Below are 57,671 nucleotides of genomic sequence, written 5' to 3'. Positions count from 1 at the left end.
CTCAGCGCATCATGCGTTTCTTAACGTTCGGCCTATGATCCATATCCACCAGCCAGAGCCAAGGTGCTGCGGGTTTTGAATGTGGGATATGCTACTTTTTGATTGCTTGATAACGTGAATTCGATCTGGCGGCACTTTACCGGACTGATTTGGCTGGCGGTCATCGTGGCGGGTGTCTGGCTTGCATTGGATGCCATCACCGCATTGAGCCTGTTCAGTCTCGTATCACTATGGCTGGTTGTCTATCATACCTGTAAGCTTTATGCGCTGGATCAATGGTTGCGTAATGGCTATCCTTCTCCTGCGGCAGTGCCGGATGGCGCTGGGGTGTGGGGAGAAGTTTTTATCCGTCTGGCGCGATTTGTCAGGCGCTATGACAAAGAATGCCTGCATCTCAATATATCCCTGGATCGATTGCAACGCGCGACTTCCGCAATGCCGGAAGGCATCGTTATCCTTGGTGAGGCCGGCCAGATCGAATGGTGCAATCTGGCTGCAGAACAACATTTGGGATTGAATCTCAAAATGGATGCTGGACAGCATATCACCCGGATGGTCCGCCAAGCGCAGTTTGTTGCTTATTTGAACTCGGGTGATTTTAATAAGCCGTTGATAATAAAACAGCTGCGTTCTCAGGATATTTTGCTTTCACTGCAATTGGTGCCATACGGTGACAGAGAGAAACTGTTGATCAGCCGTGATATCACCCGGTTTGAAAAGATCGAAATTATGCGGCGCGATTTTATCGCAAATGTTTCACATGAATTGCGCACGCCACTGACAGTCATCGGGGGATTTCTGGAAACCCTGTTGGACGAGAACAGAATATCCGGGAAAATGGAGAAAAATGCGCTGGAACTGATGGCGCATCAAGCGACGCGCATGCAGCGGCTGGTTGAAGACTTATTGACTCTGTCACGCCTGGAAAATACCCAGAATACCCTGTGTGAAGAAAGCGTGGATGTCGTGAAATTGTTGCGTGGGCTTCATCAGGAAGCGCGCTCGTTAAGCGCCGGACGTCATGTGATCACTTTGAATATTCTCAGTGACGCAATGGTTCTGGGGAGTGAAGATGAATTACGCAGCGCGTTTGGCAATCTGGTCAGCAATGCCGTGCGTTATACGCCCGAAGGTGGAAAAATATCCTTGAATTGGACGCTGGAAAAAGGCAAGGGTTTGTTTTATGTGCAGGATACCGGTATTGGGATTGAATCGGAGTATATCCCACGTCTGACAGAGCGCTTTTACCGGGTCGACCGTAGTCGCTCCCGCGAAACGGGCGGAACTGGACTTGGACTGGCAATAGTCAAGCATGTGTTGAACCGCCATCAAGCAAGCTTGGAGATTGCCAGCGAGCTGGGAGTGGGCAGCACTTTCAGGATCAAATTTCCTGCTTCGAGAGTATTGCCCGTCGCGCCGGGTGCAGCGGTACTGTCAACAGCAGCGAGTGAAGAAGCATCGTGATGCATCATGACGGCAGGTCATTAAAACCATGTTGTTAGTGTGTCTTTGATATTTTTTGCGTCAGTCACCAAGCCGAAAATCCCGGCATTCCCTTGAGGGATGCAGAACTGCACGGCTGCAAGCCAAGGGTCAAGTGCGGTTTTGCACATCGTACCGCAACTCGAAAATAAGCGTAAACACGTACATTAATGGCATTATTTCCCGTGTTAGACTTATGGTCTTTCGCATCATATACTTTGGTACGGGATTTTGTACGATGAAGGCAAGCGTTATTTTGCTTCTTTTCATTAACTTCATGTTACAAAGTGACTCGTAATGCAAAAGGGTGAGTTTTGTCGGATGAGATGTATTGATCTGCAAATCATACCCGTAGGTTTTGACTTCAAACAACTATAAATTTAATCAGGGGGGTTGACATGAGTGTTAAAGGACAGTTGCTTCAGGATCCATTTCTAAATGTCCTGCGAAAGGAGCGTGTGCCGGTTTCCATCTATCTGGTCAATGGCATTAAGCTGCAGGGGCATATCGATTCGTTCGACCAGTATGTTGTGCTGCTGCGGAACTCGGTCACACAGATGGTTTACAAGCACGCGATTTCCACCGTAGTCCCAGCCAAGGCCGTTACAATGCCAATTCCGGTTGAGACGCCAACTGACCAAAATGACTCATGATTCCGGCGCGGAAGCAAAGCTGAACGATTCGGCGAATACTGCCATTTTGGTCAATGTCGATTTTGGCAAGCGGGATCAGGCAAGTCTGGATGAGCTCTGCCAATTGGCCGCCAGCGATCAACTGTCGGTGGTGGCGATTGTCGAAGGCAAACGAAAAACGCCCGATCCTGCTACTTTTGTCGGTAAGGGTAAACTGGAAGAAATTCGCCAGGTGCTGGCACAGACACACGCGGAGATGGTGATTTTCAACCATGAACTTTCTCCCATTCAGCAAAGAAATTTAGCCACATGGCTGGCTTGCCGGGTAATAGACCGAACCAGCCTGATCCTGGATATTTTTGCCCAACGCGCTCGAAGTCATGAAGGGAAGCTGCAGGTTGAGCTGGCGCAACTGGAATATCTTTCCACTCGACTGGTGAGGGGGTGGACCCATTTGGAACGTCAGAAAGGCGGGATCGGTTTGCGTGGGCCAGGTGAAACCCAATTAGAGACGGACCGGCGGTTGCTCGCTAAACGGGTGAAACTGCTCAAGGAGAAACTGGTTGCTGTTAAACGGCAACGAGAAGTGCAACGTCGCTCAAGAAAACGGTCTGAAGTTATGACTGTTTCCATTGTGGGTTATACTAATGCGGGCAAGTCGACCTTATTCAATCGGCTGGTTAGGGCCGACGCCTATGCTGCCGATCAGCTGTTCGCCACCCTGGATACGACCACTCGCAAGCTGTTCATCCCCGGCCACGGCTCTATCGTGATTTCCGATACCGTCGGCTTTATACACGCGCTGCCTCATACCTTGGTGGCTGCGTTCCGTGCGACACTTGAGGAAACCAGGCAGGCCGATTTGCTTCTGCATGTAGTCGATGCATCGAGCTCTGATCGGGACCAACATATTGATGAGGTTAACAAATTGTTGCGGGAAATTGGTGCGGGGATGATCCCGCAGATTTTAATTTTGAACAAAATTGACCGGATCGAATCGAAATCTACAGCGAATTACATGCGTGATGAGTATGGTAGAATCAAAACCATTCGTCTGAGCGCGAAAACGGGAGAGGGTTTGGATTATCTGTATACCGCGCTGGCAGAAGCATTCAAACAGAATCAAACCGGGCCGCAGGCGCATCTCGCATCGCCTATACAGGCAGATGATGATGCCCGTACTACTTTTTTCAATAAAAGAAAGGATTAAATCATTATGGGTTTAAATGATCCACAGTGGGGGAAAAGGAGGGGTAATGCCGGCCCTCCTGATCTTGAAGAGATTATGCGCACCTTCAACCAAAAGATTAACGAAATTTTCGGCCGCAAGGGCGGAGACGGTGGCGATGAGGGCGGAGCTGGTGGTGGTCACGACAAGCATGGCAGTGGCGGCATCATTATCATCCTCGTTTTGTTGCTGGCCGCCTGGGTAGGCAGTGGGTTCTACATAGTCGATGAAGGTCAGCGAGGCGTCGTGCTGCGTTTTGGTAAGCACGTGGACACGACTTTGCCTGGTTTGCGTTGGCACATGCCGTATCCAGTAGAGAAGGTCGAGACGGTCAATATCAGTCGCGTGCGCACGGTTGAAATAGGCTACCGCACTAATGTGCGCAACAAGGTTTTGAAAGAATCGTTGATGTTGACCGATGATGAAAATATCGTCGATATCCAATTCGCCGCGCAATACATCCTGCGTAACCCCGAAGATTTTCTGTTTACCAATCGTGATCCCGAGGCTGCAGTTTTGCAAGTGGCAGAAACTGCAATTCGCCAGGTCATCGGTAAAAGTAAAATGGACTTTGTGCTGTATGAGGGGCGTGAGCAAGTTGCGGCCAGAACGACTGAGTTGATGCAGGAAATACTGGATCGTTATCAGATTGGCATCCTGATTAACCGGGTGACCATGCAGAATGCGCAGCCGCCTGAGCAGGTGCAAGCTGCTTTTGACGATGCGGTTAAAGCTGGACAGGACAGGGAGCGGCAAAGAAACGAAGGCCAGGCCTACGCAAACGATGTCATTCCGCGTGCCAGAGGTAGTGCTTCGCGCCTGTTGGAAGAGTCCCAAGGTTACAAGCAGCGTGTGATTGCGAGTGCGGAAGGTGATGCGAGCAGATTTGATCAGGTGCTGGTCGAATATGCCAAAGCGCCTGGCGTAACCCGGGATCGTATGTATATCGATACCGTGCAGCAAGTCCTATCCAATACCAGCAAGATCCTGATCGATCAGGAAGGCGGAAACAATCTGCTCTATCTGCCGCTGGACAAACTGATTCAAGCAGAGCCGGGCAAGTCCAAACCGACTACCAATATGAAGCCGCTGCCACAGGTTCAGGATTATTCAACAGATGCGAGCTTACGTTCGCGTGAATCGTTTCGTAGCCGTGAGCGGGAGATAAGATAATATGAAAGCTATTTCTTCGATATTTACTGGTATTCTGTTAGTGTTGCTGGTGGTTGGCAGTGCGGCTATATACATCGTTGATGAACGTGAACAGGCCGTGGTGTTCCAACTGGGGGAAGTCATCGATGTCAAGACAGAACCCGGACTGTATTTCAAAATACCGGTTGCACAAAATGTACGCTTCTTTGATTCACGTATCCTGACGCTGGATGCGGATGAACCGCAGCGTTTCATTACTTCCGAGAAAAAGAACGTTATCGTCGATTTGTTTGTCAAGTGGCGTATTGTCGATGTGAAGCAATACTATGTTGCGGTGAATGGAGACGAAGCCCTGGCACAAACGCGTCTTTCACAAACGATCAACTCGAGCATGCGGGATGAGTTCGGTAACCGGACCGTGCATGAAGTGGTATCCGGTGAGCGCGACCTGATCATGGAAATCATGCGCCAAAAAGCGAATGCGGATGCTCGTAAAATTGGCGTCGAAGTGGTTGACGTGCGGCTGAAACGGGTTGATCTGCCCCAGGAAGTGAGTGAATCTGTCTATCGCAGAATGGAGGCCGAACGTAAACGGGTCGCCAATGAATTGCGTTCGACCGGTGCTGCCGAGGCTGAAAAGATTCGTGCTGATGCCGATCGCCAGCGTGAAGTCATATTGGCTGAAGCTTACCGCGAAGCCCAGAAAATCATGGGTGAGGGGGATGGCCAGGCAACCGCAATCTACGCCGAGGCTTTCCAGAAAGATGCAAAATTCTACGAGTTCTACAGAAGCCTGGAAGCATACAAGCAGTCGTTCAGTGAAAAAGGCGATATGCTGGTGCTGGAGCCTAAATCGGATTTCTTCAAATATCTGAAGGGTCCGGGAGAGTATAAAAAGTAGGCTTTTGAATTTTCAAGTAAAAAATAGCTCGATTGGAAATTGGCCGCTAGATTCTAAACATGGCGGTCAATTTCGGACGCTTGCAAATATAAATTCCTGGATGGCCTCAGCGGTACGATAACAAGCGTTTGCGGGTTTCCTAGGAGGCTGTCCGAGAATAGCGATCGTAGCGAGGGCGAAGCTGGCTGAGCGGGATTTTTCGATCATTTGAGGCGAATAGTGGTTCTATTCAACGAAAAGGATCGAAAAATCCAGCCTGGCAGGTTCGTCCGCAGTAGATCAGCTATTCTCGGACAGCCTCCTAGATGATTTCTGCATTATTTCCGTATTGCAATTCCAGAAAATGGCGGTTGTACCAGGTTCGCTCAACCCGAAACAAAAGACAACAGGAAATTCTATCAGATTGTGATAACCGAGCTGGCTGGATGCGGTATCCATAAGGCCATACATGCGCCTGGTGATAAGCCATAAGCCAAGGCGCTTCCAAGACCTATGTGTTCAAAACAACTGAATACAGGTGCGAATGAATGGCAGGCTGGTTTTCTCTATCAATGAATGGATTTTCTAATTTTAGGATGTACTGATATGTGGGATACTTTTTTGATGGCCATTGCATTGATGCTCGTGCTGGAGGGTATTCTACCGTTCATATCGCCTAAAGCCTGGCGCGAGACCTTTCAAAAACTTTTGCAGCTGGAAGATAGCCAGATACGCTTTATAGGCCTCAGTGCCATGCTAGTCGGTTTGATTATTCTCTATCTGGTCAATTAATCGGCACTTCTCAAGTGGTTTTACCTTTATCACTCCTACAATCGGACCGGGCACAATCGTCCCGATTCGACATCAAAAATGCGCAATTGGTTACTCCCTGAATATATTGAAGATGTTTTGCCGCATGATGCTTATCGCATAGAGAAGATCCGTCGCAGTATAATGGATTTGCTGCATGTCCATGGGTATCAATTTGTCATGCCGCCCTTGCTGGAGTATGTGGAGTCGCTATTGTCCGGGAGTGGCGCCGATATGAACTTGCGTATGTTCAAGGTAGTTGACCAGCTGAGCGGCAGAATGATGGGCCTGCGCGCGGACATGACCCCTCAAGCCGCGCGAATCGATGCGCATTTGTTGAATACCGGCGGGATCACGCGTTTATGTTATGCGAGCAGTGTCGTGCATACCGTGCCCTTCGAAATCACGCGCACCCGGGAGCCTTTCCAAGTAGGGGCGGAATTATACGGCCATGCCGGCATAGCAAGTGATTTGGAAATTCAGCGCCTGGTACTGGCGTGTTTGTCTATCTCCGGTATTCAGTCCATTCATCTTGATCTTGGGCATGTACAGGTATTTCGCAACCTAATACGGGATGCGAAAATTCTGCCGGAATTTGAAATGGAGTTGTATAGTGCACTCCAGGCAAAGGATATCGGTTCCTTGCAGGAGCTCGTGCGCACTGGACTGGACAAGCGTTTGAGTCCTGAAATCCGAGCTGCATTGATGCTGCTGCCCGAATTGTATGGCGATCGCACTGTGCTCGCACGCGCGCACAAATATTTGCCCGCTTTCCCGCAAATTAAGGAAGCATTGAACCAGCTTGAACATGTGGCGGATGCGCTCCAGCCGCATGTCAGTAAAATCACCTTTGATTTGTCCGATTTGCGCGGTTATCACTATCACACGGGCATGGTGTTTGCTGTCTATACAGCGGGATGTCCTGCCGCCATCGCACTTGGGGGACGTTATGATGAAATCGGCAAGTTATTTGGCAGAGCCCGACCTGCTACCGGCTTCAGTCTGGATTTAAAGGAGTTGTCGAGACTGATTGAGGTGAACGACTATCCCAAGGGCATTCTTGCACCATGGCGGGCCCACGACGATCGGTTGGCCGCAGTCGTCAAACAGTTGCGCGCCGAGGGCCACATCGTCATAGTAGAACTGCCGGGAGAAGATAGAACGAACAATACTTGCTGTGACAGAAAGCTCGTCCTCCAGCATGACCAGTGGAAAGTTGTGCCGATTCAGAATAATCAATAATCAGAAGAGATCATAATTGTATGGCCAAGAATGTCGTTGTCATTGGAACGCAATGGGGGGATGAGGGTAAAGGCAAGATTGTTGATTGGTTGACAGATCGAGCTAGAGGCGTCGTACGTTTTCAAGGTGGCCATAATGCTGGACACACGCTGGTGGTCAGCGGCAAAAAAACCGTGCTGCATCTGGTTCCATCCGGTATCTTGCGTCCACACGTTATTTGTTATATAGGCAATGGCGTAGTGCTGTCACCACATGCTCTGTTGGAAGAAGTCGATATGCTGGAGCAGGCTGGGGTGGATGTAGCCGGCAGACTGCGAATCAGTGAAACCTGTCCTCTGATTCTTGCACACCATATCGCGCTGGACAGTGCGCGCGAGTCCGCCAAGGGGCTGGACAAGATCGGCACAACCGGCAGAGGCATCGGTCCGGCCTATGAAGACAAAGTGGCCAGGCGGGCAATTCGCCTGCAGGATTTGTTTCACCCCGGGCGGCTTTCCTGCAAGCTGGAAGAAGTGCTCGACTACCATAATTTTGTGCTGGAAAATTATTACCATGCGACCACCATCGATTTCAACCAAGTGTTAGATGCGTGCCTGCAGAATGCCGAGCGCATTCGTCCCATGGTTGCGGATATCCCCAGGTTGCTATTCGAAGCCAGTGCGGCCGGTGACAGTCTTTTGTTTGAGGGTGCGCAGGGTGCGTTGCTGGATATCGATCATGGCACTTATCCATTTGTGACTTCTAGTAACTGTATAGCCGGTGCTGCCTCGTCAGGCAGTGGCGTCGGGCCGCAGATGCTCAATTTCGTGCTGGGTATTACCAAAGCGTATACGACGCGCGTCGGTGCAGGGCCTTTCCCGACCGAACTTTCCGATTCAGTGGGCGATCACTTGGCGCAGCGGGGTAACGAATTTGGTTCCACTACCGGCCGTCCTCGCCGTTGCGGATGGTTTGATTCAGCAGCCGTCAAGCGTTCGATACAGATCAATGGTGTTTCAGGGCTATGTATGACCAAACTGGATGTGCTCGATGGTCTCGAGACTCTAAAAATCTGTGTGGGTTATAAATCAAAAGAGACAGATCATTACTACGATATTTTGCCATTTGGAGCGGACGATCTGGCGGATTCCGAACCCGTTTACGAGGAATTGCCCGGCTGGCAGGACCGTACTGCAGGGATCAAGGATCTTGATCGGTTACCTTCTGCAGCACGGAACTATCTGAAGCGTATCGAAGAAGTGTGCGGGGTGCCAATAGCCATGATTTCCACCGGTCCCGACCGCGCCGAAACAATTGTATTCCGCCATCCTTTTGAATGATGATAGACAGCGCGGATTGCGGATAATTGAATTTCACCCTAATGGGTGTGAATACTGGATGCAGAATCGATTATAATTTTTGTTGCTATAGCTATTTAGAGCTTACTCAGAAAGTATAAATGGTTGTTTTTGAATTGAAATATTGTATAAATCAATATTTAAGTGCAAGGTTTTTGAACAAACTATGCGAAAACCCTTGCACTTGATTTGAACGCAAGCTCACCCATGCTCAATTAATCATATTAAACCGCGGATTGTTAGAAAAATATTCTTTATAAAACAATTAGTTGTTAATTTTAAATTTCAAATGATCATAAGAAATACTTTTTGAGTAAGCTCTATTTATTGTAGGGTACGCTTGCGCACCATCCGGCCGAAGCTAAATTACGGTTACCAGAAAGGCCCAGCTTCGCGATTTTCAGCTTCGTGGACGATGCACATGCACCTATTCGTTGGGTGCTGTGGCTGTTCAGCTCTCGGTTATCTGCAGCAATTATGGGCGGCTTTCCTGGGGACTGCTTCCTTGCCGGTGCCACTCTTGGTAAAGCGTTTCAGAATATTGGTCCCATTTCTTTTTGGCCGCCAGCATGTTTTCATCAGCTTCCAGAGCGGCCTTTTGGGCAGTCTGCAGTGCTTGCTCGGCTTCAGCCAGCTTGCGCTTAAAGTAGCGCCAGCGTTCCTCTTTTGCCGCAACTTCCTTTCTGGCCTTGCTCGCTTCCAGTTCGGTTTGCCTCATCTGTTCATAGGCATAGCTGGTCTGCTGCTGCAATCCAGACAAGGATTCTGCCAAACCATGAGAAGAGGTTATCCAATACAGCAAGATCAACACAAGGTATCTCATTTTCATCCTCTCCTTTCCTGGAACCGTTGACAGTTATGAGTATATACCCGTGGCTAACGTATAAGCGTGAGCCAGATCGGAAATTCAGTATAAATTACGGTACAGAAAAATCAGCCAGCGTGTATCGGTGAGTTGCTGGCAAACGTGCCTGAATCTGGCGGAGAAGGCGGGATTCGAACCCGCGGTACGGTATTACCGTACACACGCTTTCCAGGCGTGCACCTTCAACCACTCGGTCACTTCTCCGTTTGGAATGCCTTTAGGGCAATATGGCCGCACAGCATAAACCAGATTGCGGGACAGGGCAACCTCTATCTGTGAATTTGCTGACAAGTGCCAATTCTATGGCAGCAAATCACAATTGTACGGGTTTCTTGGAGAGTTTTCGTTGCAAAGTCCGGCGGTGCATATTCAGCAGCCTGGCAGTGACTGAAATATTGTTGTCGTTTTCTGCGAGTATGCGGTGAATATATTCCCATTCAAGGCGTTCGACTGATAGCGGATGGGCATTGATGGGGGTGTCGGAGTCGCCGTTGGTTCGTTCGAAAGCGGCCATAATCTCGTCTGCGTCCACGGGCTTGGCTAGGTAATGCGTCGCACCCAGCTTGATGGCTTCAACAGCCGTAGCGATACTGGCATAACCCGTCAGTACCACGATGCGAGTGCCTGGATCCAACGCCTTGATTTTCTCAACCAGCGATAAGCCGGATTCATCGGCGAGCTTGAGGTCGATAATGGCATATTCGGGTGCCAGCAATTCTGCCTGTTGCAGGGCGGTCTGGATGGTATGGGCACAGACCACTTCAAATCCTCGTCTGCCCATGGCTTTGGCAAGCACGTCACAAAACACTGTATCATCATCTACAATCATTAAGTTTGGGCGATCCATGGCATCATTCATGGTTGACACTCCTTTTTAGCTACAATGATTTCAGTTTTTCAAGACAAGACCGGCAGGGTAACATGGGTGCAGGCGCCCCCTTCTGGACGATTGAATAAGCGCACATTTCCGCCGAAGCGTTCAATGTTGGTATTGGCGAGAAACAAGCCAATGCCAAAACCCTGGCCAGGCCCCTTGCTGGTGAAAAATGCCTCCCCCGCCCGTTGAATCGCTTCGGCGTTCAAGCCTTCTCCATCATCGAGTATTTCCAGGTGCAGCAGATGCTGGTCCCAGTAGCTGGTGATATCGACCTGTTTGGTCGAGGCATCGGCAGCATTATTGAGTAAATTTAGAATCGATTGGCTCAACAGTTTCGTATTCATGATGGCGGGGGCTGGCTGCATGCCCTTGCATTGATAGGTGAATTTCACCGAAGGACGAATCAACTTCCATTTGCCGATAATGTGACTCAAAAAGGCATCCACTGGCTGGCCATCGCCTTCTTCGGCACGTGCCTGGCCGGTATTTGCCAGCAGTTGTGTCAGGGTCTGCTTGCAATGCGCAATCTGATCGCGCAGGATCCGGACATTGTTTTGAAAATCAGTATCCTGAGGGTATTCCTGCTCGAGTTCCTTGGTGATGACGGCCATGGTCGATAATGGCGTACCCAGTTCATGGGCTGCGCCAGCGGCAAGTGTGCCCAGCGCAAGGATTTGTTCGTTTTGTAGCGCCTGCTCACGTGACCTTGCCAACTCCTTGTCCCGGTCGCGAATCGATGCACTCATTTTGACCACAAACCACGCGATCAGCAGTGTACTGAGTACAAAAGTCAGCCACATGCCGGAGACATGCAGATTGAATTCAAACATATGCCGGCTGTGATCATCGGAATGATTGTGCGGGAGCGGGATATATGCATAGAGCAGAAAGGTGTAGCAGGAAATGGTGATGGCCGCCATGCTCCAGGTGTAGTGCCAGGGCAGCACTGTCGCAGCGATGGTGAGTGGAATCAGATAAAGTGAGATAAATGGATTGGTTGAACCACCACTGAGATAGAGCAGCACAGTCAATGCGGCCACATCGATTAACAATTGTACAAAAAGCTCCAGGTTCGTGACCGGCCAGTGGTAGCGCAGACGGATCCATGTCAGCAGGTTGAGCAGGGCCAGCGCAACGATCGTCAGAATGATTTCCGGCCAGGGCAAATCGAATTCGATAATGCTGTAGACCGAGCCAAAAATGATGGTCTGGGCAACGACGGCAATGATCCTGAGCAGAAACAGGCGTTGCAGGTTCTTGCTGAGCGGAGAGTGGTGCAGGATGCTGAATATGGCCATGGTTCGTGTTCTGTAGTTCTGATTATCCTGGATTTCTTGGCTGGATGGTGTGTCGTGTGTATGGAGCAGCACAAATTGCATGCTTAGGGCTCGTTAATGAATAACTTGAGCATACGCTGGGGTCGCTTTTGGCGCAGACCAAAGCGCAAGACACGCCGCCGTGTCATTCACAACAAGTGGCCTGCAACGCCGGTATGCGCCAAAAGCGACCCCAGCCCGAAGGGTTGTTGCGTATTCGGGCATCTGCTGCGTTGCGAGGCTTGCGAATGGAATGATCATTCGCAAGCCTCGCGCCTTACATCTTTCCCGAATACGTCACAACGTATGTCCAAGTTATTATTCATTATCGAGCCCTTAGGGCAACAATAACGTAAAATGGTTGCCGGGACCATGTGACAAATTGTCGCACCTGCTGGTATGACAATGCGAGATAACGGCGCCAGGCAAGCGTGGTGAATACAGCTGCGGCGGCGGTTTATCCGCCTGCCCGAAACGCCGGATACAAAGTCATGCCGCCGTCTACGTAGAGCGTTGTGCCGATGACATAATCGGAGGCGTCGGAAGCCAGCCAGACTGCGGCCCGCGCGATATCCAGCGTCTCTCCGATGCGCTCATAGGGTATCAGCTTGAGTAGCGCCGCTTCCGCATCGGGTGTCTCCCAGGCAGCACGGTTGATCGCCGTGCGGATCGCGCCGGGTGAAATAGCATTGACTCTGATTTTTTGGTGGGCGACTTCCTGAGCCAGGCTTTTCATGAACATGAGCAGCCCGCCCTTGGAGGCTGCGTAATTGACGCGTTCGGACCAGGGAATAATGTCATGAACGGAAGAAATGCAAATGATTTTGCCGGCGGCGCTGGACAGTTCTGGCACAATCCCACGATGCAGAAACGACTTGACCGCTTCCTGCGCACATAGGAACTGTCCGGTCAGATTGACCGCCAGCACTTTCTCCCATTGCGATAAAGTCATTTCAGTGAAGGGTGCATCATCCTGAATGCCGGCGTTGGTCACGAGAATATCAAGACTGCCCCAGGTTTGAATCACTTTCTGGAACATAGCCTTGACTTGTGCCGCCTGACTGACATCCGCCTGAATCGCCAGTGCCTTGCCACCATTTGCCAAGATGGCATCAACCACACTGTGCGCGGCTTCGGGGGCGGACAGATGGTTGACCGCTACCCGGGCGCCAGCCTCGGCCATGGCGCGCGCAATTGCCGCGCCGATACCAGAACTGCCGCCAGTGATCAGCGCACGCTGTCCGGCCAGTGGTTTATCATTTTTCTTGGACATGATTCCTCCATTATATTGCTGAGAAAACTACGGCAGCCCGGTGCCGGGCACATTCACTGTCGCGATTTCTATGCGGCCTGAACGTAGCGTATTGGCTTGTCCAGGATCGTCTGTTTCAGCGGTCAGTATGAACAATGTCTGGCGGTCATGGCCGCCGAGCATGCAGGCATACGGTGTTCCAAGGGGACGAATGCTTGTGGTAATTACGCCTCCCTGCCTGACTCGAATCACTTCCCGGGTGCCAGGGCTCGCCACCCATAACGCCCCTTCGGCATCTAAACAGATGCCATCTGGTGTGGCCTGATCAAGATCAGCCCAGAGTCTGGGGGCGTGAAGTGAGCCAGTGTCATCGATGGTAAACGCTGTCAGGCGATGGGCAAAGGTTTCTGCAACGATGAATGTCATGCCATCCGGAGTGATGCTGCTGCCATTGGGGAAAATCAGGTCGGAGGCAGTCAGCCGGCAAGAGCCATCCGGTTCGACCAGGACAAGACGAGTGCTGGCAATCGTCGCGCCCGCATGCAGATCAAAGCCAAAGTTGCCGACATAGGCCCGACCGTTACTGGTGACCACCATGTCATTGCAGTGAAAGGGCGCCAAAGTGGAAAGGTCGGCATATCTTTCCAGACCTGATCCGGTCAGGCGGTAAAGCGCGCGCTCGGTCATGGCGACAACCAGTAAGGTCGCATCCGGCAGCCAGCCCAGCCCACCTGGCAGATCTTGGGTCTGCAGGACGCATTCCGCTTCGCCATCCGCGGTTACGGTCATGATTTTTCGGGCATGCTGATCGGTGAACCACAAGCGATCCTCCCGCCAGCGTGGTGATTCCGGAAAAGCGAGACCAGTCAGAAGAATATCTGTTTCCAAATGCATAAATGCTGCCTCCTATTAGGGCTCGTTAATGAATAACTTGGGCATACGTTGTTACGTATTCGGGAAAGATGCAAGGCGAGAGGCGCAGCCGAATGGTCGTTCCATTCGCAAGCCTCGCAACGCCGCAGATGCCCGAATACGCAACAACCCCAGCGTATGCTCAAGTATTCATTAACGAGCCCTTAGACGTGGTGCGTGATCCTGACAAGCCCGGTTGATTGCTATTTATATTGCGCCTGTGAATAATTCTCAGCCAGGCCGCTGACAGCCATTTTTCTTCGAGGCAAGCCAGCTCACAATCAATTCAACGATGACTGGAACCGGCTGATTGATATCGACGATCAGGCCATGCTGCGGTAATTCCAGTGTATCCAGTTGGCTGTTTAACAAATCAGGGCCCATAAAATGCTGAGCGCGCTGAGTCAGGCGCTGCCGCAATAGATCATGTTTGCCGATGAGAAACACGAAATTCACCCGGCAGTCCAGGCACAAAATTGCGCGATAGCGGGCTTTGAGCGCCGAGCAAGCGAGGACGGTCTGATTTTCCTGGGCCAGGCAATTCTTGATTTCGTCCCGTAGGCGGTACAGCCAGGGTTCCCGGTCGCTATCATTCAGCGGCTCGTTGCGCTGCATTTTGGCGATGTTCGTGTGCGGGTGAAAACTGTCTCCTTCGATGAAGTGCCAGCCCAGGCGTTTGGCCAAGGCCTGTCCCACAGTGGACTTGCCAGAACCTGAAACGCCGCAGAGTATGATGACGCGGCCGCGATTGATGGGCTGACGAGAGCATGCTTCGGTTGTCATGATTGCATTATCGGCTAGAGGATTTCATATCTTCGGATCATGTGCATGGATCGGCCCATCCCGGGACTGAACCGTGAGCAGGTATGAGGAGTAACCTGGTCATGAGGTACTTGTCGATGCCAGGCTGGCTGTGACCCGCTGCATGCCGGCGGCTGACAAATCTGCCGGCGCCAGTGAGCCGAAGATTGTGAGCAAGGTGGCCAGCGCGCCAGTCCAGCCGGTTTGATGGCTGGCGCCCAATCCGGACCCATCCTCGCCATGAAAATACTCATAAAACAACAGGTGATCATGCCAATGCGGATCTGTTTGAAATTTCTCGCTCCCCCCAAAAACCGCCCGCCTTCCCTGTGCATCCGGCAAAAAGATGCGAAACAACCGTTCGGCAATCATTTCGGCGATTTGGAATAGATTGCATGGGGTGCCCGTTGTGGTCGGACATTCGATCTGAAAATCATCCCCATAATAAGTGTACAGGGATAAGAGCGCGCGTATGATCAGGATATTGGCCGGTATCCACACCGGCCCTCGCCAATTGGAGTTGCCGCCGAACATATAAGAGTCCGATTCGCCTGGCTGGTAGCTTACCGTGAACGTTTGATCCTGCCAGTGAAAGTGGTAGGGATGCGCCTGATGATATTTGGAAAGTGATCGTATGCCATAAGGACTCAGGAACTCTTGTTCGTCCAGCAATCTCGCCAGGACCCTGCGTAATTTTTCCTCATCCAGGACTGCCAGCAAACGACGGCCCGCCATGCCGGGTTTAATCGGACAGAAAATGTCAGCCGTCAAATGATTCTTATGCCTGACCAACGCCTCGAAGCGTGCCGCGACCTGAGGAAGTTTTTGCAAGGTGCTCTGTTCGATCACGGTCACGGCACATAAAGGCAATAACCCAACCAGCGAGCGTATTCTCAGGCGGGTCGAGTGGCCATCCGGAAAGCGCAGGACATCATAAAAAAAGCCATCCTCCTCGTCCCACATATCCCGGTGCTCGCTGCCGATGTCATGCATGGCCGCGGCAACTGCCAGAAAATGATCCAGGTAAGCGGTTACCTTTGGTTCGTAGTTTAAGTCATGCAGGCTCAATTCCAGCGCGATTTGCAGCATGTTCTGCGCATACAGGGTCATCCAGGCAGTGCCGTCGGATTGTTCCAGGTGGCCACCGGTAGGCAGCGCATGGCTGCGGTCAAATACACCGATATTGTCCAGGCCGAGAAATCCTCCCTGATAAACATTCCCATCTGGTCCCTTGCGTGTTTCCCACCAGTGAAAGTTGCGTTCCAGGCCGGCAAAAGCGCTTTGCAGGAAGGCGAGATCGCCCTGGCCACGGGACTCACGGTCGATTTGATATACAGCATATGTTGCCCAGGCATGGACGGGTGGATTGACATCACTAAAATTCCACTCGTAAGCTGGCATTTGTCCACTTGGGTGTAAGTAGCGCGCCTCCAGAAACAAACTCAGCTGGTGCTTGGCAAAAACCGGATCCACCATGGCCAGCGGCAGCGTATGGAAGGCCGTGTCCCAGACTGCGTACCAGGGGTATTCCCATTTGTCGGGCATGGAAAGGATATCCCGGTTTTTCATATGTCCCCAGTCAGCATTGCGGGTGGCCTGGCCGTGATGCTCATCCAGCCAGCGTCCGACATCGAATTCATAGTATTGCTTGGTCCAGAGCATACCTGCCAGCATTTGTCGCAGCAGGCGCTGTCTTTCGGTGTCCAGTTTGTCGCCAGACAGCTGTTCATAAAAATGATCGGCCTGCCGTCGCCGTAAATCGAAAACCGTTTCAAAATCAGTAAAGGCGGCGCCTGTTGCAATGCTTCCTGCCCGGGCCAGCCGCAACCTGATGATCTGCGTTTCCCCGGCTGCAATGAGCAGGGCATAATCAGCCGCCATCTTGGTGCCGCAACCGTCGGCATTCACCGCAGCCTTATTGCCATGCAGGACAAACTGATTGATCCCGTCTTTCACATAGGGATTCTCATTGGTGCCATTAAACAGGTGCTGGGCATTGGTTTCATTGTCAGTGAACAGCAGATCGGGATTATCCGCGCAGAACAACTGGTAATCACCCAACTGGTGATGGCTGGCCAGTGCGGCTGGGTTCCCGCCTTCTCTCTGGCATTGCTTGAGTAACGGTTTGGCTGCATCGGGTTCCCATGACCAGGTATTGCGAAACCACAGTGTCGGTAATACGCGCAGCTGTGCTGCTTCGGGGCCACGATTGACCACGCTGATTTGAATCAGAATATTTTCAGGATCCGCTTTGGCGTATTCCACAAAAATATCGAAGTAACGATTCTCTGCAAAAATACCGGTATCCAATAATTCATATTCTGGCTGGTGTTTGGAGCGCTGGCTGTTGGTGGTGACCAGATCTTCGTAGGGAAAGGGCGCTTGCGGATACTTGTAGAGGTATTTGAGATAGCTGTGGGTAGGGGTTGCATCCAGGTAGAAGTAGTATTCCTTGACATCCTCACCATGGTTGCCTTGTGTGCCGGTCAAACCAAACAGTCGTTCTTTCAATACCGGGTCTCGTCCATTCCACAGGGCGAGTGCGAAGCAGAGCCGCTGCCGATCATCGCTGATCCCGGCCAATCCATCCTCGCCCCAGCGGTAAGCGCGGGCCGTGGACTGGAGATGCGGAAAATACTGCCAGGCTTCTCCATCTGGGCTATAGTCCTCACGGACGGTACCCCATTGCCGTTCGCTCAGATAAGGCCCCCATTTTTTCCAGGGTATATTATCTTGATCGCATTGCCTGAGACGCTGAAATTCATTCGTCATGTCACGGTTCCTCAAATGCAGGCATGGCCAGTCTTGCGGTTTGGTCTGCAAGGCAGGCTGGCGGCGTATCGTTGTTAACGATTCTGGCTTGAGCGTATCAAAATTTTACTGCGAACGCAAAAAGGTAAAGTTGTGTCAATATTTTTTCTCAATCCAAACCGGGTTGGCGCAAGGCGTCAGCAGGTGATCGAATCATGCTTTGAAGGAGATTTGTTTATGTGCCGATATCTGCATATCGTGTTTATCCTGTTGCTGAGTGGCTGTCTGGGTTACCCCGAAGGGGTGCGCCCGGTGGATGAGTTTGAATTGGACCGATATCTGGGCAAATGGTACGAAATCGCTCGTCTTGATCATTCTTTTGAGCGCGGACTCGATAACGTGACGGCGGAATATTCCCTGCATCAGGATGGCGGCGTCCGGGTGATCAATCGCGGCTATTCAGCCAGCGAAAATAGATGGAAGGAAGCCGAGGGCAGAGCTTATTTTGTCAGAAATCCGGAACAGGGTTATTTGAAAGTATCTTTCTGGGGACCATTTTATGGATCCTACGTGGTGTTCGCACTGGATAAGCAGAATTATCAATACGCTTTTGTCACAGGGCCGGACACTTCTTATCTATGGCTGCTGGCAAGATCGCCACAGATTGACAGGGCAATCATCGAGGAATTTATCACGCAGGCGAATGCGCTGGGTTTCGACACCACCGGTTTGATTTTTGTGGACCATGCCGACGAGCCCATTGGGATGTGAAGTGCACGCACTTTCAGCTGGTGCTGTTTCGTGGCTTGTATTGCAGGGAAATGGTCTGCCGTTGAATGGATGCCGGCCAGCTGAGCGTCAATTTGACTGCCTGCATGATTTTTTCGAATCCTCCCTCCGATTGGGAAACGGTGAAATGCGGGCGTGCCAGAAGCCGTACCGCTTGCGATGTGGTCAGCGTCAGATCGCCTTGCAGGGTGTCGTCCTCAAGGGTGATGACGGTCAGCGCGGCCAGTTCGAGTGGCTGGCCGAAGCCAGAAAGTATGGTTTCATGCTGACGATAGCGCCCGGCTGGGCCGTCGCAGCTGGGCATGGCCAGATTGATTTCGGTATGCATCAGCGCTCCGGCCGTGTCGCCAGCCAGGTCGTACAGCACGATCAGCTGGTGGTCAGCGATCTGGATCTGTTTTTTGACTGAAATTTGACCGGATGCAGTCTGAAAAATGACTTCACCGCTGTCAGAGGGCTGGTGCAGATAACGCGTCAACAGGCTGTCATTCAGCCGGTCGATAAACAAAAATTGTGCGTGGGGGTCCGGCTCCAGGTCGATGGGGTGAATTTCATGTTTGAAACTGATGCGGTCATGCGCCGAAGCAATACCGGTATCGTGATGGGTCGAGTTTTGTTGGGCGTTCAGCTGAATCTTGCGATGGTAATGCTCCGGCTGGCAAGCCAGGGTATCGGCGAAGTTATGCTTGAGCGGATAGGCGTCGAGTTCACATATGCTGGCGCTGCCGTCAAGTTTCAATACGGCTTGCAGGGTGGTGTTGTGCAGATAAATTTCTTCTACGCCATCCAGATCGGTATCCTCGATAAATAGAGATGAGCGTGGTGAGCTTGCATCCAGCAAGGCTTCCAGTTCAATTAGATTGTTATAGATTGCGCGCCGCAGATGAGGCAGATAGAGGCCACCAAACAGGCCATGCCAGTAGGCGTCATTGGCCTGGGCGGCATATAGGCATTGCTGCATGCTTTCCGTTCGCTGTGTTGCCGGCAATTTGGCAAAACGGGCGGAAAGCCCCAGCATGCGCTTATGCATCCAGTTGGATTCCGGATAGCGCGAAAAAAAATTCTTCCAGATGCCGCCGCGTATAAAGGGTTTGTTTTGCTCGTACCATCCTTCCGCTTTGGCCTGCTGCACGAGGTCGGCATAGATATGGGCCGGCGCGGCGGGCAGCGTCCATTCACTCATTTCGATATAGGAAGCGGTGGGGAGGTAGATGATCCCGCAGGTCTGCTCGCTGGCATGGTAATCCCGGTAGTGCCGGGGGGTAATATGGGGGGAAGCGAGCACGCCCTGAATGAATTGTTCCAGCCAGCCCTGTTCGTAGACCCATTTATGGGTTTCCGGCCAGATGCCGAATTTCTCGATATCGTCGAAATAAATGGCTGCGGGTTGCCGTCCACCTGGCAGCTGATCTGCCAGGGATTCGATATAGCTGACCGCATCCGGCGCCGGAGAAAACGGCAGTTTGTAGCGCAATGCCTCGGAAATGGGGAAGAGGTCGAGTTTGCGGCGATCTTCCTCGGTGGTGAAATAGCCGGAGAGTTCGGTTTTGTCCTTGCCAGCGCAGATGAAGTGATAGTCATCGACGATTACATAGCGGATGCCGCAATCGGCCAGCGCAGGAATAACGGTGGATTCCCAAACCCGCTCGGTCAACCAGGCGCCCTGTGGCCGTTGCCCCAGTTTTTTCTTGAGCTTGGCAGAGAAAGTTCTGATTTGGCCGATTCGATCCCGCTCGGGAATCACAGCAAGTACCGGTTCGGTTTCGCCCGCACCGAAGAGTTCGATTTGTCCGCGTGCAACCATGTCCTGTAGCAAGGCCATATCTTGCGGGAAGTGCTCGAATAGAAAATCGAGCAACCAGCCCGAAAAGTGGACCGCAAAACGGAATTCCGGGTAGCGGTACAAGGTTTGCAAGAAAGGTTTGTAGCAGCGTTCATGCGCGTCCATGATGACTTCGGGGAAATTGCCGATCGGCTGGTGTGCGTGGACGCCAAAAAGCAACGAGACGGATGGGGGCATGGAAGAATTTCCTGTGGCTAAGTTATTGGTCCAATCGTTTCTGCTGCTTGGCTGGATCTTGACCGGCCATCGTTATGATCCCATTCAGGAGGCGCGCCGCATAGCACCGCTGTCGCTGTCCGAAAGGCCGCCATGGCTGATCGGTTCCAGCACGGTAACCGGTGCCGGAATTTTCAACAAGCGATAAAGATTGGTGAGATTTCCGCGGAACAGCCGATCAAAGCTTTCGACAGCATGGGGGGAATTGTAGTCACCAAACCACCAGAACCAGTCGGAACTCTCGCAGGAAGCGAGCTGCCGTTCGGCGGCTGCCTTTTCTGTTTTGGTCAAACGCGGACTCTGCAGGACGAGATCATAGCTTTGCTTGGCTGCGCAGAGTAATTCCCAGGCGAGGTTTTTGTCATGGTCACCGATCCAGGTCGAGAAGCTGCCGTATACCCAGCTGCCCGCAGCCAGCGCAGGTAACGGTTTGATGGCAGTCCGTGACCGCGAGAGCTTTGCGATATAGTCCTGAAAGGTTGTGGTCTGGATATGCGGGTGCTTCTCAAGCAGTTCGTAAAGATCATTCAGGAAGTAGTATCCGTTATAGGGATAGGACTCCCAGGCATTTTCACCGTCAAGAATGACGCTCGCAACCGGGTTGGTGTTGCCGGAGCGGTGACTGTGGACTTCATGCCGGATCTGTTCAAGCCGCTGAACAAAATTCTCGGCGGCATCCCGACCGAACCATTTTGAATATTCGAATCCGATCATATCGGATAATTGATCGTCCCGGAAAAAGCACAGAGTGCTGCCATGCTCGGCTTTGAAGCTGTAAGGACGGTACAGATAATCGCTGCGAGCCGGCAATGGCTGGTCCGGAAAGGATTTGCGCAGGCTGTTGGCCAGTACCCCTTCGCCGCTGGCGCACCATTGACAATCATTTTCGATCAGGATGTTCAGGAACGGTTCGGAGATCGCGCCCTCTGCCGGCCATATGCCGGCTGGTTGGACGCCAAAGCGCTGGGTATGGCTGTCCTTGGCCGATTTCAAATGAAAAGATACGCGTTCCCGGCCACCGGGATAGCTGGCATGAGGCGGGAGGACGGCTTCTGGCAGACTGTCGCGCGCAGATGTGAAATCAATCAGCAGCGGGGCTAGCGGATGATAATGCGGTGTGGTGGAAAGTTCTATTTGCCCGGACTGTGCCAGCTTGCGATAGCGGGGAATGAGCGCCTGGATCAATTCGCCAATCAGGTTGAACAAGCGCAACCGGTCGCCATAGCTGAACAATTTACCCTGCGACATCAGCTGCACGATACTGGCATTTTCCCGGCGCACACTTTCCCCTGTCCACGCCAAGTGGTACCACACCAGCAGGTCGGCCAGGTATTGTCCCGAAGCATAGCGCAGCGTCTTGTCGCCAAGTTGTTGCAGATTGTCGTACAGGTTGCGCAGGTACTGGTATGCCGGGTATGGCTTGAGCATGGTCTCATGATTGCTGAGGAAACAACTTTCCAGAATCAAGGTGCGCTCGGACAACGAAATCCGGTCGAGATCGGGCGCAGCAAGCAGACGCAGCAGCGGGTCGCGGATTTCGCCATGGGCGAATTGATCGGCATAATCTTCCAGCTGGTCCAGCAGGATGGGCACAAAATTGATGGCCAGCTTGATGTCCGGGTGCATTTCCAGATGGTAGGCCATGTCGGTGTAATCCTTGATCGCGTGCAGGTAAACCCAGGGCAGTACGAATTCGCCGGTTTCACTGTCACGGTAATCGGGTTGATGCATATGCCACAGCAGGACAAGATCGAGTTTAGGGATATGAGGTATCATGGTCTATCAACCTAAGTCTGTAAAAGTTTGTTGCGAGCAGCATAGAAAAATACAACTCATGCAAGCAAACTAAAATTGAATCAAATAAATTAAAGCTTAAGGCAGCTCTCAATTCCGGTCTTATTTCGGGTGGCTGGCCGCGAACGACCTGCCAGACCATCAGCCTCAGCGAATCTGATGAATGCGCTGCCCCAACATTTCTGGCGTGATCAGTGTGACGCCATTCTCGGTGACATAAAATCGTTTTTGATCTTCTTCGCGATCGAATCCGACTCTCAACCCCTCAGGGATAACACAGCTTTTCTCGATGATCACCCGCTTGAGATAGGCATGCCGGCCTATGTCAACATTGGGCAGGATGACTGAATCCTCGATGGTGCCAAAACTGCGGACCTGGACATTGGAAAACAGCAGGGAGCGGCGCACGGTTGCGCCGCTGATGATACATCCGCCCGATACCATCGAATCCAGTGCTTGACCACGCCGGTTGTCGTCGTCGAATACAGACTTGGCAGGGGGCAGTTGTTCCTGATGTGTCCAGATCGGCCAGTCTTCATCGTACAAGTTCAGATCCGGCGTGATGGTGGTGAGGTCGATATTGGCTTCCCAGTAGGCATCGACCGTGCCGACATCCCGCCAGTAGGGCGTGCCCGATGCCATATTGACGCAACTGTTCTGAAAGCGATGGGCATAAACATTGGCATTTTTTATCAGGCTGGGAATCAGGTCCTTGCCGAAATCATGCGACGAATGTTCGAGATCATGGTCGAGTATCAGTTGCTCATATAAAAATTTTGCATTGAAGACATAAATGCCCATGCTGACCAGAGCCAGGTCGGGTTGTCCGGGGATCGAGGGGGGGTGCTCTGGTTTTTCGGTGAAGGCGGTGATGCGCCAATTGTCATCGACATCCATGACCCCGAAGGCGCTCGCTTCGCTGACGGGAATTTCCACGCAGGCGACAGTCAAATCCGCTCGCTTCTCGACATGCTCGGCCAGCAGCCGGCCATAATCCATCTTGTAAATATGGTCGCCACCCAGAATCAGCACATAGTCGGAATTGTGGCTGCGCAGAATGTCAAGATTCTGGAAAACCGCATCCGCGGTGCCCTGATACCAGGTTTCTTCGGTGCGCTGCTGGGCAGGCAGCAGTTCGACAAATTCCTTGAACCGGCCGTCCAGAAAACTCCAGCCTCGTTGTATATGGCGGATCAGGCTTTGTGCCTTGTACTGGGTGACGACGCCGATACGGCGCACACCTGAATTGACGCAGTTGGACAGGGCAAAGTCTATGATACGAAACTTCCCACCAAACGGTACTGCCGGCTTGGCGCGCCAGTCGGTGAGATGTTTGAGACGTGTTCCCCGTCCACCTGCCAGAATCAACGCAAGAGTATTGCGGGTAATGGCGCTGACGAAACGTGGGTAATAATTGGGTTGGGGGCTTTGCTGGGTGTCCATGGTCTCCTCGCTGGATTGCGATCACGCACAGCGTGATACCGTACATTCGAATCACTGCGCTTCATCTTACTTGATCTCAATAATCATTGCCAGCCGTTCGCGCGCGTTATAAAGTAGGGTATGCAAACAGAATCCATATTACCGATGCAATCAGCCGAAACGGGTGACTCCTTGCAAACATTGTTGCTGGCCGCGCGCCTGCATAACCCCTGTGCCTATCTGGGCATGCACCACAGTCCGCGTGGCAAGCTGGTCAGGGTGTTTCAGCCCCACAAGTCGCGGGTCTGGGTTCAAACTTCCTTTGGCTTTGAGCCGATGCGGTGTGTGCACCCGGCAGGGATCTTTGAATGGGAAGGTGAGCATCTGGCGCGTCCCTACTTGCTGCGCCTGGAGGATGCGGCAACCCGGACGATCGATGAGTGCCACGATCCCTATGCCTTCCCCATGCAGATTTCCAGCCATGACTTGTATTTGTTCAATGAGGGGCGTCTGTACCAGGCTTATCGCATGCTGGGTGCGCACCGGGTAAAAAATCATGGTGTGACCGGTATCCGTTTTGCGGTCTGGGCACCCAATGCCGAGCGGGTAAGTGTCGTCGGGGACTTTTGTCGCTGGGATGGGCGTGCCTATCCAATGTCGATCCATCCGGACAGCGGGGTATGGGAGTTGTTCATTCCGGATTTGCCCGCAGACATGTTGTACAAATATGAGATCCGCAACCGGGCAACCGGCGCGATCATGCTCAAAACCGATCCGTACGCGAGCCGACATGAGCTGCGCCCCAGCAATGCAGCGTATACACCGAATCAAGGCCGTTTTGACTGGCAGGATGATGACTGGATGACGCGGCGCAGGGAGGCATGGGACTGGCTGCATGCCCCGATGAATATTTATGAAATGCATGCGGGTTCGTGGCAACGGCATCCCGATGGCAGTTTCCTGTCCTACCGTGAACTGGCCGATCAATTAGTTCCCTATTTATCGGACATGGGTTATTCGCATGTCGAGTTGCTGCCGATATCGGAACATCCGCTGGATGAATCCTGGGGATACCAGACAACCGGCTACTTTGCCGTAACGAGCCGCTTTGGCCGGCCCGAGGACTTCATGTATTTTGTGGATACCTGTCATCGGGCAGGCATCGGTGTGATTCTCGATTGGGTGCCCGCACATTTTCCCTGTGACAGTTTCTCGCTGGCACGTTTTGATGGCACCGCCTTGTACGAGCATGAAGATCCGCGCCTGGGCTATCATCATGATTGGGGGACATATATCTTCAATTACGGGCGCAACGAGGTCAAATCGTTTTTGCTGTCGAGTGCGCATTACTGGCTGACGAGGTTCCATCTTGACGGTTTGCGCGTCGATGCGGTCGCTTCGATGCTTTATCTGGATTATTCGCGCCAGGAGGGGGAATGGCTGCCCAACCGCTTCGGGGGGCGGGAGAATCTCGAGGCAATCGAATTCTTGCGAGAATTGAACACCATGGTGCACGGGGAATTCCCGGGCGCGTTGACGCTTGCCGAAGAGTCCACGTCCTGGCCGGCGGTCTCGCGTCCTGCCTATCTGGGAGGATTGGGCTTTTCCATGAAGTGGAACATGGGCTGGATGAACGATACATTAGGCTATATGCAACATGATCCCGTGCACCGGCGCTATCATCACAACGAGCTGACTTTTAACCAGCTCTATGCCTATACCGAAAACTTTGTTCTGCCGCTTTCGCATGATGAAGTCGTGCATGGCAAAAGATCGCTCCTGGACAAAATGCCTGGCGATGCCTGGCAGAAGTTCGCCAATCTGCGTCTGTTGTTTGCTTATCAGATGACCTGTCCGGGCAAGAAAATCAATTTCATGGGCAATGAATTCGCACAGGGCAGGGAATGGGGCGTTGGTCAGCCGCTTGACTGGTATTTGCTGGAACGTGTGCAACACCGTGGCATGCAGACGTTGTCGCGCGATCTGAATCATCTATATCTGACCATGCCGGCGCTGCATGAACTGGATTTTTTCCCGGAAGGCTTTAGCTGGATCGATTGTCATGACGCCGAGCAATCGGTCATCAGCTATCTGCGCCGGGCGCGAGATGGGTCATTTGTGCTGATTGTCCTGAATTTCACACCATTGCCTCGTATGGATTACCGCGTGGGTGTGCCGGAAGCAGGTCGGTATCGCGAGCTATTCAACAGTGATTCCACTTATTATGGTGGCAGTGATGTCGGTAACGGCGGCAGCCTCGAGACCACTGGCGAACCCTGGTCGGGGCAGAATGATTCAATCGCCGTAACCCTGCCGCCATTGGCGGGCATTATTCTGTCACGCTCAAATTGAGCGCAACAGAGCGCTGCATCAATTGAGCTTGTGGCCCCACAGCATGGCCAGGAATTGCTCACGCACTGCCTTGGGGATATCACGAAATACCTGAAAGCGGGCATGTTGCTGTGGCAGTGCGGGATCCATTGCTATTGCCCAGAGTGGTGCCGTGCTGGTTGGCAGACTGGAATAACGGATATCTACCAGCAAATCATGGTTTTCCTGCTGCAGCGCGACAAATCCATCGGAAAACGTGGTGAAGCGGGCAATATCGTCGGCCAGCACAGATGTTTCGGGCAATTGGCGTGAATATTGTGCCAGGTTGAATTTCTCGATGGATTCCCCGGGATAAATTTTGGGTTCGGATAGCAATCCAACGCGAATTGCATCCACGTAAAACCGATCATTACTTTCGTAGACCGAGCGCCACAGCAGTAAATTCGCGAGCGTGGGCTTGACCAGCAGGCGCTCGACATCATGTCCGCGTGCCTGCGCCAGGGCCAGTGCCTCAGTCTCTGCTCGTTGCAGCTGTGTCCAGCCAAGCAGCAAATAAAGCGAAGCAATGGCCAGTCCAAAGCCGGCAAACCGGGCGGCACGATGCTTGAATGCATAGGCTGTCGCGATCAGCAAGACCAGCGTGAAGACCGGGTCGATCACCGATATGATGTTGAATGCCAGCCGTGTCTCACTCAGGGGCCATAACAAATGGGTGCCGTAACTGGTCAGTGCATCGAGCACACCGCTCAGGCTGTAGCCCAGAAGGGCGAATAGATATAGCCGGGAAAAGGCCATGTGCTTGCGCACGAATGGCCACAGCAGGATGGCCGCTATGCATGCCCCAAGCGGAACAAAAAATAGGGAATGCGTGAAGTGGCGATGAAACTCGATATTCAGAAGAGGATCATTGGTTGATTGAATCAGAATATCCGCATCCGCAATCAATCCTGCGAGAAAACCCACGCCGGTCGCCAGGCGTGCTTCATGCGCATGCGCGCGCGTCTGTGCCAGACTGGCCCCCAGTAGTCCTTGAGTGAGTAAATCCATGTCCTTGAAATCAGTTAGCCCGGAAGTTCTTGAACTGCCAGGGGTCGGTTAGGTCAACATCCTCCTGAAACAATGCCTGTCTGTCCTGGAGGGGTGTCCAGTCGCTGTATTGTCCAACCATCTCGCCCAGATAAGGGTTCGCGATTTCCAATACGCGTTCGAAAGACATTTCATCCGGTTCGACGATACCGGCATCCGGATTTTCAAGCGCCCAAACCAGCCCACCCAGAACTCCCGCGGCAACTTGCAGGCTGGTGGCATTGTTGTAGGGTGCGAGTTGGCGAGCTTCCTCGATCGATAGCATCGAACCATACCAGTAGACCCCCTTGGCATGTCCCATCAGCGCCATACCCAGCGCATCCGTTCCGGACGCAATGTCATCCATCAGCAGACGTGTTTGCGACTGTAATGTCAGATTTCTACCGCTGAGCTCATGGATCGATAGTACGGTCGCATCCGTCGGATGGTAAGCATAATAGACCGTCGGACGGTAGCGAAGTTCGCCATCCTGTTTGAGCGTGAAATAATCGGCTATCGATATTGATTCGGAGTGAGTGATCAGAAAACCCTGATAGGCGCCGGTCAGGGGCGTCCAGCCCCGTACCTGGGTGCGCATGCCAGGGCGTTGCAGATAAATGGCGGCATTACAGCCAAAGTCATGGTGCCTGGCGTCTGCCGGTAGGTATTTTTCGTGGCTTCCCCAGCCCAGTTCCGCTGGTTGGAGTCCCTCTCCCACAAAGCCGTCAATTGACCAAGTATTGACGAATTCATCAATGCGCTTGAATGGCTTGGCGGTTTGTGTATCGCGTTCTGCACATTGGATCACTTTGATATCCAGACTGCAAGCGAGCGCCATCCACTCATTCCGGGTTTGCGGCGTGGCAATGTCGCGACCCGTGTCGCGCGCGATATTCAGTAGCGCTTGCTTCACCCAGTGAGAGACCAGACCGGGATTGGCGCCATGGGAGAGCACTGCGGTTGGGCCATTGCCGAGTCGTTGGCGAAGTGCCAAAGCCTGCTCGCGCAAGCCATAGTTAGAGCGCTCCGATGGCGATAGACGGGTGTCCGTATATCCCCCTTCCCAGGGTTCAGTGCAGGCATCCAGGTAGAGCGCTCCACGCGCATGGCAGAATTCGACCAGCGCGAGACTGGAGACATTGACAGAAAGATTGAGGAGAAAATCACCGGCGTCCAGGATCGGATCCAGTGCCTTCCGGTAATTTGCCGGTGTGAGCGGGCAAACCTTGAACGCAACCTGTGCCTGGTCCGCCTGCGCCCGCCCACAATCATCTCCGCTGATGATTAAAACCTGACTGGGAGAGATATCTAAATGCCTGAGTAGCAACGGCAGGGAACCTTGTCCCACGCTGCCAAAACCAACCAATACAAGCTTTCCTTTAAAACCGGCGAATTTTTCATATCTAATCATTTATATAATATCTTTTATAATAATCTTGTTCTTAATCTATAATGCGGCGTAATGATGCTGCCGAAGCGAGATTGCAAAGCGCAAATACAAACATCGCACGGTGGCGCTTGATCAAAATAGGTATGGATTTTATAGACTAATAATTTAACGGGCAAACCAACATGGAATTTTACGAATCCGAGCACACCAAATTTATGCGTGAACTGTTCGCTAAAAGACCTGAACTGATCGAAAAACAGAAAGAAGCGCGTGCGATCTGGTGGGACAAGCAGGTCGACAGAGAAGCCTTGAAACGTTTCAAGGAAAACAAGGTGCCACAGAATGGTTATGTTTATTTTTCATGGCCTGGCAAAGAGGGTGAGCAATAGTCTTGATGTTTGAAGTGACAAAGTGTTGTCAATGGCGACAATCTGGCGATTGCCAGGAAATTCTTGAGTTTTACCCGGAATATTGCGCTGAATGGCGCGCTATTTCAGGCGTATTGACTTGATGCAAGTGGTACACGGTTTGCGCTCGCGACAGGTGATCAGCCACGCCTGGCGCAAATGATTGCAATCACATTGCAAGGATAGACTTCTTTGGAAGATATTCCGTTATACCTCCTGCTCATCGCGCTGGTGCTTTTGTTGATTGTTTCCGGCTTTTTTTCATTGTCGGAAACCAGCATGATGGCGATCAATCGCTATCGGCTCAGGCATCTGGCCAAACAAGGCCATCGCGGTGCTCAGCTGACTGCGAAGCTGCTGGCGAATCCGGACCGATTGCTGGGTGTTATTCTGCTTGGCAATAACCTGCTGAATACGGCTGCGGCGACCTTGGTCGCCGCCATTGTGTCCATCTTTTTCGCCCATGATGAGTTGGCATTGCTGCTTGGCAGTATTGCCGTGACACTGGCGATACTGATATTCAGCGAAATTACGCCCAAGGTCATCGCGGCAGCTTATCCGGAGCGGATCGCGCTGGCAGTCAGCTATATTCTGACCCCTTTACTGAGAGTTTTCTATCCCGTTGTCTGGTTTGTCAACTTGTTTGTGCAGATGCTGCTGGCTGTGCTGCGCCTTAAGCCTTCGCAGCAGGCGACGCACCAACTGAGCATGGAAGAGCTCAAGGCGCTGGTGCTGGAGGCCGGCCATCTCATTCAGAAAAAACATCAAAGTGTACTGGCAAACCTCATCGATCTCGAGTCGGTTACGGTCGAGGATGTCATGGTTCCCAGAAATCAGATCGAGGCGATTGACCTCGAAGCGGATGAGGAAGTCATTCGCGGACAGTTATTGACCTGTCACCATACCCGATTCCCGGTTTATCGCGGGCGGCTCGACAATGTGGTTGGCATCGTGCATGTACGCAAGGTGCTCAACCAGTTGCGAGAGGAAAAGATTACCACCGAGATGCTGGAAGCGGTCATGCAGTCACCCTATTTTATTCCTGCCGGCACGCCCTTGTTTTCTCAATTGCAACTGTTCCAGGAAAATCACAGGCGGATCGGGCTGGTCGTTGATGAATATGGCGAATGGCTGGGACTGGTGACGCTCGAGGATATTCTCGAGGAAGTCATTGGTGAATTTACGACGCAGGCGCCCTCTCAAACGAGTTCGTTCAAACAGCAGCCGGATGGTAGTATAATAGTCGAAGGTGGCACGTTGTTGCGCGATTTGAATCGCAAGCTGGGATTCCAATTGCCGCTCGATGGTCCCAAGACGCTGAATGGACTGATACTCGAGTTCTTCCGGGATATTCCCGAGGCGGGCACGGGTTTGAACATCGAGGGGTATCCGATGGAAATCCTCCAGACCAGCAACCAGGTGGTCAAGATTGTGCGCATTTATCCGGCGGTCTTTCAAAAATCCGAGACGGATCCGCCGGAACATTAGTAGCTGTTATGCATGGGAAATACTGAACGATTCAGTATTTCCTGGCTCCAGAGCGCCCATAGCTCAGTGGATAGAGTACCGCCCTCCGAAGGCGGGGGTCGCACGTTCGAATCGTGCTGGGCGCGCCAGTTTTGGAGTACCACAGACTCCGTGCATAGTGGTTGTGATGGTCATGTGCGTGCTATCGCCTCCCGTACCAGAAAACCGATAAGCACAATTTGCACGTGGCCCACATCAAAGAAGCTGTTTGGAAATGCTGAACTTGAGTGAACGTGCCCTAGGAGCCGTGAAGGAATAAGTGTTACAGTTATTTATGAGCAACTCCTAGTATGACGCATATGGATACGAGTGGTTTTTCCAAACCGCAAGCATCCTGGCAAGCGACTCGGTATCGAAGCTAGGCTGACGTTAGGCTGGATTGCTTCGCTGTGCTCGCAAAGACGGCAGAAAACAACGGCCATTCGCAATTTCAACCGCCGTCTTGGCGAGGCCCAATGGGCCGCGACCATCCAGATGCTTTTCGGTAACAATAACGCTACAGTTGCCACAGCGCTGAGCAATCTGATCTGAGATTGGAATTTCCAAACAGCTTCTTAGCGAGTACCAAAATAATAATCCAGTCATGCTGGCCGGCAAGCGCCTTGCCGTATGGCGTATTGCGCTTGCCTAGGAGGCTGTCCGAGCATAGCTATCGTAGCGAGGGCCGGCCAGTCTCGTCCGCAGTAGATCAGTCTCGGACAGCCTTCAAGTCAGCTCAAGGCCTGTTCTCGATTCGCGTATACCAACCCTCATAGACTTCGTCCGGCCACAAGGATTTTATCCATACCAGAACATCGTCGATTTCCTGATCTGTCAGGATGCCTGCCCAGCCGGGCATGCGCCCTTCTCCGGGCGGGCCACCATTCAGAATGAAACGCTTGAGTTCTTCCGTCGAATGATGCCAGGCATGTGCGGTACCGTTGAGAGGCGGTGGAGGATATCTGCCGCTTTCCAATGGTTTGCGCCAGTCCGGTGTGCCTTCCGCATTCTGGCCATGGCATCCGGCGCAGTTGTTGCGGAAGATCGCCTGTCCGCGCGCAACCTGGGCTGGATCGAAGTCGCGTATGACTGGTTCTTGTGTCATGGATCTGCCCAAGATGCGATCCAGCGCCTCGCTGGCGGGAGCCGCAGTCTGCTGATCCGAGCAGGCCGTGACGTAACACAAGGAAACAAGCAGGGCTATTCTGGTCAACGCCACTTTATCTGAGCCTCAAGACAGATCCCGATGTGTCGCTGTTTGCTGCGCCGCCAGTCTGCGTTTGCCCATCTGTACCGTAGCGGCTGTAAATTGTTGCAGCGCTGCGTTCGTCGCCTGGTTTGCGGATCAGCAATACGTTGTAGGGATCGTTCCGGCCGGTTTCCATGCCGGGCGAGCCATGCGGCATATCCGGAACGGCTAGCCCGACCGCGCGCGGTTTCTCCCTGAGGAGTCGTTGGATATCGGCTGCCGGTACATGTCCTTCGATGGCATAGCCATTGACTGTTGCGGTGTGGCAAGACCCCAGTGAAGGAGAGATGCCGGCCCGTGCACGGGCTTCCTGATTGCCGACGTCATGGGTATTGACAGTGAAGCCATGGTCCCGCAGGTGGTCGACCCACTTTGAACAGCATCCACAAGTCGGGCTTTTATAAACTTCGATGGTTGCCGCTGCGGCCACATGCATGCTGGCACCTGCCAAAGCGATGGCCAGCATGGATTGGGTAAAGAATTGATTCAGTTGTTTGGTCATTTTTCCTCCACTATGATCTTGCCACGCATGCCCTTGAAATGGCCGGGCATCGGACAAGCGAAATCGACGACACCTGCGTGCGTGAACTGCCAGATCAGTTCTTTTTGTTCACCCGGTGCAAGTGTTACTTGATTGGGTTCGTTGTGTTCCATATGAGCATGCAACCGCATCATTTTTGCATGCTCCCTGAGATGTTGCATGGTATCTATCATCATTTCATGTTTTTTTTCTCCGGTATTTCTGACGATGAACCGGACGGTATCGCCCTGCCTGACAGTAATCTCGGAGGGTGAGAAGCGGTTTTCATAGGCCTCGATCTCAACGGTTCGCGTCACGTTTTCAAGGACGCCTGGTTTGCCTATCGCTGCGTTGCTATAATGCTGTTCGGCAGCATAAGTCATGGCTGATCCCAGGCAAAGAATCGAGAAGGATACAATTAGAGACTTTTTCATACAACCCTCCGCTTGGATAGAGTACAGAGCCTGTAACTGCCTTCTGGTTGGATAGCAAGATTATTCGAATGTTCCTTTTCGTCAATAGGATCCACCAGATTTTTTGCATGTGCTGCATTTTTATGTATAACAGGAATCGATAAGGTGATGGAAGTTCTTTCTAAAAAGTCGGCATATAACACTAACAAGCTACACAAGCGACTCCGCCGCCTTGTGGGGACGGCTATCGCCGATTTCAACATGATTGAACAGGGTGATCGAGTCATGGTGTGTCTGTCTGGTGGGAAAGACAGTTATGTGCTGCTCGATATCCTGCGCAACCTTCAGGCACATGCGCCGCTCGATTTCGAGCTGATTGCGGTCAACCTCGATCAGAAACAACCAGGTTTCCCAGAACATGTATTGCCAGAATATCTGACGAAAATAGGCATGCCCTTCCGCATCGTGGAGCAGGATACCTATAGTGTAGTCAAACGCGTGATTGCGGAAGGGAAAACAACTTGCAGCCTTTGCTCCCGCCTGCGCAGGGGCGTGTTATACCGGGTTGCGGGCGAGCTGGGTGCAACCAAAATTGCCCTCGGTCATCATCGTGATGATATTCTGGAAACTTTCTTTCTCAACATGTTTTATGGCGGCAAGCTCAAAGCCATGCCCCCCAAGCTCGTCAGCGACGATGGCCGTCATATCGTGATCCGGCCACTGGCCTATTGCCGGGAGAAGGATGTCGCCGCCTATGCTGCCAGCGCCCAATTTCCAATCATTCCCTGCAATTTATGCGGGTCTCAGAAGAATCTGCAACGCCAGGCCATCAAGGAGATGATGCAGCAATGGGACAAGAAGTTTCCAGGCCGGCTGGAAACAATGTTTACTGCCTTGCAGAATGTGCAGCTTTCGCATCTGGCAGATCGTCAGCATTACGACTTTGCCGGGCTGATGCCGCATGGTGTGGCTATTGAGGATGGTGACAAAGCGTTCGACGATGAACCGCCGGGCTGGCCGGCCATGCCGGAAGAGGATGGCCACCTGGCTGCGGGATAGGCAAGCAGGCAAGTGGCTGTCAGGCTTTAAATTCCTGCTCTCGCGTGCGGCGAGGGCCGTTTGTTACATGCTTGCGTATCTGTGTCTGTACGCGGGCGACGCGAATTCCTACCGCAAAATCCACTATTTGACCCCGGCCTCGTGCGCTTGCTGATCGGCATGGTAACTGGAGCGCACCATTGGCCCGCAGGCGGCATGGCTGAATCCAAGCTTGAGGGCGATGCGTTCAAAGCTCTTGAAATCTTCCGGTGAGACAAAGCGGACAACGGGCAAGTGGCCAGTGCTGGGTTGCAGGTATTGCCCGACGGTCAGCATATCGACCTGATGGGCGCGTAAATCGCGCATGACATCGATAATCTCCTCATCGGTTTCGCCCAGCCCGAGCATCAGACCGGATTTGGTGGGAATATCCGGGAAGGCGGATTTGAAATCCTTGAGCAATTGCAATGAGTGCGCATAATCCGCACCCGGCCGGCATTGTTTGTATAAGCGTGGCACCGTTTCCAGATTGTGGTTCATGACATCGGGTGGACAGGAAGATAATTTCTCCAGTGCCACCGCGAGCCGGCCACGGAAATCCGGCACGAGAATTTCAATCCGGGTCTGGGGAGACTGCGCGCGTATTTCGCGAATGCAGTCCGCAAAATGCTGTGCGCCACCATCTCGCAGGTCATCGCGGTCCACGCTGGTGATCACGACGTAGTTGAGTTTCAGCACCGCGATGGAATGTGCCAGATGTTTGGGCTCGTCAGGGTCGGGTGCATGGGGGCGGCCATGGGCGACATCGCAAAAGGGGCAGCGCCTGGTGCACAAGTCCCCGAGTATCATAAAAGTTGCCGTGCCGCGTCCGAAGCATTCACCGATATTGGGACAGGAGGCTTCTTCGCAGACGGTATGCAGCTTGTTTTCCCGCAGCAGGCGTTTGACTTCAAGATACTTCTGGCTATTGGATGAACGCACGCGGATCCAAGCAGGCTTGCGCAGCGGTTGGCTGGACTGCTGTGAATCCAGTTTAACCGGATTGCGTGCGGTTTTGGCAGCGCCGCGTTGATGAGTGTCAGCTGTCATGAGAAATCAGTTTCCTCTATTAGGGGTTGGTTAATCGGGCCAGTAATCTCTGGGCCAGTTTTGTGCTTAGCATTTCCGGGCTATCGGCTATGCCAAGATCGCTGGCCTGTGTGATGCGTAACCCTGGGTAGCCACAGGGATTGATCGCGGCAAAAGGCGCAAGATCCATCGCGACATTGAGCGCGATGCCGTGATAGCAGCAGCCATGCCTTATTTTCAAGCCTAAAGAGGCAATCTTGGCGTCATCGACATAGACTCCCGGCGCATCCACCCGGCCTTGCGCCTCGATGCGATAGGCGTGCAGCAAGTCTACCACGGCGCCTTCCATCTTTCTGACCAGCGCCCTGACATTTAATTGCCAGCGGCGCAGGTCAAGCAACAGATAGGCGATGGCTTGACCGGGCCCATGGTAGGTGATTTGCCCGCCCCGGTCTGTCCGGACGAGCGGAATGCCGTTCTGCCGTAGCAGGTGCTCGGGCTTGCCGGCAATGCCTTGCGTATAAACGGGCGGGTGTTCCACCAGCCAGATCTCATCAAGCGTCTGTGTGGTCCGCTGTGCCGTAAAGTGTTGCATGGCCTGCCAAGTGGCTAGATACTCCATATGGCCGAGGGGCTTGATGATGACTGGGATCGATTCGCTTTGGCTGCGGTCATCATGCCGGCCCAGGCGGTTGTGGTCTGATATTTGTTCCATATGATCGGTCATTCAGGGGGGTACCCATACGGCCATGGTAATGATCCAAAAAAGTGCGGGCCTTTCAGTGCCCGGAACGGGCTGGCCTAATCGGCAAGGCGTTAATGATGTGCCTGAGTTTTCCGTTTGTCTGCCGGCTACAGCAGCATGACGACCAGTGGATGATCGTGCAGTGCCTGATAGAGCGCGTCCAGTTGCGGGCGTGAGGTGGCGCAAATAATACAGGTCAGGCTCAGGTAGGCGCCATTCCTGCTGGTTCGCACTTCGACAGTGGTGTCGTCGAAATCCGGCGCATGGGTTTTCACGATGGTCAATATTTCCTGGGTGAAACCCTGGTGCGATTTTCCCATGATTTTTATAGGAAAATCACAAGGATATTCTATCAACGAAGACTCTTCAGTCATACTGGTCCTGCTAGGAGAGCGCGGGTTGACCCCGCATCATAGTTGCCTTGTAGGCTTGATAATGCTGATTGAGCTGCTGAAATACCGGGCCGGGCTTGGCGTTGCCGACCGGTTCGCCATCCAGCCGGGTGATCGCCAGGATTTCCTTGGTGGAAGAGGTCAGCATGATTTCCTGGGCGGAGCGTAATTCAGCCTCGGAGATCTCTCTCACGGCATGTGGGATGGCATGGGTCTCAGCCAACTCCAGTACGACATCATAGGTGATGCCGGGCAACATCCGGTGGTCTTTGGGCGGGGCCAGCAACACCTCATCCTTGACGATAAAGATATTGCTGGCGGCGCCCTCGGTCAGCAATCCGTCACGCAGCAGAATGGTTTCCATGGTGCGTGCATCGATAGCCAGCTGGCGCAGCAGCACATTGGGCAGCAGGGAAATGGCTTTGATATCACATCGCCCCCAGCGATTGTCCTGCGCAGTGATGGCTGGCACGCCACTGGCGAGCAATGCCTGGGGCGGTGGCGGCAAGGGGGTGCTCATGATGAAGACGGTCGGCGGTACGCCCAGCGGAAAAGCATGATCCCGTTTGGCGACACCGCGGGTGATATGCAGATAAAGATATTGATCTTCGCCTTCATTGTGCGCAATGATATGTGCGATCAACTGGCTCCAGTGTGCTTCGGAATGGGGGTTGTCGAGGCGAATTCCATCCAGGCTGTGTTGTAAGCGGATCAAGTGTTCAGAGAGCCGGAAGGGTTTGCGCGAATAGACGGGGATGACCTCGTAAACGCCGTCACCAAAAATAAAGCCGCGATCCAAGACCGGGATATAAGCCTGTTCGATGGGCAGAAACTTTCCGTTGAGATAAATCATAAATACCAATATGCGTTAATTGAGCCACATCTTCAGGTTGTCCCAGGCTCGCCCCAAGAAACCGGCCGCCTCGACAGTTTCAAGTGAAATCAACGGGTAAGAAGCAATTTCCTGGCCATCCAGAACGAATCTGACAGCGCCAATTTCCTGTCCCTGACCGATCGGCGCGACAAGCGGCTGCCGGTATTCCATCCTGGCCTTGAGCTTGTCAACCTTGCCCCGGGGCAGTGAGAAATAGATATCCCGGTCGAAACCCACCTTGAGTTTGTTCTGGGCGCCTTTCCAGAGCTGGACGTTGGCCACGGTTTGATGTTTCTTGTAAGGATGGGCAGTATCGAAGAACTGGAAGCCATAATTCAGCAAACGTTGACTCTCGATGCTGCGGGCATTGGGCGAGGCAGTGCCCATGACAACAGAAATCAGCCGGCGGTGATCCCGCTGGGCAGATGTGATCAGGCAATAGCCAGCAGCCTCGGTCCAGCCGGTTTTCATGCCGTCCACGTTGGGATCGGTCCATAGCAACCGGTTGCGGTTGGGCTGGGTAATGCCGTTGTAGGTATATTCCTTCAACGAATAGAGCGGGTAGAATTCAGGGAAATCCCGAATAATGGCCGATGCGAGCAATGTCAGATCATGTGCCGTGCTGTAGTGCTCGGGATGTGTCAATCCGGTCGAGTTGGTGAAATGCGTATTGTGCATTTTCAAGCGTTTCGCTTCTTCGTTCATCATATGCGCGAACATGTCTTCCGAGCCTGCGATCAATTCCGCCAGTGCGACACAGGCATCATTGCCGGATTGAACGATCATGCCGCGAATCAGTTCGTTGACAGTGACTCGCTTGTTGGGTTCGATGAACATGCGCGACCCGACCATGCGCCAGGATTTCTTCGAGACGGGCACTACTTGATCAAGCGCGATGCGTTCCTGCTTGATAGCGGAGAATGCCACATAGGCGGTCATCAGCTTGGTCAGTGAAGCTGGATCCAGCCGTTCGTGCGGGTTATGGCTGGCCAGTACCTGGCCGCTGTGGAAATCGCTTAAAACAAAAGATTTGGCGGCCAAGGACAGCTCGGGTTGTTGCGCAAAGGCCGGTAATGCTGTCAGTAGGCAAAGCAGAAAGAAGATGAGTCGTTTCATGAAAATCTGCAAAAATATCATTATACCTCGCACATCAGGTTTCTTGAACCTGGAAATATGGGTTGGTGGACGGGCTGGCGTGTGCGGTTTTTAAGCCGCGTGGCAGGCATGGCCAGGAGAGCATCGATATGCCTTCCAGGGCGTTGCAGCACCACCATGAGACCTGAATGCAGCGCAATTCGGTGCGTTGCATTGCCAGGCACGCCGTAAACAGGCCGCTATTCAATTTAACAATTCAAGGGCACAAAACATTTTTTTGAGCATTTAATCGGGGTAGCGCGGCTTCAGTCTGGCTAAGGAGTCGCTCAAAAACAACTGTAACACTTGGATCGCATCTGGCGGGCGCACTGCGGTGTTACTCGTCGTCGCCATAGCCTTGCTATGACTCCTCCTCTCGCCTTGCGTTGCATCCCACCAGACGCGCCCAATTGTCACACTTATTCCTTCACGGCTCCTGATTGTCTGCGCCATGGCTGATTGTCATGTCCGTCATGCCTTTTCAGTGGCACGCGGGCGTTTTTTGCCGGCTAGCCAGGAAAAGAACAAGGGCACGAAAATGGGTGCGATGAATGCCGCAAGTATCATCCCGCCAAATACCCCGGTGCCCATCGATTGGCGCGCGGCCGAACCCGCGCCGGTGGCGATTACCAGCGGGACGACACCCAGAATGAATGCCATCGAGGTCATGACGATCGGCCGGAAACGCAGCCGGGCCGATTGAATGGCGGCCTCAAAGGTTGGCACACCTTCCATCATTTTTTGTTTGGCAAACTCCACCAGTAATATAGCATTCTTGGCGGCCAAGCCAATCAGCGTGACCATTCCGATTTGAAAATAGATATCGTTCGGCATGTCGCGCAGCAGGACGGCAACCAATGCGCCAGTGACCGCGAATGGCACGGCCATGATAACCGCCAACGGCAATGCCCAAGTTTCGTATTGGGCTGCAAGGATCAAGAATACCATCACAATGGCAAGGCTGAAAGCGAGCACAGCGGCCGCCCCCGTTTGCTTTTCCTGGAATGCCTTGCCGGTCCAGGCCAACTGGTAGCCGTTCGGGAGAAATTCAGCGGCGAGCGCTTCGACCCGTTCGATCACTTCGCCCGAGCTTGCGCCGGGAATGCCTTCGCCCAGGATCTTTGCTGACAGCAAGCCATTGAAACGCTCTAACTGCTCCGCGCCGATGATATGGTGCACCTTGCTGATTGCGGATAACGGCACCATGGCGCCGGATGCCGCACGGACATAAGCGTTACCCAGATCCTCCGGTTTCATGCGGTAGGGGGCATCCGCCTGCAACTGGACTCGATAGGTTCGGCCGGTACGGTTGAAGTCATTGATATAGAATGCGCCCATCGTGCTTTGCAAGGTGGCGTATATGTCACCAATGGCTATGCCCTGTGAAATCGCCTTGGCCTCATCGACTTCCACAAACAGTTGCGGAACATTCGGACGAAAGAAGGTATTGACCGAGGCAATCGCCGGATCTGCCCGCAGCTTGTCCATGAAATCGGAGACGATCTCGGACAGCACCAGCGGATCTGATACGGCAAGTGTCTGGATATATGCTTCAAACCCGCCGGTGCTGCCCAGGCCGCGAATGGCCGGCGGATTGAAAGCGATGACCAATCCATCCGAGCGTTGTGCACCGATTCCGAACAGCTCCTGCACGATATCGTCTGCCGTCGCGCTTCTGTCCGACCAGTCCGTCATGCGGACAAACATGGTGGCCACGTTGGTTTTGTTGCCGCCACCGATCAGATCGAAGCCATTGACCGCGAACTCGTGTGCGACGGCCGGGTGTTGTGCTATTTGAGTCCGCACAGCCTCGGTGGTCTGGATCGTTCTGGTCAAGGTGGTGCTGTCTGGCAGGATAATTTCGGTGATAACGTACCCCTGGTCTTCTGGTGGAACAAAGCCCTTAGGGATAATATTGGCCAGATACAGAACAGCCCCTACGAACGCCAGAAAAATGAGCGTGCTGATGAAGGCGTGATGCAGGCTTTTGTTGACCAGGCCCACATAGACATTCCGGATCGAATCAAAGCCGCGATTGAAGAGGCGGAAAAATTTTGTGTCGGTGTGTGTGGATTGGAGCAAAATTGCACATAAGGCTGGCGATAGGGTCAAAGCGACCACGCCGGATAGTACGCCGGCCACTGCCACGGTGACTGCAAACTGCCGGTAGAGTTCGCCCGCGATCCCGCCAATGAACGCCACTGGCAGAAAGACAGCGACCAGGACCAGGGTCATGGCTATCACAGCGCCGGAAACCTGGCGCATGGCCTTGATGGCAGCTTCGAGGGGAGGAAGTTTCTCCTGCGAAATCAGCCGCTCGACATTTTCCAGTACCACGATGGCGTCGTCTACCACGATTCCGATCGAGAGCACCATCGCGAACAGTGTCATGGTGTTGATGGAGAAGCCGAGTAGCCACAGGCCGGCAAAGGTACCAATCAGGGAAATCGGCACGGCGATAATGGGAATCAATGCCGCGCGCCAACTTTGTAGAAATAGATAGACGACGATGATGACCAGGATCATCGCTTCACCCAGGGTTTTGAATACCTCCCAGATTGATTCCTTGACAAAATCGCTGGTGTCATAGGGTATGCTGTAAACCACGCCTTCCGGAAAGCCCTGCTCCAGTTTGGCTATTTTTGTTTTGATGGCCTTGGCGGTGTCCAGGGCATTCGATCCCGGCCGCAAGAAAATGGGAATGCCCACGCCAGGTTCGCCATCCAGAAAAGTCCGGATGTCGTAGTCCTGGGGGCCGAGCTCGATGCGTGCGACATCCTTGAGCAGCAGTACGCCACGTGGACCGTCCGCCCGCAATATGATGTTGCCGAATTCTTCGGGCTGCAACAGGCGCCCCTTGGCTGTGACCGTATAGACCAGCTGCTGATCCGGCAATGCCGGTTCCTGGCCTATTTTCCCCACCGCATATTGTGAATTTTGTGCGCGTATGGCTTCGACAATATCGCTGGTGGTCACGCCCAGCTGTGCCATGCGATCGGGCCGGATCCAGATACGCATGGAATAGTCCTGGGCGCCGAAGACTCTCGCTTCGCCGACGCCTGGCGTGCGCTTCAGTTCATCGAGAATATTGGTGGTGACGTAATTGCTCAGGAACAGCGGCGTATGGTTTTCATTGTTTGAAGTCAGCATCAGTACAAGCAGGATATCGTTGGAGCGCTTCTGTACGATGACCCCTGTGCGGCGCACTTCTTCGGGCAAGCGCGGCAGGGCGATATTCATGCGGTTGCTGACGTTGAACGTGGCCTGGTCAAGATCGGTGCCGATTTCAAATGTGGTCGTGATGGTCAATGTGCCGCTCGAATCTGCGCTGGAATCGAAATAGAGCAACCCCTCGATGCCGCTGAGTTCCTGTTCAATCGGCGCAGCAACGGTTCTGGCCAGTGTTTCGGCATTGGCGCCGGGAAAAGTAGCGGTAATCAGTACGGTTGGCGGCGTGATTTGAGGATATTGTGCGATCGGTAATTGCAAAACGGCCGCAATCCCGGCGAGTACGATCAAGATTGATAAAACCGAGGCAAAAATGGGGCGTGTGATAAAAAAACGGCTCATGATTCAAACAAATGAAGAAGTGGGTGGATTGGGCCTGGGCCGGTTTTCAGAGCGACGCGTGCCCGGGTGCGTCAGTCGCTTCCTGTGGCGCAACAATCAGCCCGGGCTGTAGTTTGATCAGGTTGTCCACGATCACTCGGTCGCCTGACATGAGTCCATCCAGAATGACCCAGTCCTTGCCCGTCCATTCGCCTGCCTGGACGGAGCGTATGGTAGCCTCGTTTTGTTCGTTCACGACATAAACGTATTTGCCGAGATCCGAAGCCAGCACGGCGGGTTGGGGCACGACAAACACGTTCTGGTATTCGCCGGTTTTGATTCTGACGCGCACGAACTGGCCGGGTAACAGGCGCTTGTCCGGATTTTCGAAAGTTGCGCGCAACTGCTGCGTACCGAGTATGGGGTCAATATAACTGGCAGCAAAATTGATTTTGCCAGACAGCGGATACTCGCTGCCGTCTGGCTGAATAACCTGGACAAGCTGGACGTTCTGTTCGGTGAGATAGCCTCCCAGCCTGGTCAGATCATGATCGGAAAGACTGAAGCGCACCCACACGGGCGACACTTGGTGAATGGTGGTCAACAGGCTGTTCTGCGCTTCGACCAGCGAGCCTTCGGAAAACTGGGCGCGACCCGACGATCCGCCGACCGGGGCCACCACCTTGGTATAGGAGAGATTGAGTTGTGCCTGCCTGACCTGCTCGCGCGTGGCCCTCAGGCCCGCCCGTTCGATGGCGAGACTTGCCACGGCATTGTCATACATGCGCTGACTGACAAAGTTTTCAGCGACCAGTCTTTTCAGGCGCGCCTCTTCCAGTTCGGCATCCGTCACGCGTGCCTGTTGTTCGGAGAGTTTGGCGTGTGCCTGTGCCAGTGCAATCTGGAACGGTTCCGGATCAATCAGAAACAGCGCCTGATTCGCCTGGACACTTTCGCCTTCCTCATATAAGTGTTTGAGCAGAATGCCGCCGACGCGTGGGCGCACTTCCACTTCCTTCGCGCCTTCCGTTTGGCCAACCGTTTCGGTCATTCTCGGTGCGTTGACTGGGTTGACTCTGACAACGCTTACTGGCAGTGCCTGATCCGTTTCAGGGAATTCATTCCGGTTTGTGCTGTCTTTGGAACATGCAGCAAGCAAAGCACATAACAGCAGTGCAGCGAGCATTGCAGGAAGCGGGCAAGACTTGGTTTTTTTTGATCCAGTGGATGCGAAGCGGTATTTTGACGGATTGGAATTCATTGTTTATTGGAATTATTTAGTGACGCATGCAGGCAGTTTATGGACCACTAAAGTTGACTAATATTGTCGGGTATTATATAGTTGACAAAAATTATCGGAAATACTTTTTAACCGCTCTATTGTACTAAGGAATTGTAATGAGATTGACAACAAAAGGACGATTTGCGGTAACAGCACTGTTGGATATCGCAATGCGGCATGGCAGCGGCCCGGTTGCGCTGGCCGATATCAGCCAGCGGCAGAAAATTTCACTATCCTATCTTGAGCAGCTGTTTGCCAAATTGCGCCAGCGCGAACTGGTTGACAGCGTGCGCGGACCAGGCGGCGGCTATTGCCTGGCCAAGGACCTGGATGAGGTGTCGGTAGCGGACATCATTCTGGCCGTCGATGAACCGATCGACAGCACCCAGTGTGGCGGCAAAGAAAACTGTCTTGGCGACAGCAAATGCATGACCCACGACCTTTGGGCCAAGCTCAACGAAATCATATTCGATTATCTTGGGCATGTCACGCTGCAGCGTCTGGTGGATGAGCAGAACCAACGCGAGCTGCAACGCGAACAGGCCGTGGTCAAGCTGTACGATATGCGGGAAGCGGCATTCTGATTGGCAATCCATGAAAGGAAGAACCATGGCAATTACTTTGACAGAACGCGCAGCCAGCCAGATTCGGCAACAGCTGACCAAACGAGGCAAGGGGGTTGCCCTGCGACTGGGAATTAAAAAATCCGGTTGTTCAGGGTTTGCCTATCTTTTCGATTATGCAGATGAAGTACAGGCTGACGATCAGCTGTTCGAGTCACGCGGCGCCAAGGTCGTGGTCAGGCAGGATCATCTGTCCTTTTTTGATGGATCCGAAATTGATTATGTTCAGGAAGGCCTGAACAGTACTTTCAGATTCAGCAACCCGAACATTGATAATACTTGTGGCTGTGGAGAGAGTTTCAGCCTTAAAACGCAGGAACAAAATCAGGAATTATAAAAATGAGTGCTGCATTACAACATTTGGTTAATCAACCATATAAGCACGGCTTTGTCACCAATATCGAATCGGATGTCGCGCCCAAGGGCCTGAATGAGGATGTCATCCGGCTGATTTCTTCCAAAAAGAATGAACCTGAATGGCTGCTGGCTTTCAGGTTGGAGGCCTACCAGAGGTGGCTGGACATGACCGAGCCGACCTGGCAGAACGTCAAACATCCCAAAATCGATTTTCAGGCCATCAGTTATTATTCTGCGCCCAAACCGAAGAAAAAGCTGGCCAGTATGGATGAAGTGGATCCCGAATTGCTGCGAACCTTCGAAAAACTGGGTGTGCCCATGCATGAACGGGCCGCATTGGCTTGGGTCGCCGTTGATGTCATTTTTGACAGCGTCTCGGTTGCCACGACCTACAAGGAAAAGCTGGCCGAGGTTGGCATCATTTTCTGTTCCATTTCCGAAGCGGTTCAACATCACCCTGAGCTGGTCAAGCAGTATCTGGGTACGGTTGTGCCGCCGGGAGACAATTTCTATGCGGCATTGAATTCCGCCGTCTTTACGGATGGATCTTTCTGCTATATTCCCAAGGGCGTCAAATGCCCGATGGACCTGTCCACTTATTTCCGGATCAATACCCAGGAATCCGGGCAGTTCGAGCGCACCCTGATCATCGCGGAAGAGGGTGCATCCGTTTCCTATCTGGAAGGCTGCACCGCACCCCAATTCGATACCAATCAACTGCATGCGGCAGTGGTCGAGTTGGTCGCACTGGATAATGCCGACATCAAATATTCGACGGTACAGAATTGGTATGCTGGCGATGAAAATGGCGTGGGCGGCATATATAATTTCGTCACCAAGCGCGGCCTGGCAAAAGGCAGGAACTCGCGTATTTCCTGGACCCAGGTGGAAACCGGTTCCGCAATTACCTGGAAGTATCCTTCGTGCATCCTGCGTGGCGAGAATTCCGTGGGGGAATTCTATTCAGTGGCCGTCACCAATCATCATCAGCAGGCAGATACGGGCACCAAAATGATTCATATCGGCCGGAATACCCGCAGCACCATTGTCAGCAAGGGCATCTCGGCCGGTCAATCCAATAGCAGCTATCGCGGGTTGGTAAGAATCGCGCCCACAGCAACCAATGCCCGCAATTATTCGCAGTGTGATTCGATGCTGATCGGCAGTCAGTGCGGTGCGCATACCTTTCCCTATATTCAAGTGCAAAACAACAGCGCACAGGTCGAGCATGAAGCGTCGACTTCCAAGATCGGAGAAGATCAATTGTTTTATTTCGCTCAGCGTGGCATCGATGCCGAAGAGGCAGTATCGATGATCATCAATGGTTTCTGCAAGGAAGTCTTCCAGCAGTTGCCGTTGGAATTCGCCGTGGAAGCGACAAAATTACTCAGCTTCAAGCTGGAAGGGAGTGTGGGATGATAGATCCGAACAGTAAAGTATTGCTGGAAGTCCGTGACCTGCATGCAACCGTTGATGGAACGGAGATCCTCAAAGGTGTGGATTTTACCGTCAAAAGCGGCGAGATTCATGCCATCATGGGGTTGAATGGTTCCGGAAAAAGCACTTTTGCCAAGGTGCTGGCGGGCCACCCAGCTTATGAGATGACCCAAGGCACGGTGCGTCTCGATGGTCAGGATCTGTCCAGTCTGGCGCCGGAAGAACGGGCGCGTGCCGGCGTGTTCCTCGCATTTCAGTACCCGATCGAAATCCCCGGCGTTGCCAATGACCAGTTTCTACGGCTGGCATACAACACTGTGCAAGCGCAGCATGGCAAGGAGGAACTCGATCCCTTGGAATTCGATGATTTCGTGCGCGAAAAAATGAAACAGCTCGAAATGAAGCCGGATTTTCTCGACCGGAGTGTCAATGAAGGTTTCTCCGGCGGTGAGAAAAAACGTAACGAGATTCTGCAAATGGCCCTGCTGGAGCCGAGGTTGGCCATTCTGGATGAAACCGATTCCGGTCTCGATATCGATGCGCTCAAGATCGTGGCAAATGGCGTGAATCGGCTTGCCAACAAAGATAACGCGATCGTTCTGGTGACGCATTACCAGCGCTTGCTGGATTATATCGTTCCCGATTATGTGCATGTGATGGAGGCCGGGCGCATTATCAAGACGAGTGGCAAAGAGCTCGCGCTTGCTCTCGAAACCCATGGCTATGACTGGTTGCATAGTGAGGCAGGGCGTGCGTTAGGAACGCAATTATGAGTTCAGTGATCAAAGACGATTATCTCACGCAACTGATTGCGTCCTGGAAAGCGGAAGCGGCTGCTTCCGCCATGCCTGCCATGTCTTGGCTCGATCAGTTGCGCACCAGCGCAGCCGGCCGTATCGAAGCGCTCAGACTGCCCACGACACGGGATGAAGAATGGCGTTTTACCGATATCACGCCGCTAAAAAGTGCGCTTTTTCCACGGGCATCGGTTGCCTCAAGCTTAACCGGTAGCGATATCGCGCGTTATACGCTGGATGATGTGCCGAATCGGGTGGTGTTTGTCGATGGTCAATTCTCAGCTGAATTATCGAGCATCGAACATGACAGTGGCGTCATCGCCGGCAATCTGTCTTCGCTGGCTCGCGAGCACACAGCCACGGTGGCGCATCACCTGGGCCGGCTGGCGGACTTTCAGGATGACATTTTCGTGGCGTTGAATACGGCTTTTCTCCATGATGGCGTGGGGATCATCATTCCCGCCGATGTCTCGGCGGCTGCGCCGATCCATGTCTTGTTTATCACCTCGCAGCCAGAACAGACAACTTACCCGAGGTGTTTGGTGATTGCCGAGCCGGGTGCTCGGGCGACGCTGGTCGAGGAATATGTTGCGTTGCGGGATGCCGCCTATCTGACCAATTCCGTGATGGAAATGCATCTTGCCCGTTCCGCGCAGGTACAGCATATGCGTGTCCAGCGCGAGAGTCAGCAGGCATTTCATATTGCCAACAATACCACCGTCATTGCGCCGGATGCGTGTTATCGTGCGGTCAGTCTGACTCTTGGCGCCCAAATTTCACGCTACAGTCAGAATATCGTGCTGGCGGGCGAGCATGCGGAATGTGCCATTGATGGCCTGACGCTCATAGCCGGCAAACAACTGGCCGATACGCATACCTTTATCGATCATGCCAAGCCGCATGGCAGAAGCCAGCAACTTCACAAATGTATTGCCGATGATAGTGCCCGTGGAGTATTCAGCGGAAAAATCATGGTGCGCCCGCATGCCCAGCTGACTGATTCCAGGCAAATGAGCCGTAATCTGCTGCTATCGGACAAGGCCCGTGTGGACACCAAGCCACAGCTTGAAATTTTTGCGGATGACGTCAAATGCGCGCATGGGGCAACGATCGGCCAACTCGACAAGGAAGCACTGTTTTATTTGCGAAGCAGGGGATTGTCCGATGCCGCTGCCCGCAATCTGCTGACCTATGCCTTTGGTGGTGAAGTCATCAACCGCATTCCGGTGGCTTCGCTCAAACAGCAGCTTGAGAAACTTGTCCTTGTCAGCACACAGGTCAATTGAACTATGAAAAGCGTCGAAGCATTATTCACTCCCCAGGCAACACCCACGGCAATGCAGCATCTGCGCGCCGATTTCCCGATACTCGGCATCCGGGTCGGTGACAAGCCGCTTGTCTACCTGGACAATGCCGCTTCCAGTCAGATGCCGCAAGCTGTCATTGATCGATTGGTCCGTTACCAGACGACCCAGCATGCCAATATTCATCGTGCCGTCCACCACCTTTCCGAAGTGGCCACGCAAGAATATGAAAATGCGCGCCGTAAATTGCAGCATTTCATGGGGGCACGGGAAGAGAAAGAAGTGATCTTCACCAGCGGGACGACTGACAGCATCAATCTGGTCATGCACGGCTACGGCCGCAAGTTCATCCAGAGCGGTGATGAAATCATCCTCACGACCCTGGAGCATCATTCCAACATAGTGCCCTGGCAAATGCTGGCGGAAGAAAAGGGCGCCCACATTCGGGTTGTGCCGATCAATGACAGCGGTGAATTGCTGGTTGAGGCGTACGAAAAGCTCTTCAATTCAAAGACTCGCTTCGTCGGCCTTTCGCATGTGTCGAACGCGCTTGGCACCATCAATCCGATCAAGGATATGATTGCCATTGCGCATCAACATGGTGTTCCGGTTTTGATCGATGGCGCGCAGGCCGCCCCTCATTTGCAAGTCGATGTGCAAGAGCTGGATTGCGATTTTTATGCATTCTCGGCGCATAAGCTCTTCGGCCCCACAGGGATCGGAGTGCTTTATGGCAAGGCACATCTGCTGGAAGCGATGCAACCCTACAAAGGTGGGGGGGACATGATTGCCTCGGTCACTTTTGAGAAAACGATTTATAACGAACTGCCTTACAAATTCGAAGCGGGAACGCCGCCGATTGCGGCAGCGATCGGTTTCGGCGCCGCAATCGATTACCTGAATCAGATTGGTCTCGATAATATCGCCGCCTACGAACATGATTTACTGCGCTATGCAACCGAGCAAATCCAGGCAATGCCGGGCGTGCGCATCATTGGCAACAGCCTGAACAAAGTTGCGGTGATCTCGTTTGTCATTGACGGTATTCATCCCCATGATGTCGGTACACTGCTTAACCAGGAAGGCATCGCCGTGCGCACGGGCCACCATTGTGCGCAACCGATCATGGAACGCTTCAAGGTGCCGGCAACTTCCCGTGCATCATTTGCTTTTTACAATAACAGAGATGAGGTCGATGCCCTGGTGGCAGGCATTCGATCCGTACAAAAGGTCTTCGCACTATGAGTTTGAAATCCATTTATCAGGAAGTCATCCTTGATCATAACCGCAAGCCGCGTAACTACGGCTCACTCGATCACCCTACCCATCATGCGGTAGGGCACAATCCGCTCTGTGGCGATCGTATCACTCTGGATCTCACGATAGCCGACGAGCATATCGAGCAAATTGCTTTTCATGGTGAATCCTGCGCGATTTGCAAAGCTTCCAGCTCGATGATGACAGCCGCTGTCAAGGGGAAGACCCGTCAGGAGGCCGAGACACTGGTCAATGAGTTTCGTGAAATGGTGGTGGACGGCTCCGATCCGGCCGACCTCGATCACCTTGGTCGGTTGAAGGTGCTTGGAGGGGTGCGCGATTTGCCGACGCGGGTCAAGTGTGCCATTTTGCCATGGCATACGCTGCATGCCGCCATGAATTCGGTTGTCGCTGTTTCGACTGAAACCGATGAAGACAATACGGCACAACTGGCAGTGAGCAATCACTGATAAGCTTATGCCGAAAATTGCAGAAATAGAAGGGACGCCGAATCCCAACGCGTTGAAATTCATTTTGAAAGAGCCGCTTACCTGGGGTGTTGTGCGCTCTTATGACAATCCCGAACAAGCCGAAGAGGATCCACTGGCCTCGGCCCTGTTCGATATCGATCATGTCACCAATGTGTTTTATGTCGATCGCTGGATTACCATTACCCAGGATGGCGAAGCCGACTGGCAAGACCTCGCGCGGGCCGTGGCTGATCCAATTCGCGCCGCTCCGGCTGCGACCGATGAATCGGCCGCTACCGTAGCCGCAGCCAATGAGGGACTGGCCAATCTCAGCGAGGCAGACCGGCAGCGGCTGGAGCGTATCAATATACTGCTGGACGAGGAAGTGCGGCCCTATTTGCAGCATGACGGTGGCGATCTGCACGTGCTCGGTCTGGAGGAGAATGTCCTGCAAATCCACTATCAGGGTGCCTGCGGGACATGCCCGAGTTCAATCACCGGTACATTGCGAGGGATAGAGCAGCTGCTGAGAACGATCGAACCGGATATCCGGGTCGTCTCGGTGTGAATCTGAGCCGCTGTCTGGAAATTTCCGTTTAGACCCAATTCGTCAATGTCATCATGTACATGGCGGTGATACATTGCCGCTGAAAGGCGTCTGGATGGCCGCAGCCTCCTAGCCATATTATCGTAGGGTGCGCTTGCGCACCGTCAAACTCCGGCCACTGTCAGTAGGTTCCCTCGCATAACAAAAGCCGGTGCACGAGTGCACCCTACACGCCTGTTCAGGAAAGATGCTGTAGATACCAGTTCATCGATTGTTTCAATCCTTGATCGATCCGGTGTGTGGGCATATAGCCCAGCAGCTCATGTGCCTTGCCGATATCCGCTTGGGAATGTCGGACATCGCCTTGGCGGAAATCTCGATAAGTCGGCTGATGGCTGCTGATGTGCGGAAAGCGATCGATCAGCAGGTCGTGCATCATGGCATAAAGCTGATTGAGACTGGTGCGCGCGTTCACTGCGATATTGTAAACCTGGTTCGTTGCCTGAGCATCGGTTGTCAATGCGGCCAGCAAGTTGGCTTGAACGGCATTTTCTACAAAACAGAAATCCCGGCTGGTCTCGCCGTCTCCATTGATGTAAAGCGGTTGATTTCTGATCAGGGCCGCTATCCACTGCGGGATGACCGCAGCATAAGCCCCATTGGGGTCTTGCCGAGGACCAAAAATATTGAAATAGCGCAGGCCGATCGATTGCATGGTATAGCAGCGAGCAAATACATCGGCATATAATTCATTTACATATTTGGTTACCGCATAGGGTGACAGTGGCTGGCCAATCACTGACTCGACCTTGGGCAAACCCGGATGGTCGCCATAGGTGGAACTGGAAGCTGCATAGACAAAGCGCTTGACCTGGGCGTCGCGCGCGGCGACCAGGATATTCAAGAAGCCAGAGACATTGCTTTCGTTGGTGAGAATGGGATCATCAATCGATCTCGGTACCGATCCCAGCGCCGCCTGGTGCAGGACGAAATCAACGCCTTCGCAGGCTTTGCGGCAGTCGGCCAATTGCCTAATATCGCCCTCGATAAACTTGAAGTTCAACCAGGCCTCGGGCCCGACTGCCATGCTTACCTGATCGAGATTGTGAGGATGGCCGGTAGAAAAATTGTCCAGCCCCACCACTTTCTGGTTCAACCCAAGCAGGGTTTCGAGCAGGTTCGAGCCGATGAAACCTGCCACACCGGTTACCAGCCAGCAATAACTGTTGTGCTGCAAATGTTGTCGAGTCTCAGTGTATGGTGTTGTCATGGGTAATTTTTGATGAGGATTTAACCTAACAACCGCGTGCAACTATGGTTCTTAGGTTTTGCAAAATATGCCTTTGTGCAATTGCAGTGGAACGCACGAAGCCTGGAATAGGCCATCGTCAGCAGGTACGCAAGCGCACCCTGTGATCAAAGCCGCCAGACATGGAAGCCCGCTTGACGCATGGCTTGTGCATCGAACTGGGATTTGACATCGATGAAACAGCCCTGCGAGACCATCTTGGCCTGAATATCGGACAAGGATTTGCCAGTGAATGCCTCGTGCGCGACCGCTATAATCAAGGCATGCGCCTGCGGCAAATCCTCCCATGCCTTGAGTGTTACCCCGTATTCATGCCCGGCCTCTTCGGCTTCCGCCACAGGGTCATGCACATGGACCTCAACGCCATAATCCCGCAGCTCTCGGATCACATCGGCGACCTTGGAATTTCTCAAATCCGGACAATTTTCCTTGAATGTCAATCCCAGCAAGTTGACTTGCGCGCCCTTGACGTTGAAACCGGCCTTGATAATCTGTTTGATGGTTTGCTCGGCCACATATTTGGCCATGGTGTCATTGATGCGGCGGCCAGACAGGATCACCTGCGGCATGTAACCCACCATTTCGGCCTTGTGCGTCAAGTAATACGGATCGACCCCGATGCAATGTCCTCCCACCAAACCGGGCCGGAATGGCAGAAAATTCCATTTGGTGCCGGCTGCTTGCAGGGTTTCTTGGGTATCGATATCCAGTTTATCGAAAATGATGGCAAGCTCGTTCATCAAGGCGATATTGAGATCGCGCTGCGTATTTTCGATCACTTTGGCTGCCTCGGCCACTTTGATACTGGAGGCACGATGGACGCCGGCAGTGACGACTGTTTCATACAGGCGCGCGACTTTATCCAGTACTTCGGGGGTGTCGCCGGACACTACCTTGGTAATGGTGGTCAAGGTATGCTGTTTGTCGCCTGGATTGATACGCTCAGGCGAGTAACCGACAAAAAAATCCTGCTTCCAGCGCAGGCCTGAATGCCGTTCCAGTTCGGGGATGCACACCTCTTCAGTCGCGCCCGGGTAGACCGTCGATTCATAAACGACAATCGCGCCTTTTTTCATATGCTTGCCGACTGTTTCGCTGGCGCGCTTCAAGGCAGTGAAATCGGGCTGATGTGCCAGGTCGACAGGCGTCGGCACGGCCACGACGATAAAGTCGGCCTGCGCCAGATCGGCCGGATTGGCCGTCAGCGTCAACCGCTGCGCGGCCTGGAAATCTGTTGAGGAGACTTCGCCAGTGGGATCACATTGGCGACGGTAATGCGCGATTTTTTGCTCTGAAACATCGAACCCGATCGTGTCGAGTTTTTTTCCAAATTCGATAGCCAGAGGCAACCCCACATATCCCAACCCCACAACCGCTACTGTTTGCATAAAAATATTTCCTTCATAAACTTGAATATAATCGTTCGCCTAGAAGGCTGTCCGAGAATAGACCGATCTACTGCGAACGAGGCAGATTGGCCGGACTTTCCGATTATTTTCGTTAAATAGAACGACTATTTGCCCCAAATAATCGAAAAATCCTGCTCAATCAGCCTCGCTCTCGCTACGATCGCTAATCTCGGGCAGCCTCCTAGGATGCCAAGATTGGTTACGTCATCCAGGCCTGCAGTTGTCATGGGGCAGCTGCAGGAAAATCAGGAATAGCGTGACGCATTTTGCCAATTCTGTGTGACTGAGTAGATAAATAACTAGAATAAAATAACTGATTCATGATGCCTTCAGTTTAGCATCAAAGCCCAAAATAACCGTTAATTCTGGGGATTCGGGAATGCTGGAATTGTGATATAACTAACAGGCATTGCTCTGAATGGCATGTATATTCCTGTATCTGAAAACGCGCCTTGCTGTCAGCACAGAGCACAGGGAGGCCGCTTCATTGCCTGCCGGAGAAATTGAATGAAAGTCAGTTGCCGTCATGCTTTGGTTGTGTGGATTGAAGGCAGTCGTCCATTTAGGTTAATGTGTCATTCCGCAAGTCATGTGTTTAATTATCAAGAGGGGTAAAAATGGGCAGCTTTGGTAAAACGACTAAGCAAACTAAATTTCCAACGCTACTTGCCTCCATGCTGATAGTGGTATTTTCGCTTTCTGCCTGCGGCAATGCCAAAGATGCTCAGGCACTTGTTGCCGAAGCGGTACAGTATCAGCAACAGGGCGACGACAAGGCGGCCATCATACAATTGAAAAATGCCCTGCAGCAAAGTCCGAATGATCCTGAAATACGTCACTTGCTGGGCACGCTTTACAACAAGGTGGGCGACATCCAGTCTGCGGAAAAGGAGCTGAGTAAGGCACTGAGCCTGGGCATGGATCCTGCCAAGGTTTTGCCCGATTTGGGCCAGGCATGGCTGGGCATGGGGCAATTCCAGCAATTGCTGGACGAGACCGAGAAACTGTCCGAACAGGGCGATTTTGCCGAACTGCTGGTATTGCGCGGCAATGCTCTGCTGGCATTGGGCAAATTCGTGGATGCCAGGTTATTGTTTGAGCAGGCGTTGCAGGATCAGCCAGGATCTGCCGAGGCATTGGTCGGACTGGCCAGATATTCACTCACGCAGCAAGATGTCGAATCGGCCATGCGTTACGCTGAGGATGCCGTCATCCACAACCCCGAGAATAGTGATGTCCTGTTGTTCAAGGCCGATTTGTTGCGGGCCCAGGGCAAAGTGGACGAAGCGCTGGCCTATTATGATCGAGTCATCACACTGAAGCCCGATACGGTCTCCGCCTATGTCAACCGCGCGACCATTGCGATCAGCGCCAAGAAATTTGAATCCGCTCAGGCCGATTTGAATACTGTCCGCAAAATTGCCCCGGGTGATCTATCCGCTGTGTACACCCAGGCATTGCTTGATTTCAGTCAGGGTAAACATACGGCTGCCCAAGAATCATTGCAACAGATACTGGGTGTCGTGCCGAACCATATGCCCAGTGTCCTGTTGGCGGGCGCCACGCAGTTTGCGCTGGGATCGATACCACAAGCGGAACAGCATGTTGCCCAATATCTCAAGGCTATTCCCAACAATCTTTATGCCCTCAAGCTGATGGCATCGATCCAGTTAAAAAGTAACCAGGCCAAGCAGGCGGTCAGAACCCTGACGCCTGCACTGAATGCGGTTCAGCAGGACGTGCAATTATATGCACTGGCGGGCGAGGCCTACATGCGGTCAGGAGACTTCGTCAAGGCCACCGAATACTTTGAGAAGGCCGACGCACTGACGCCAGATAATGCAGCCCTGCAAACCGCGCTGGCCATGAGCAAATTGGGGCAGGGCGATAGCAAAAGCGCAATTGCCGATCTGGAAATGGCTGCCCAGCTGGAGGGTCAATCCAGCCGGGCGGGTGTGATGCTGGTCATGACCCATTTGCAAATGCGTGAATATGACAAGGCCCTGGCGGCAGTGGAATCCCTGCAAAAGGAACAACCGGATAATCCGCTTTTTCATAACTTGAAAGGGGGTGTTTACCTGGGCAAGAAGGATCTGATCAAAGCGCGCGCAAGCTTCAATCAGGCGCTCAAGCTGCAGCCGGATTATTTCCCGGCAATTTCCAATCTGGCCAGAATCGATGTGCAGGAAAATAATCCAGACAGCGCACGACAACGCTTCGAAGCGGTGCTGAAGCAGGATCCCAAGCATCTGCAGGCGATGAATGCACTGGCCAGTCTCGCGCTATCCCAGGGCAACCAGGCTGAAGCCACCACATGGCTGGAGCGAGCCAGACGGGAAAATCCGGATGAATTGCAGCCTGCCTTGCAGCTGGGCGCGCACTATTTGCGCGTGAATGAACCCGAGCAGGCGCTGGCACTGGCCAAGAAGCTGCAGGGCACCTATCCCGATAATCTGAATATCATCGAATTGCTGGCGCGCGCTTATCTGGCGAGCGATGACAAGCCTGCCGCATTGGATAATTTCCAGAAACTGGCTGCCAGGCTGCCCGATTCGGCACCCGCGCAATTGCAGTTGGCGCAAGTGCATCTCGTCATGGGCGACCACAAGGCGGCCACAAATTCCCTGAAAAAAGCGCTGGCGATTCAGCCCGATTTTTTGGAGGCCAAAGTGGCTCAAGCCAGACTGGCAGCCCAAACCAATCGTTTGGATGAAGCGCTCAGGATCACGCGCGACATCCAGAAGCTGCATGAAAATCATCCCGTCGGCTTTGAAATGGAAGGCGATTTGTTGATGGGGCAAAAAGACACTGCCGGCGCGGCAGCTGCCTATGATAAAGCGCTGTCCAAGCAGAAAAACAGTCAGTTGTTGATCAAGCTGCATACAGCCTTGAGCCAGAGCGGAAAGTCAAAACAGGCAGAAACGCGCATCAATCAATGGTTGAAAGACAATCCGACCGATACGGTCACACGTAGCTATCTGGCAGGGGCCTATCTGGCGCAACAGCAATATGCGCCAGCAATCAAACAATACCAGGCCGTGCTGGCGCAGCATCCGGATCATGCGGCAACATTGAATAATCTCGCCTGGGTCTATCAACAGAAAAAAGATCCGGCGGCACTGGAATATGCAGAAAAAGCCTACCAGCAGGCACCGGACAGCCCGGCCATCATGGACACACTCGGCTGGATACTGGTTGAGCGAGGAGAAGTCGAGCGTGGTGTGACGTTATTGCAGAAGGCTGTTTCACGGGCACCGGAAGCGGTTGAGATTCGTTACCACTATGCAGTGGGGCTGCATCGATCAGGTGATAAGGGCACTGCACGCACGGAGCTGGAAAGGTTGCTGCAGGCTGAAAAACCCTTCCCTCAGATAGAGGAGGCCAGGAAACTGCTCGATAGTCTCAAATGAAATCATCCAAATACCCGTGACTGAATCTGTGTGTATCCTGACTCACGATTTTTTCACGGGCAATGCGCAAATGGCTATGGCGCTTGCGGGTATTGCCGATAAATTGTTGGGAAGTTTCTGTTTCAGGCCGTCTCCTTGGCCACAGCCCGTCGGGCCGTGCAATATATCGGGTGCATTGATGCACCATGAAAATCGGAGAGGGATTGTCCTGGGCTGCCTGTATTCTGCTGAAAATTGCCTAAGGGACTATTCGGTTTAAGGCCTACTACCCATCAATCATACAATTCGGCTCGCTCGTCATTTTATGCCTGGAACTGACCAGCGCCGTATGCTTCAGGAAATTTCTTCCAACCAGGACAGGGTAGGTCATTCTGCTTCGGTCGGACAAAGTGAAAAGATGCTTTTCGTAGTGATCGCCCACGCATAAGCCCATTCTTACGACATATCGAACTTGTTTGCCGCTGGCCTGTTTAATTGACACCTTCTTTACCAGAGGTAACGTCATCGGATGCTGGCCGCCATTGTGATCATCGAACACAAACCTGACTAATTTCTGATCATCCGTTTCAATGACTTCTATATCCTTGGCATGCAGGGAGCTTTTTGCAGCACCTGTATCGAGCAGGGCGGGAATTTCGATATCGGCCGATAATTTGCTATTGTCAGGGATTAATGCAACTTTCTCGACATGACCATAGATGCTGAAATTGTCTGGACTGATCTCACCGGACGGATTGCCTGGCTCTGCCGATACTGATGTGACGAGTCCCATTAGTGAGAGGGCGAGCAGGGAATGATACATAGTCTTTTCCTCCTATAAAACGAATATATAACTTCGTTATCGATTTCTCATACTCAGGATTTATCAATGATGGAAAACTGTACAGCTCGGCGTAAATACTACGCGAGGAGAATGTTGGGAAGGTGCATGCCTTGCCTGCACCGACCAACCATTAGGTAGATGGCTGTTCATACCATGAGTTCATTATATACTATCTACCAAGCTTGCAGTTTTGGTGAATTGGAGCAAAAGACTATCCCAGTTTATGCATTTGGGTTTTTCTGAAGCGATGAACCCGTGCCATGCATTCCCATCTATATCTTTATGTAACAAATATTTGAATGGGTCTTTTATGCTTTTATCCTGTTCGATAGAGAAACGGACTTCCTGACATATGTTTACTCGATTACATCCCGGCGTTTATCTCATTGCCATCATCGTTTTTCTGTTTGTAGCGGGTGGCTATTCCGCAGATACCAACTGGCGCACCGCTAGCCGCGCGCGGGTGGGATTGGCGCCTGATCCGACTGAAACGCCCGAGGCAGTAGTGCAAGTCTACGCCGCCCGCGCTTTTGGCTGGCGGGGCTATTTCGGCGTGCATACCTGGATTGCGGTCAAACCGTCACAGGCCAGGAGCTATACCGTTTATGAGGTGATCGGCTGGTATCTGCGTCGGGGCGGGTCGGTGCTGGCTGTCCATCAAAGCGCACCCGACCGGCGCTGGTATGGCAGCGCCCCGGTGTTGCTTACGGAACAGCGTGGCGAGCATGTCGATGCGTTGATCGAGCGCATCGATGAAGTCGCACGCAATTATCCCTATCAGGATCAATACACCGTCTGGCCGGGTCCCAATTCCAATACCTTCACCGCCTGGGTATCGCGTGCGATTCCCGAGCTGGCGCTGGATTTGCCTCCCACGGCGATCGGCAAGGATTATCTGGGCAGTGAGTTGATGGGTACCGCCCCCAGTGGTGCGGGCTGGCAGTGGTCGCTGTACGGCTTGCTGGGTGTCACCGTGAGCGAGGTCGAGGGTTTCGAAATCAATTTGCTTGGCCTGGCATTCGGGATCGATCCGGATCCAATCGCTCTCAGACTGCCCCTGATCGGGCGGATTGAGCTGACGACAGGGCAAGGCACCTGACGCTTCAGCTATGCGCTGCGATTTGCTGACGCTCAACAACGCGCCTATTCCATATATCATGTGTGATTGATGCCTGTGAACCCTTTTCAATTTCAGGTACGCGGCCCCGTGCATCGATCTGCCAGTGCGCAAGCGTACCCTACGCAAAAACCGGTAACGAGCCAATTATTGTAGATACTCTGTCTTCAGTCAAGCAAAATTTACATATTAGCGCCCTTTATTTTGAAAAACTTGTCACCATCAAACGGCATGTTGTTATGCAGCA

At 52.8% G+C, this 57,671-nt stretch carries 51 protein-coding genes and 2 tRNA genes (1 of these 53 running past the window's edge); 27 read left to right on the top strand and 26 right to left on the bottom strand.

What is annotated here, in order from left to right:
• The 9 genes from BLV85_RS04695 to BLV85_RS04655 all read left to right on the top strand — a co-directional run.
• Positions 1 to 38, top strand: partial view of a YheT family hydrolase gene (locus tag BLV85_RS04695; RefSeq protein ID WP_090412630.1) — the end only. Its footprint begins 967 nt before the window's first position; only the last 38 of its 1,005 coding nucleotides appear in the window; the start codon falls outside the window, past its left edge; the stop codon is at positions 36 to 38.
• A 76-nt stretch (positions 39 to 114) separates the two neighbouring features.
• Positions 115 to 1,464 carry a phosphate regulon sensor histidine kinase PhoR gene (gene phoR / locus BLV85_RS04690; RefSeq protein ID WP_090412628.1) on the top strand — a complete coding sequence of 450 codons (1,350 nt, stop codon included), beginning with the start codon at positions 115 to 117 and terminating at the stop codon, positions 1,462 to 1,464.
• A 416-nt stretch (positions 1,465 to 1,880) separates the two neighbouring features.
• Positions 1,881 to 2,135, top strand: a complete 255-nt coding sequence (hfq, locus tag BLV85_RS04685) for an RNA chaperone Hfq (RefSeq protein ID WP_090412627.1) — start codon at positions 1,881 to 1,883, stop codon at positions 2,133 to 2,135.
• Positions 2,125 to 3,324, top strand: coding sequence for a GTPase HflX (gene hflX, locus BLV85_RS04680; protein WP_090412625.1), 1,200 nt, complete (start codon positions 2,125 to 2,127; stop codon positions 3,322 to 3,324). Before hfq ends, hflX begins: the two co-directional genes overlap by 11 nt.
• A gap of 6 nt (positions 3,325 to 3,330) precedes the next feature.
• Positions 3,331 to 4,515 (top strand): FtsH protease activity modulator HflK, encoded by a 1,185-nt coding sequence (gene hflK, locus BLV85_RS04675; protein WP_090412624.1) that lies wholly within the window; start codon positions 3,331 to 3,333, stop codon positions 4,513 to 4,515.
• A 1-nt stretch (position 4,516) separates the two neighbouring features.
• A complete protein-coding gene (gene hflC / locus BLV85_RS04670) occupies positions 4,517 to 5,395 on the top strand; it encodes a protease modulator HflC (protein ID WP_090412622.1) in 879 nt (292 codons plus the stop codon).
• Positions 5,396 to 5,980: 585 nt separating this feature from the next.
• Complete coding sequence (locus BLV85_RS04665) at positions 5,981 to 6,166, top strand: DUF2065 domain-containing protein (RefSeq protein WP_090412621.1); 186 nt, start codon at positions 5,981 to 5,983, stop codon at positions 6,164 to 6,166.
• Between the two features lie 78 nt (positions 6,167 to 6,244).
• Complete coding sequence (locus BLV85_RS04660; RefSeq protein WP_090412619.1) at positions 6,245 to 7,426, top strand: ATP phosphoribosyltransferase regulatory subunit; 1,182 nt, start codon at positions 6,245 to 6,247, stop codon at positions 7,424 to 7,426.
• Between the two features lie 20 nt (positions 7,427 to 7,446).
• Positions 7,447 to 8,745, top strand: a complete 1,299-nt coding sequence (locus BLV85_RS04655) for an adenylosuccinate synthase (RefSeq protein WP_090412617.1) — start codon at positions 7,447 to 7,449, stop codon at positions 8,743 to 8,745.
• 493 nt (positions 8,746 to 9,238) lie between these two features.
• Here the strand turns inward: BLV85_RS04655 and BLV85_RS04650 are convergent, their stop codons facing one another.
• The 8 genes from BLV85_RS04650 to BLV85_RS04615 form a co-directional block, all read right to left on the bottom strand.
• Positions 9,239 to 9,586 (bottom strand): hypothetical protein, encoded by a 348-nt coding sequence (locus tag BLV85_RS04650; RefSeq protein ID WP_143032288.1) that lies wholly within the window; start codon positions 9,584 to 9,586, stop codon positions 9,239 to 9,241.
• A 155-nt stretch (positions 9,587 to 9,741) separates the two neighbouring features.
• A tRNA-Ser gene (locus BLV85_RS04645) sits at positions 9,742 to 9,832 on the bottom strand.
• Positions 9,833 to 9,941: 109 nt separating this feature from the next.
• Complete coding sequence (locus BLV85_RS04640) at positions 9,942 to 10,487, bottom strand: response regulator transcription factor (RefSeq protein WP_245725088.1); 546 nt, start codon at positions 10,485 to 10,487, stop codon at positions 9,942 to 9,944.
• Between the two features lie 38 nt (positions 10,488 to 10,525).
• Positions 10,526 to 11,803 carry an ATP-binding protein gene (locus BLV85_RS04635; RefSeq protein ID WP_090412650.1) on the bottom strand — a complete coding sequence of 426 codons (1,278 nt, stop codon included), beginning with the start codon at positions 11,801 to 11,803 and terminating at the stop codon, positions 10,526 to 10,528.
• 475 nt (positions 11,804 to 12,278) lie between these two features.
• Complete coding sequence (locus tag BLV85_RS04630; RefSeq protein ID WP_090412613.1) at positions 12,279 to 13,094, bottom strand: glucose 1-dehydrogenase; 816 nt, start codon at positions 13,092 to 13,094, stop codon at positions 12,279 to 12,281.
• Between the two features lie 27 nt (positions 13,095 to 13,121).
• Positions 13,122 to 13,967: an SMP-30/gluconolactonase/LRE family protein gene (locus BLV85_RS04625; RefSeq protein WP_090412611.1), complete on the bottom strand. Its 846-nt coding sequence runs from the start codon at positions 13,965 to 13,967 to the stop codon at positions 13,122 to 13,124.
• A 249-nt stretch (positions 13,968 to 14,216) separates the two neighbouring features.
• Entirely contained in the window at positions 14,217 to 14,768 is a 552-nt protein-coding gene (locus BLV85_RS04620) for a gluconokinase (RefSeq protein WP_090412609.1), read from the bottom strand.
• 99 nt (positions 14,769 to 14,867) lie between these two features.
• Entirely contained in the window at positions 14,868 to 17,558 is a 2,691-nt protein-coding gene (locus BLV85_RS04615) for an MGH1-like glycoside hydrolase domain-containing protein (protein ID WP_090412607.1), read from the bottom strand.
• A gap of 216 nt (positions 17,559 to 17,774) precedes the next feature.
• On the opposite strand from BLV85_RS04615, the gene BLV85_RS04610 reads away from it, so the two are divergent.
• Complete coding sequence (locus tag BLV85_RS04610; protein WP_090412605.1) at positions 17,775 to 18,308, top strand: lipocalin family protein; 534 nt, start codon at positions 17,775 to 17,777, stop codon at positions 18,306 to 18,308.
• Positions 18,309 to 18,321: 13 nt separating this feature from the next.
• Here the strand turns inward: BLV85_RS04610 and BLV85_RS04605 are convergent, their stop codons facing one another.
• From BLV85_RS04605 to glgC, 3 genes are all read right to left on the bottom strand, one after another.
• Entirely contained in the window at positions 18,322 to 20,346 is a 2,025-nt protein-coding gene (locus tag BLV85_RS04605) for an alpha-amylase/4-alpha-glucanotransferase domain-containing protein (RefSeq protein ID WP_090412604.1), read from the bottom strand.
• 84 nt (positions 20,347 to 20,430) lie between these two features.
• Positions 20,431 to 22,161 carry a glycoside hydrolase family 57 protein gene (locus BLV85_RS04600; protein ID WP_090412602.1) on the bottom strand — a complete coding sequence of 577 codons (1,731 nt, stop codon included), beginning with the start codon at positions 22,159 to 22,161 and terminating at the stop codon, positions 20,431 to 20,433.
• A gap of 165 nt (positions 22,162 to 22,326) precedes the next feature.
• Positions 22,327 to 23,622: a glucose-1-phosphate adenylyltransferase gene (gene glgC, locus BLV85_RS04595; RefSeq protein ID WP_090412600.1), complete on the bottom strand. Its 1,296-nt coding sequence runs from the start codon at positions 23,620 to 23,622 to the stop codon at positions 22,327 to 22,329.
• Positions 23,623 to 23,766: 144 nt separating this feature from the next.
• Here glgC and glgB point away from each other — a divergent pair, with 144 nt between their 5' ends.
• Positions 23,767 to 25,953, top strand: a complete 2,187-nt coding sequence (gene glgB / locus BLV85_RS04590; RefSeq protein WP_090412648.1) for a 1,4-alpha-glucan branching protein GlgB — start codon at positions 23,767 to 23,769, stop codon at positions 25,951 to 25,953.
• Between the two features lie 18 nt (positions 25,954 to 25,971).
• On the opposite strand, the gene BLV85_RS04585 is transcribed toward glgB, so the two are convergent.
• Positions 25,972 to 26,979, bottom strand: coding sequence for a metal-dependent hydrolase (locus tag BLV85_RS04585; protein ID WP_090412599.1), 1,008 nt, complete (start codon positions 26,977 to 26,979; stop codon positions 25,972 to 25,974).
• A gap of 10 nt (positions 26,980 to 26,989) precedes the next feature.
• Positions 26,990 to 28,408, bottom strand: coding sequence for a homospermidine synthase (locus tag BLV85_RS04580; protein WP_090412597.1), 1,419 nt, complete (start codon positions 28,406 to 28,408; stop codon positions 26,990 to 26,992).
• Between the two features lie 161 nt (positions 28,409 to 28,569).
• Here BLV85_RS04580 and BLV85_RS04575 point away from each other — a divergent pair, with 161 nt between their 5' ends.
• The 4 genes from BLV85_RS04575 (at position 28,570) to BLV85_RS04560 (ending at position 30,852) form a co-directional block, all read left to right on the top strand.
• Positions 28,570 to 28,776 carry a DUF3460 family protein gene (locus BLV85_RS04575; protein WP_090412595.1) on the top strand — a complete coding sequence of 69 codons (207 nt, stop codon included), beginning with the start codon at positions 28,570 to 28,572 and terminating at the stop codon, positions 28,774 to 28,776.
• A 210-nt stretch (positions 28,777 to 28,986) separates the two neighbouring features.
• Positions 28,987 to 30,282, top strand: coding sequence for an HlyC/CorC family transporter (locus BLV85_RS04570; protein WP_090412594.1), 1,296 nt, complete (start codon positions 28,987 to 28,989; stop codon positions 30,280 to 30,282).
• 52 nt (positions 30,283 to 30,334) lie between these two features.
• Positions 30,335 to 30,410 (top strand) — tRNA-Arg (locus BLV85_RS04565).
• A 220-nt stretch (positions 30,411 to 30,630) separates the two neighbouring features.
• Positions 30,631 to 30,852, top strand: coding sequence for a hypothetical protein (locus BLV85_RS04560; protein WP_090412591.1), 222 nt, complete (start codon positions 30,631 to 30,633; stop codon positions 30,850 to 30,852).
• 184 nt (positions 30,853 to 31,036) lie between these two features.
• Here the strand turns inward: BLV85_RS04560 and BLV85_RS04555 are convergent, their stop codons facing one another.
• From BLV85_RS04555 to BLV85_RS04545, 3 genes are read right to left on the bottom strand one after another with little or no spacing between them, the layout of a single operon-like run.
• The gene (locus BLV85_RS04555) at positions 31,037 to 31,513 is read right to left on the bottom strand and encodes a c-type cytochrome (RefSeq protein WP_425433780.1); all 477 of its coding nucleotides are present in this window, start codon (positions 31,511 to 31,513) and stop codon (positions 31,037 to 31,039) included.
• Positions 31,514 to 31,520: 7 nt separating this feature from the next.
• Positions 31,521 to 32,051: a DUF411 domain-containing protein gene (locus BLV85_RS04550; protein WP_090412589.1), complete on the bottom strand. Its 531-nt coding sequence runs from the start codon at positions 32,049 to 32,051 to the stop codon at positions 31,521 to 31,523.
• Positions 32,048 to 32,503, bottom strand: a complete 456-nt coding sequence (locus BLV85_RS04545) for a cupredoxin domain-containing protein (RefSeq protein WP_090412586.1) — start codon at positions 32,501 to 32,503, stop codon at positions 32,048 to 32,050. Before BLV85_RS04545 ends, BLV85_RS04550 begins: the two co-directional genes overlap by 4 nt.
• 147 nt (positions 32,504 to 32,650) lie before the next feature.
• Here BLV85_RS04545 and ttcA point away from each other — a divergent pair, with 147 nt between their 5' ends.
• On the top strand, positions 32,651 to 33,541 hold the full coding sequence (gene ttcA, locus BLV85_RS04540; protein WP_090412584.1) for a tRNA 2-thiocytidine(32) synthetase TtcA: 891 nt from the start codon (positions 32,651 to 32,653) through the stop codon (positions 33,539 to 33,541).
• Between the two features lie 123 nt (positions 33,542 to 33,664).
• Here the strand turns inward: ttcA and lipA are convergent, their stop codons facing one another.
• The 7 genes from lipA to BLV85_RS04500 all read right to left on the bottom strand — a co-directional run bounded on the left by lipA (position 33,665) and on the right by BLV85_RS04500 (position 42,468).
• Positions 33,665 to 34,609 (bottom strand): lipoyl synthase, encoded by a 945-nt coding sequence (gene lipA / locus BLV85_RS04535; RefSeq protein ID WP_090412582.1) that lies wholly within the window; start codon positions 34,607 to 34,609, stop codon positions 33,665 to 33,667.
• A 19-nt stretch (positions 34,610 to 34,628) separates the two neighbouring features.
• Entirely contained in the window at positions 34,629 to 35,303 is a 675-nt protein-coding gene (lipB, locus tag BLV85_RS04530) for a lipoyl(octanoyl) transferase LipB (RefSeq protein ID WP_090412642.1), read from the bottom strand.
• Between the two features lie 137 nt (positions 35,304 to 35,440).
• Positions 35,441 to 35,707 (bottom strand): YbeD family protein, encoded by a 267-nt coding sequence (locus BLV85_RS04525; RefSeq protein WP_090412580.1) that lies wholly within the window; start codon positions 35,705 to 35,707, stop codon positions 35,441 to 35,443.
• A 10-nt stretch (positions 35,708 to 35,717) separates the two neighbouring features.
• Positions 35,718 to 36,578 carry a D-amino acid aminotransferase gene (locus BLV85_RS04520; protein ID WP_090412578.1) on the bottom strand — a complete coding sequence of 287 codons (861 nt, stop codon included), beginning with the start codon at positions 36,576 to 36,578 and terminating at the stop codon, positions 35,718 to 35,720.
• Between the two features lie 15 nt (positions 36,579 to 36,593).
• Positions 36,594 to 37,715 (bottom strand): D-alanyl-D-alanine carboxypeptidase family protein, encoded by a 1,122-nt coding sequence (locus tag BLV85_RS04515; protein ID WP_245725087.1) that lies wholly within the window; start codon positions 37,713 to 37,715, stop codon positions 36,594 to 36,596.
• Between the two features lie 489 nt (positions 37,716 to 38,204).
• Positions 38,205 to 41,303 (bottom strand): efflux RND transporter permease subunit, encoded by a 3,099-nt coding sequence (locus BLV85_RS04505; RefSeq protein ID WP_090412574.1) that lies wholly within the window; start codon positions 41,301 to 41,303, stop codon positions 38,205 to 38,207.
• 46 nt (positions 41,304 to 41,349) lie between these two features.
• Positions 41,350 to 42,468 (bottom strand): efflux RND transporter periplasmic adaptor subunit, encoded by a 1,119-nt coding sequence (locus BLV85_RS04500; protein WP_245725086.1) that lies wholly within the window; start codon positions 42,466 to 42,468, stop codon positions 41,350 to 41,352.
• 212 nt (positions 42,469 to 42,680) lie between these two features.
• Here BLV85_RS04500 and BLV85_RS04495 point away from each other — a divergent pair, with 212 nt between their 5' ends.
• Genes BLV85_RS04495 through BLV85_RS04460 form a run of 8 tightly spaced genes read left to right on the top strand, consistent with a single transcriptional unit; the run spans position 42,681 to position 49,377 of the window.
• Positions 42,681 to 43,148 carry a Fe-S cluster assembly transcription factor gene (locus tag BLV85_RS04495; protein WP_090412570.1) on the top strand — a complete coding sequence of 156 codons (468 nt, stop codon included), beginning with the start codon at positions 42,681 to 42,683 and terminating at the stop codon, positions 43,146 to 43,148.
• 25 nt (positions 43,149 to 43,173) lie between these two features.
• A complete protein-coding gene (locus BLV85_RS04490) occupies positions 43,174 to 43,524 on the top strand; it encodes a HesB/IscA family protein (protein WP_090412568.1) in 351 nt (116 codons plus the stop codon).
• 2 nt (positions 43,525 to 43,526) lie between these two features.
• The gene (gene sufB / locus BLV85_RS04485; protein WP_090412566.1) at positions 43,527 to 44,963 is read left to right on the top strand and encodes a Fe-S cluster assembly protein SufB; all 1,437 of its coding nucleotides are present in this window, start codon (positions 43,527 to 43,529) and stop codon (positions 44,961 to 44,963) included.
• A complete protein-coding gene (gene sufC / locus BLV85_RS04480) occupies positions 44,960 to 45,754 on the top strand; it encodes a Fe-S cluster assembly ATPase SufC (RefSeq protein WP_090412564.1) in 795 nt (264 codons plus the stop codon). Before sufB ends, sufC begins: the two co-directional genes overlap by 4 nt.
• Entirely contained in the window at positions 45,751 to 47,064 is a 1,314-nt protein-coding gene (gene sufD, locus BLV85_RS04475; protein ID WP_090412562.1) for a Fe-S cluster assembly protein SufD, read from the top strand. Before sufC ends, sufD begins: the two co-directional genes overlap by 4 nt.
• 3 nt (positions 47,065 to 47,067) lie before the next feature.
• The gene (locus tag BLV85_RS04470; protein ID WP_090412560.1) at positions 47,068 to 48,327 is read left to right on the top strand and encodes a cysteine desulfurase; all 1,260 of its coding nucleotides are present in this window, start codon (positions 47,068 to 47,070) and stop codon (positions 48,325 to 48,327) included.
• The gene (gene sufU / locus BLV85_RS04465; protein ID WP_090412559.1) at positions 48,324 to 48,809 is read left to right on the top strand and encodes a Fe-S cluster assembly sulfur transfer protein SufU; all 486 of its coding nucleotides are present in this window, start codon (positions 48,324 to 48,326) and stop codon (positions 48,807 to 48,809) included. Before BLV85_RS04470 ends, sufU begins: the two co-directional genes overlap by 4 nt.
• A 7-nt stretch (positions 48,810 to 48,816) precedes the next feature.
• A complete protein-coding gene (locus tag BLV85_RS04460) occupies positions 48,817 to 49,377 on the top strand; it encodes a NifU family protein (protein ID WP_090412557.1) in 561 nt (186 codons plus the stop codon).
• A gap of 217 nt (positions 49,378 to 49,594) precedes the next feature.
• Here the strand turns inward: BLV85_RS04460 and BLV85_RS04455 are convergent, their stop codons facing one another.
• Both BLV85_RS04455 and BLV85_RS04450 read right to left on the bottom strand, forming a co-directional pair.
• Positions 49,595 to 50,626 carry an NAD-dependent epimerase/dehydratase family protein gene (locus BLV85_RS04455; RefSeq protein WP_090412555.1) on the bottom strand — a complete coding sequence of 344 codons (1,032 nt, stop codon included), beginning with the start codon at positions 50,624 to 50,626 and terminating at the stop codon, positions 49,595 to 49,597.
• A 146-nt stretch (positions 50,627 to 50,772) separates the two neighbouring features.
• Complete coding sequence (locus tag BLV85_RS04450) at positions 50,773 to 52,053, bottom strand: nucleotide sugar dehydrogenase (protein ID WP_090412554.1); 1,281 nt, start codon at positions 52,051 to 52,053, stop codon at positions 50,773 to 50,775.
• A gap of 638 nt (positions 52,054 to 52,691) precedes the next feature.
• Between BLV85_RS04450 and prsT the strand changes: the two genes are divergently transcribed.
• Complete coding sequence (gene prsT / locus BLV85_RS04445; RefSeq protein WP_090412552.1) at positions 52,692 to 55,484, top strand: XrtA/PEP-CTERM system TPR-repeat protein PrsT; 2,793 nt, start codon at positions 52,692 to 52,694, stop codon at positions 55,482 to 55,484.
• Positions 55,485 to 55,749: 265 nt separating this feature from the next.
• Here the strand turns inward: prsT and BLV85_RS04435 are convergent, their stop codons facing one another.
• Entirely contained in the window at positions 55,750 to 56,286 is a 537-nt protein-coding gene (locus BLV85_RS04435) for an ATP-dependent zinc protease family protein (RefSeq protein WP_090412549.1), read from the bottom strand.
• A gap of 373 nt (positions 56,287 to 56,659) precedes the next feature.
• Between BLV85_RS04435 and BLV85_RS04430 the strand changes: the two genes are divergently transcribed.
• Together BLV85_RS04430 and BLV85_RS15435 are read left to right on the top strand one after the other, a co-directional pair.
• Positions 56,660 to 57,406: a DUF3750 domain-containing protein gene (locus tag BLV85_RS04430; RefSeq protein WP_090412548.1), complete on the top strand. Its 747-nt coding sequence runs from the start codon at positions 56,660 to 56,662 to the stop codon at positions 57,404 to 57,406.
• Positions 57,407 to 57,468: 62 nt separating this feature from the next.
• The coding region (locus BLV85_RS15435; protein ID WP_218132777.1) for a hypothetical protein at positions 57,469 to 57,671 on the top strand (203 nt) is incomplete at its 3' end.

It is taken from the genome of Nitrosomonas halophila (assembly GCF_900107165.1).
GTDB lineage: Bacteria > Pseudomonadota > Gammaproteobacteria > Burkholderiales > Nitrosomonadaceae > Nitrosomonas > Nitrosomonas halophila.
Note: the sequence above shows the minus strand (reverse complement) of the source record. Positions and strands in the feature narration are given on the sequence as shown.

Bases quoted from the DNA above. Each gene is read 5' to 3' on its own strand.
- BLV85_RS04490 (WP_090412568.1), top strand. From the start codon at position 43,174: ATGGCAATTACTTTGACAGAACGCGCAGCCAGCCAGATTCGGCAACAG.
- BLV85_RS04660 (WP_090412619.1), top strand. From the start codon at position 6,245: ATGCGCAATTGGTTACTCCCTGAATATATTGAAGATGTTTTGCCGCAT.
- sufB (WP_090412566.1), top strand. From the start codon at position 43,527: ATGAGTGCTGCATTACAACATTTGGTTAATCAACCATATAAGCACGGC.
- sufC (WP_090412564.1), top strand. From the start codon at position 44,960: ATGATAGATCCGAACAGTAAAGTATTGCTGGAAGTCCGTGACCTGCAT.
- sufU (WP_090412559.1), top strand. From the start codon at position 48,324: ATGAGTTTGAAATCCATTTATCAGGAAGTCATCCTTGATCATAACCGC.
- lipA (WP_090412582.1), bottom strand. From the start codon at position 34,609: ATGACAGCTGACACTCATCAACGCGGCGCTGCCAAAACCGCACGCAAT.
- BLV85_RS04545 (WP_090412586.1), bottom strand. From the start codon at position 32,503: ATGAAAAAGTCTCTAATTGTATCCTTCTCGATTCTTTGCCTGGGATCA.
- BLV85_RS04630 (WP_090412613.1), bottom strand. From the start codon at position 13,094: ATGTCCAAGAAAAATGATAAACCACTGGCCGGACAGCGTGCGCTGATC.
- hflX (WP_090412625.1), top strand. From the start codon at position 2,125: ATGACTCATGATTCCGGCGCGGAAGCAAAGCTGAACGATTCGGCGAAT.
- glgC (WP_090412600.1), bottom strand. From the start codon at position 23,622: ATGGACACCCAGCAAAGCCCCCAACCCAATTATTACCCACGTTTCGTC.
- BLV85_RS04505 (WP_090412574.1), bottom strand. From the start codon at position 41,303: ATGAGCCGTTTTTTTATCACACGCCCCATTTTTGCCTCGGTTTTATCA.
- BLV85_RS04495 (WP_090412570.1), top strand. From the start codon at position 42,681: ATGAGATTGACAACAAAAGGACGATTTGCGGTAACAGCACTGTTGGAT.
- BLV85_RS04615 (WP_090412607.1), bottom strand. From the start codon at position 17,558: ATGACGAATGAATTTCAGCGTCTCAGGCAATGCGATCAAGATAATATA.
- BLV85_RS04655 (WP_090412617.1), top strand. From the start codon at position 7,447: ATGGCCAAGAATGTCGTTGTCATTGGAACGCAATGGGGGGATGAGGGT.
- BLV85_RS04625 (WP_090412611.1), bottom strand. From the start codon at position 13,967: ATGCATTTGGAAACAGATATTCTTCTGACTGGTCTCGCTTTTCCGGAA.
- BLV85_RS04520 (WP_090412578.1), bottom strand. From the start codon at position 36,578: ATGATTTATCTCAACGGAAAGTTTCTGCCCATCGAACAGGCTTATATC.
- glgB (WP_090412648.1), top strand. From the start codon at position 23,767: ATGCAATCAGCCGAAACGGGTGACTCCTTGCAAACATTGTTGCTGGCC.
- BLV85_RS04640 (WP_245725088.1), bottom strand. From the start codon at position 10,487: ATGAATGATGCCATGGATCGCCCAAACTTAATGATTGTAGATGATGAT.
- ttcA (WP_090412584.1), top strand. From the start codon at position 32,651: ATGGAAGTTCTTTCTAAAAAGTCGGCATATAACACTAACAAGCTACAC.
- BLV85_RS04610 (WP_090412605.1), top strand. From the start codon at position 17,775: ATGTGCCGATATCTGCATATCGTGTTTATCCTGTTGCTGAGTGGCTGT.
- BLV85_RS04435 (WP_090412549.1), bottom strand. From the start codon at position 56,286: ATGTATCATTCCCTGCTCGCCCTCTCACTAATGGGACTCGTCACATCA.
- hflC (WP_090412622.1), top strand. From the start codon at position 4,517: ATGAAAGCTATTTCTTCGATATTTACTGGTATTCTGTTAGTGTTGCTG.
- BLV85_RS04430 (WP_090412548.1), top strand. From the start codon at position 56,660: ATGTTTACTCGATTACATCCCGGCGTTTATCTCATTGCCATCATCGTT.
- BLV85_RS04665 (WP_090412621.1), top strand. From the start codon at position 5,981: ATGTGGGATACTTTTTTGATGGCCATTGCATTGATGCTCGTGCTGGAG.
- BLV85_RS04525 (WP_090412580.1), bottom strand. From the start codon at position 35,707: ATGACTGAAGAGTCTTCGTTGATAGAATATCCTTGTGATTTTCCTATA.
- BLV85_RS04580 (WP_090412597.1), bottom strand. From the start codon at position 28,408: ATGATTAGATATGAAAAATTCGCCGGTTTTAAAGGAAAGCTTGTATTG.
- hfq (WP_090412627.1), top strand. From the start codon at position 1,881: ATGAGTGTTAAAGGACAGTTGCTTCAGGATCCATTTCTAAATGTCCTG.
- BLV85_RS04575 (WP_090412595.1), top strand. From the start codon at position 28,570: ATGGAATTTTACGAATCCGAGCACACCAAATTTATGCGTGAACTGTTC.
- BLV85_RS04470 (WP_090412560.1), top strand. From the start codon at position 47,068: ATGAAAAGCGTCGAAGCATTATTCACTCCCCAGGCAACACCCACGGCA.
- BLV85_RS04515 (WP_245725087.1), bottom strand. From the start codon at position 37,715: ATGAAACGACTCATCTTCTTTCTGCTTTGCCTACTGACAGCATTACCG.
- hflK (WP_090412624.1), top strand. From the start codon at position 3,331: ATGGGTTTAAATGATCCACAGTGGGGGAAAAGGAGGGGTAATGCCGGC.
- BLV85_RS04620 (WP_090412609.1), bottom strand. From the start codon at position 14,768: ATGACAACCGAAGCATGCTCTCGTCAGCCCATCAATCGCGGCCGCGTC.
- BLV85_RS04500 (WP_245725086.1), bottom strand. From the start codon at position 42,468: ATGCTCGCTGCACTGCTGTTATGTGCTTTGCTTGCTGCATGTTCCAAA.
- prsT (WP_090412552.1), top strand. From the start codon at position 52,692: ATGGGCAGCTTTGGTAAAACGACTAAGCAAACTAAATTTCCAACGCTA.
- BLV85_RS04550 (WP_090412589.1), bottom strand. From the start codon at position 32,051: ATGACCAAACAACTGAATCAATTCTTTACCCAATCCATGCTGGCCATC.
- lipB (WP_090412642.1), bottom strand. From the start codon at position 35,303: ATGGAACAAATATCAGACCACAACCGCCTGGGCCGGCATGATGACCGC.
- BLV85_RS04455 (WP_090412555.1), bottom strand. From the start codon at position 50,626: ATGACAACACCATACACTGAGACTCGACAACATTTGCAGCACAACAGT.
- BLV85_RS04585 (WP_090412599.1), bottom strand. From the start codon at position 26,979: ATGGATTTACTCACTCAAGGACTACTGGGGGCCAGTCTGGCACAGACG.
- BLV85_RS04650 (WP_143032288.1), bottom strand. From the start codon at position 9,586: ATGAGATACCTTGTGTTGATCTTGCTGTATTGGATAACCTCTTCTCAT.
- BLV85_RS04605 (WP_090412604.1), bottom strand. From the start codon at position 20,346: ATGCCCCCATCCGTCTCGTTGCTTTTTGGCGTCCACGCACACCAGCCG.
- sufD (WP_090412562.1), top strand. From the start codon at position 45,751: ATGAGTTCAGTGATCAAAGACGATTATCTCACGCAACTGATTGCGTCC.
- BLV85_RS04460 (WP_090412557.1), top strand. From the start codon at position 48,817: ATGCCGAAAATTGCAGAAATAGAAGGGACGCCGAATCCCAACGCGTTG.
- BLV85_RS04450 (WP_090412554.1), bottom strand. From the start codon at position 52,053: ATGCAAACAGTAGCGGTTGTGGGGTTGGGATATGTGGGGTTGCCTCTG.
- BLV85_RS04600 (WP_090412602.1), bottom strand. From the start codon at position 22,161: ATGATACCTCATATCCCTAAACTCGATCTTGTCCTGCTGTGGCATATG.
- BLV85_RS04635 (WP_090412650.1), bottom strand. From the start codon at position 11,803: ATGGCCATATTCAGCATCCTGCACCACTCTCCGCTCAGCAAGAACCTG.